General features: G+C 62.7%; 52 protein-coding genes (2 of these 52 cut by a window edge). 31 read left to right on the top strand and 21 right to left on the bottom strand.

Annotated features, from left to right (window positions below):
- Window positions 1-412: the 5' portion of an NnrU family protein gene (locus tag BLJAPNOD_RS21275; protein WP_077501443.1), read on the bottom strand. It extends 281 nt beyond the left edge of the window; the window shows 412 of its 693 coding nt (coding positions 1-412); the start codon lies at window positions 410-412; its stop codon lies beyond the left edge, outside the window.
- Window positions 413-532: 120 nt separating this feature from the next.
- Between BLJAPNOD_RS21275 and BLJAPNOD_RS36045 the strand changes: the two genes are divergently transcribed.
- Complete coding sequence (locus BLJAPNOD_RS36045; RefSeq protein WP_244610992.1) at window positions 533-856, top strand: hypothetical protein; 324 nt, start codon at window positions 533-535, stop codon at window positions 854-856.
- A 107-nt stretch (window positions 857-963) separates the two neighbouring features.
- Here BLJAPNOD_RS36045 and BLJAPNOD_RS35665 read toward each other — a convergent pair whose 3' ends face one another.
- A complete protein-coding gene (locus BLJAPNOD_RS35665) occupies window positions 964-1,125 on the bottom strand; it encodes a hypothetical protein (protein WP_171986825.1) in 162 nt (53 codons plus the stop codon).
- A 122-nt stretch (window positions 1,126-1,247) separates the two neighbouring features.
- Between BLJAPNOD_RS35665 and BLJAPNOD_RS21265 the strand changes: the two genes are divergently transcribed.
- From BLJAPNOD_RS21265 to BLJAPNOD_RS21240, 6 genes are all read left to right on the top strand, one after another.
- The gene (locus BLJAPNOD_RS21265) at window positions 1,248-1,805 is read left to right on the top strand and encodes a cytochrome c oxidase subunit 3 (protein WP_115421058.1); all 558 of its coding nucleotides are present in this window, start codon (window positions 1,248-1,250) and stop codon (window positions 1,803-1,805) included.
- 5 nt (window positions 1,806-1,810) lie between these two features.
- Complete coding sequence (locus BLJAPNOD_RS21260) at window positions 1,811-2,089, top strand: cytochrome C oxidase subunit IV family protein (RefSeq protein ID WP_139353896.1); 279 nt, start codon at window positions 1,811-1,813, stop codon at window positions 2,087-2,089.
- A 169-nt stretch (window positions 2,090-2,258) separates the two neighbouring features.
- On the top strand, window positions 2,259-2,711 hold the full coding sequence (locus BLJAPNOD_RS21255) for a cytochrome c (protein WP_065794809.1): 453 nt from the start codon (window positions 2,259-2,261) through the stop codon (window positions 2,709-2,711).
- A 110-nt stretch (window positions 2,712-2,821) separates the two neighbouring features.
- Window positions 2,822-4,168, top strand: coding sequence for a nitric-oxide reductase large subunit (locus BLJAPNOD_RS21250; protein WP_077501438.1), 1,347 nt, complete (start codon window positions 2,822-2,824; stop codon window positions 4,166-4,168).
- 64 nt (window positions 4,169-4,232) lie between these two features.
- Window positions 4,233-5,045, top strand: coding sequence for a CbbQ/NirQ/NorQ/GpvN family protein (locus BLJAPNOD_RS21245; protein ID WP_115421056.1), 813 nt, complete (start codon window positions 4,233-4,235; stop codon window positions 5,043-5,045).
- A 10-nt stretch (window positions 5,046-5,055) separates the two neighbouring features.
- The gene (locus BLJAPNOD_RS21240) at window positions 5,056-6,957 is read left to right on the top strand and encodes a nitric oxide reductase activation protein NorD (RefSeq protein ID WP_115421055.1); all 1,902 of its coding nucleotides are present in this window, start codon (window positions 5,056-5,058) and stop codon (window positions 6,955-6,957) included.
- A 69-nt stretch (window positions 6,958-7,026) separates the two neighbouring features.
- Here the strand turns inward: BLJAPNOD_RS21240 and hemN are convergent, their stop codons facing one another.
- Window positions 7,027-8,379 carry an oxygen-independent coproporphyrinogen III oxidase gene (gene hemN, locus BLJAPNOD_RS21235; protein ID WP_115421054.1) on the bottom strand — a complete coding sequence of 451 codons (1,353 nt, stop codon included), beginning with the start codon at window positions 8,377-8,379 and terminating at the stop codon, window positions 7,027-7,029.
- Window positions 8,380-8,604: 225 nt separating this feature from the next.
- Between hemN and BLJAPNOD_RS21230 the strand changes: the two genes are divergently transcribed.
- The 4 genes from BLJAPNOD_RS21230 (at window position 8,605) to BLJAPNOD_RS21215 (ending at window position 11,223) form a co-directional block, all read left to right on the top strand.
- Window positions 8,605-8,895, top strand: a complete 291-nt coding sequence (locus BLJAPNOD_RS21230) for a DUF2249 domain-containing protein (protein ID WP_115421053.1) — start codon at window positions 8,605-8,607, stop codon at window positions 8,893-8,895.
- A 135-nt stretch (window positions 8,896-9,030) separates the two neighbouring features.
- Complete coding sequence (locus BLJAPNOD_RS21225) at window positions 9,031-10,395, top strand: hypothetical protein (protein WP_115421052.1); 1,365 nt, start codon at window positions 9,031-9,033, stop codon at window positions 10,393-10,395.
- On the top strand, window positions 10,392-10,928 hold the full coding sequence (locus BLJAPNOD_RS21220; protein WP_077501428.1) for a DUF2249 domain-containing protein: 537 nt from the start codon (window positions 10,392-10,394) through the stop codon (window positions 10,926-10,928). Before BLJAPNOD_RS21225 ends, BLJAPNOD_RS21220 begins: the two co-directional genes overlap by 4 nt.
- The gene (locus BLJAPNOD_RS21215; RefSeq protein WP_077501426.1) at window positions 10,915-11,223 is read left to right on the top strand and encodes a metal-sulfur cluster assembly factor; all 309 of its coding nucleotides are present in this window, start codon (window positions 10,915-10,917) and stop codon (window positions 11,221-11,223) included. The genes BLJAPNOD_RS21220 and BLJAPNOD_RS21215 overlap by 14 nt, the downstream gene beginning before the upstream one ends.
- A gap of 78 nt (window positions 11,224-11,301) precedes the next feature.
- On the opposite strand, the gene BLJAPNOD_RS21210 is transcribed toward BLJAPNOD_RS21215, so the two are convergent.
- Entirely contained in the window at window positions 11,302-12,525 is a 1,224-nt protein-coding gene (locus BLJAPNOD_RS21210; RefSeq protein WP_077501424.1) for an NnrS family protein, read from the bottom strand.
- A gap of 336 nt (window positions 12,526-12,861) precedes the next feature.
- Between BLJAPNOD_RS21210 and nirK the strand changes: the two genes are divergently transcribed.
- From nirK to BLJAPNOD_RS21150, 12 genes are all read left to right on the top strand, one after another.
- Entirely contained in the window at window positions 12,862-14,004 is a 1,143-nt protein-coding gene (gene nirK, locus BLJAPNOD_RS21205; RefSeq protein WP_077501422.1) for a copper-containing nitrite reductase, read from the top strand.
- A 112-nt stretch (window positions 14,005-14,116) separates the two neighbouring features.
- Entirely contained in the window at window positions 14,117-15,034 is a 918-nt protein-coding gene (locus BLJAPNOD_RS21200) for an SUMF1/EgtB/PvdO family nonheme iron enzyme (protein WP_115421406.1), read from the top strand.
- A 119-nt stretch (window positions 15,035-15,153) separates the two neighbouring features.
- Window positions 15,154-15,855, top strand: coding sequence for a Crp/Fnr family transcriptional regulator (locus tag BLJAPNOD_RS21195; protein ID WP_244610991.1), 702 nt, complete (start codon window positions 15,154-15,156; stop codon window positions 15,853-15,855).
- A 253-nt stretch (window positions 15,856-16,108) separates the two neighbouring features.
- A complete protein-coding gene (locus BLJAPNOD_RS21190; protein ID WP_053248712.1) occupies window positions 16,109-16,696 on the top strand; it encodes an ANTAR domain-containing response regulator in 588 nt (195 codons plus the stop codon).
- Window positions 16,697-16,751: 55 nt separating this feature from the next.
- Window positions 16,752-18,047, top strand: a complete 1,296-nt coding sequence (locus BLJAPNOD_RS21185; RefSeq protein ID WP_115421051.1) for a CmpA/NrtA family ABC transporter substrate-binding protein — start codon at window positions 16,752-16,754, stop codon at window positions 18,045-18,047.
- 354 nt (window positions 18,048-18,401) lie between these two features.
- Window positions 18,402-19,694: a CmpA/NrtA family ABC transporter substrate-binding protein gene (locus BLJAPNOD_RS21180; RefSeq protein WP_115421050.1), complete on the top strand. Its 1,293-nt coding sequence runs from the start codon at window positions 18,402-18,404 to the stop codon at window positions 19,692-19,694.
- Window positions 19,695-19,757: 63 nt separating this feature from the next.
- Window positions 19,758-20,651, top strand: a complete 894-nt coding sequence (ntrB, locus tag BLJAPNOD_RS21175) for a nitrate ABC transporter permease (RefSeq protein ID WP_115421049.1) — start codon at window positions 19,758-19,760, stop codon at window positions 20,649-20,651.
- A 14-nt stretch (window positions 20,652-20,665) separates the two neighbouring features.
- A complete protein-coding gene (locus BLJAPNOD_RS21170; protein WP_077504637.1) occupies window positions 20,666-21,466 on the top strand; it encodes an ABC transporter ATP-binding protein in 801 nt (266 codons plus the stop codon).
- Between the two features lie 6 nt (window positions 21,467-21,472).
- Window positions 21,473-23,932: a nitrite reductase large subunit NirB gene (nirB, locus tag BLJAPNOD_RS21165; RefSeq protein ID WP_115421048.1), complete on the top strand. Its 2,460-nt coding sequence runs from the start codon at window positions 21,473-21,475 to the stop codon at window positions 23,930-23,932.
- 4 nt (window positions 23,933-23,936) lie between these two features.
- Complete coding sequence (gene nirD, locus BLJAPNOD_RS21160) at window positions 23,937-24,287, top strand: nitrite reductase small subunit NirD (protein ID WP_115421047.1); 351 nt, start codon at window positions 23,937-23,939, stop codon at window positions 24,285-24,287.
- Window positions 24,288-24,291: 4 nt separating this feature from the next.
- Window positions 24,292-26,949 carry a nitrate reductase gene (locus BLJAPNOD_RS21155; protein ID WP_115421046.1) on the top strand — a complete coding sequence of 886 codons (2,658 nt, stop codon included), beginning with the start codon at window positions 24,292-24,294 and terminating at the stop codon, window positions 26,947-26,949.
- On the top strand, window positions 26,921-28,342 hold the full coding sequence (locus BLJAPNOD_RS21150; protein WP_115421045.1) for an SAM-dependent methyltransferase: 1,422 nt from the start codon (window positions 26,921-26,923) through the stop codon (window positions 28,340-28,342). Before BLJAPNOD_RS21155 ends, BLJAPNOD_RS21150 begins: the two co-directional genes overlap by 29 nt.
- On the opposite strand, the gene BLJAPNOD_RS21145 is transcribed toward BLJAPNOD_RS21150, so the two are convergent.
- The 9 genes from BLJAPNOD_RS21145 to BLJAPNOD_RS21105 all read right to left on the bottom strand — a co-directional run bounded on the left by BLJAPNOD_RS21145 (window position 28,339) and on the right by BLJAPNOD_RS21105 (window position 39,419).
- A complete protein-coding gene (locus tag BLJAPNOD_RS21145; RefSeq protein WP_115421044.1) occupies window positions 28,339-29,151 on the bottom strand; it encodes a nickel-binding protein in 813 nt (270 codons plus the stop codon). The genes BLJAPNOD_RS21150 and BLJAPNOD_RS21145 overlap by 4 nt on opposite strands.
- A 162-nt stretch (window positions 29,152-29,313) precedes the next feature.
- Window positions 29,314-30,405 carry a sn-glycerol-3-phosphate ABC transporter ATP-binding protein UgpC gene (gene ugpC, locus BLJAPNOD_RS21140; RefSeq protein ID WP_115421043.1) on the bottom strand — a complete coding sequence of 364 codons (1,092 nt, stop codon included), beginning with the start codon at window positions 30,403-30,405 and terminating at the stop codon, window positions 29,314-29,316.
- 3 nt (window positions 30,406-30,408) lie between these two features.
- A complete protein-coding gene (locus tag BLJAPNOD_RS21135) occupies window positions 30,409-31,455 on the bottom strand; it encodes an NAD(P)-dependent alcohol dehydrogenase (protein ID WP_115421042.1) in 1,047 nt (348 codons plus the stop codon).
- Between the two features lie 17 nt (window positions 31,456-31,472).
- Window positions 31,473-32,294 carry a carbohydrate ABC transporter permease gene (locus BLJAPNOD_RS21130; RefSeq protein ID WP_115421041.1) on the bottom strand — a complete coding sequence of 274 codons (822 nt, stop codon included), beginning with the start codon at window positions 32,292-32,294 and terminating at the stop codon, window positions 31,473-31,475.
- Window positions 32,294-33,154, bottom strand: a complete 861-nt coding sequence (locus BLJAPNOD_RS21125; RefSeq protein WP_115421040.1) for a sugar ABC transporter permease — start codon at window positions 33,152-33,154, stop codon at window positions 32,294-32,296. The genes BLJAPNOD_RS21130 and BLJAPNOD_RS21125 overlap by 1 nt, the downstream gene beginning before the upstream one ends.
- Before the next feature lie 101 nt (window positions 33,155-33,255).
- On the bottom strand, window positions 33,256-34,533 hold the full coding sequence (locus tag BLJAPNOD_RS21120; RefSeq protein WP_115421039.1) for a sugar ABC transporter substrate-binding protein: 1,278 nt from the start codon (window positions 34,531-34,533) through the stop codon (window positions 33,256-33,258).
- 239 nt (window positions 34,534-34,772) lie between these two features.
- Complete coding sequence (locus BLJAPNOD_RS21115) at window positions 34,773-35,723, bottom strand: AraC family transcriptional regulator (protein ID WP_343215813.1); 951 nt, start codon at window positions 35,721-35,723, stop codon at window positions 34,773-34,775.
- Window positions 35,724-35,858: 135 nt separating this feature from the next.
- Window positions 35,859-37,667 (bottom strand): hybrid sensor histidine kinase/response regulator, encoded by a 1,809-nt coding sequence (locus BLJAPNOD_RS21110; protein ID WP_115421038.1) that lies wholly within the window; start codon window positions 37,665-37,667, stop codon window positions 35,859-35,861.
- Window positions 37,668-37,910: 243 nt separating this feature from the next.
- Window positions 37,911-39,419: a winged helix-turn-helix domain-containing tetratricopeptide repeat protein gene (locus tag BLJAPNOD_RS21105; RefSeq protein ID WP_115421037.1), complete on the bottom strand. Its 1,509-nt coding sequence runs from the start codon at window positions 39,417-39,419 to the stop codon at window positions 37,911-37,913.
- A 137-nt stretch (window positions 39,420-39,556) separates the two neighbouring features.
- On the opposite strand from BLJAPNOD_RS21105, the gene BLJAPNOD_RS36040 reads away from it, so the two are divergent.
- Entirely contained in the window at window positions 39,557-39,817 is a 261-nt protein-coding gene (locus BLJAPNOD_RS36040; protein ID WP_244610990.1) for a DUF1127 domain-containing protein, read from the top strand.
- A gap of 49 nt (window positions 39,818-39,866) precedes the next feature.
- Window positions 39,867-41,039 (top strand): MFS transporter, encoded by a 1,173-nt coding sequence (locus BLJAPNOD_RS21095; protein WP_244611031.1) that lies wholly within the window; start codon window positions 39,867-39,869, stop codon window positions 41,037-41,039.
- A gap of 91 nt (window positions 41,040-41,130) precedes the next feature.
- Here the strand turns inward: BLJAPNOD_RS21095 and BLJAPNOD_RS21090 are convergent, their stop codons facing one another.
- From BLJAPNOD_RS21090 to BLJAPNOD_RS21075, 4 genes are all read right to left on the bottom strand, one after another.
- Window positions 41,131-42,357: an alanine racemase gene (locus tag BLJAPNOD_RS21090; RefSeq protein ID WP_115421035.1), complete on the bottom strand. Its 1,227-nt coding sequence runs from the start codon at window positions 42,355-42,357 to the stop codon at window positions 41,131-41,133.
- A gap of 40 nt (window positions 42,358-42,397) precedes the next feature.
- Window positions 42,398-43,354, bottom strand: coding sequence for an ATP-binding cassette domain-containing protein (locus BLJAPNOD_RS21085; RefSeq protein WP_077504652.1), 957 nt, complete (start codon window positions 43,352-43,354; stop codon window positions 42,398-42,400).
- A complete protein-coding gene (locus BLJAPNOD_RS21080) occupies window positions 43,351-44,277 on the bottom strand; it encodes an ABC transporter ATP-binding protein (protein ID WP_077504653.1) in 927 nt (308 codons plus the stop codon). Before BLJAPNOD_RS21080 ends, BLJAPNOD_RS21085 begins: the two co-directional genes overlap by 4 nt.
- A 267-nt stretch (window positions 44,278-44,544) precedes the next feature.
- Entirely contained in the window at window positions 44,545-45,498 is a 954-nt protein-coding gene (locus BLJAPNOD_RS21075; protein WP_077504707.1) for a LysR family transcriptional regulator, read from the bottom strand.
- A 123-nt stretch (window positions 45,499-45,621) separates the two neighbouring features.
- Between BLJAPNOD_RS21075 and BLJAPNOD_RS21070 the strand changes: the two genes are divergently transcribed.
- The 6 genes from BLJAPNOD_RS21070 to BLJAPNOD_RS21045 all read left to right on the top strand — a co-directional run bounded on the left by BLJAPNOD_RS21070 (window position 45,622) and on the right by BLJAPNOD_RS21045 (window position 53,184).
- Window positions 45,622-47,550, top strand: a complete 1,929-nt coding sequence (locus BLJAPNOD_RS21070) for an ABC transporter substrate-binding protein (RefSeq protein ID WP_115421034.1) — start codon at window positions 45,622-45,624, stop codon at window positions 47,548-47,550.
- 78 nt (window positions 47,551-47,628) lie between these two features.
- Window positions 47,629-48,666 carry an ABC transporter permease gene (locus BLJAPNOD_RS21065; RefSeq protein ID WP_244610989.1) on the top strand — a complete coding sequence of 346 codons (1,038 nt, stop codon included), beginning with the start codon at window positions 47,629-47,631 and terminating at the stop codon, window positions 48,664-48,666.
- On the top strand, window positions 48,663-49,535 hold the full coding sequence (locus BLJAPNOD_RS21060) for an ABC transporter permease (RefSeq protein WP_077504655.1): 873 nt from the start codon (window positions 48,663-48,665) through the stop codon (window positions 49,533-49,535). Before BLJAPNOD_RS21065 ends, BLJAPNOD_RS21060 begins: the two co-directional genes overlap by 4 nt.
- 54 nt (window positions 49,536-49,589) lie before the next feature.
- A complete protein-coding gene (locus tag BLJAPNOD_RS21055) occupies window positions 49,590-51,266 on the top strand; it encodes a serine hydrolase (protein ID WP_115421033.1) in 1,677 nt (558 codons plus the stop codon).
- Window positions 51,263-52,369 (top strand): pyridoxal phosphate-dependent aminotransferase family protein, encoded by a 1,107-nt coding sequence (locus BLJAPNOD_RS21050; protein WP_244610988.1) that lies wholly within the window; start codon window positions 51,263-51,265, stop codon window positions 52,367-52,369. Before BLJAPNOD_RS21055 ends, BLJAPNOD_RS21050 begins: the two co-directional genes overlap by 4 nt.
- Before the next feature lie 17 nt (window positions 52,370-52,386).
- Window positions 52,387-53,184: a M55 family metallopeptidase gene (locus BLJAPNOD_RS21045; RefSeq protein WP_115421031.1), complete on the top strand. Its 798-nt coding sequence runs from the start codon at window positions 52,387-52,389 to the stop codon at window positions 53,182-53,184.
- Here BLJAPNOD_RS21045 and BLJAPNOD_RS36035 read toward each other — a convergent pair.
- The 4 genes from BLJAPNOD_RS36035 to BLJAPNOD_RS21025 form a co-directional block, all read right to left on the bottom strand.
- The gene (locus tag BLJAPNOD_RS36035) at window positions 53,174-53,395 is read right to left on the bottom strand and encodes a hypothetical protein (protein ID WP_244610987.1); all 222 of its coding nucleotides are present in this window, start codon (window positions 53,393-53,395) and stop codon (window positions 53,174-53,176) included. The two genes, BLJAPNOD_RS21045 and BLJAPNOD_RS36035, sit on opposite strands and share 11 nt — an antisense overlap.
- Window positions 53,396-53,508: 113 nt before the next feature.
- Complete coding sequence (locus BLJAPNOD_RS21035) at window positions 53,509-54,492, bottom strand: AraC family transcriptional regulator (protein ID WP_244610986.1); 984 nt, start codon at window positions 54,490-54,492, stop codon at window positions 53,509-53,511.
- Between the two features lie 169 nt (window positions 54,493-54,661).
- Entirely contained in the window at window positions 54,662-55,366 is a 705-nt protein-coding gene (locus tag BLJAPNOD_RS21030; protein WP_115421029.1) for a DUF899 family protein, read from the bottom strand.
- A gap of 119 nt (window positions 55,367-55,485) precedes the next feature.
- Window positions 55,486-56,205, bottom strand: the final stretch of a protein-coding gene (locus BLJAPNOD_RS21025) for an efflux RND transporter permease subunit (RefSeq protein WP_115421028.1). The gene runs 2,400 nt beyond the window's last position; the window shows 720 of its 3,120 coding nt (coding positions 2,401-3,120); its start codon lies beyond the right edge, outside the window; it ends in the stop codon at window positions 55,486-55,488.

The raw sequence follows: 56,205 nt of genomic DNA, 5'->3' as shown, positions 1-56,205 counted from the left end.
GGGAACGCAGGTCGCCATTGGCGACGACATGGCCGACGGCCCAAAACAGGAAGCCCCAGAGCACCGGATGGCGGGTCACGCTGACGATCGCCCCCTTCCGCGCGTTGCCCTGAAAAATGGAGATCGACAGCGGATTTTCGCTGAACAGGCCGGCGAGAACGAGGAAGACGCCTGATGGCGCAAGGATGAATGTCGTCCAGGCCTGCCACGGGGCCGGCTCCCAGAGCGGAATGAAATCGAGCGCAAGCGCTGCCTGGAAAACCCAGATCAGCGCGACGATCGACAGCAGCGAGTAGAGGCCGAAATAGGCGCGCCGCCCTAGCATCGTGATCAGCCGCTGACGCAGCGTCGGCCAGGCCGGGACCATATGAAGGGCAAGGAAAACTGCAAATGCCGCGAGAAAATGATACATAGACCGGTCTCAAATCCTGTCCGAAAGAAGCAACCGTTCGGTCGCAACATGGCGTCGGACGGTTTCGAAAAAGGCGCGCAGCATGTAGCCGATCGTCTCCCAGCTGTGCGGAGTGCGACCGTGAAGCAGTTCATTGAGAACGCGGGCAACGTGCTCGGCCGAGCCCCCGTCATGCCGATGTTCGTCGCGCAAGCGATCGATCAGGAGCTGGCCGTCGTCGGGGCATCGTGCTGCCAAAATGGCTGGAAACAGGATCTCATCCTCCAGCCTGTGCACGGCCATGAGTGTCGAAGGCAGTCTGTCCGCAACCTCGCGGCAACCGGCCGGATCGATGCGGCGCGGCAGGGAATCGGCAATCGCCTCGAGGCGGTCGCACAGTTCGAGAAGGCGCTGATAGCCTTCTTCCAAGGCATCTTCTCCAGACATCGGCAGCTCCGTGAGTGAGATTTTTCATCCCTCAACCGTCTAGGCGCAATCGGTAGGGCGATCTTTGACATTTCGCAAAATGGAAGACGACCGCTTGGTAACGACGCATCCGCGCCGTGGCGCCGCTATTGCGAGGGGTCGACAAACAGCACGACGGCGATCGCGATGGAGAACAGGACAGCCGAGAGCGTGGCCGCACGCTGCAGGACCCCCATGCGGTAGAGAAGAATGGCGAACCCGACGATAATCGGGGTTGCGACGGAAAGGCCGATTTGTGCATCTGTCATCGGAAAACTCCTGGAATGACCCTGCAGCTATCAGTCCGGTTGCCCCGCCTCTTTGCGCAATCGCAAAGACAGAAAGTGCCTACCTGCCTAGCTGACCGTCGTTCCGGCAAAGGAGTTGACGCATGGACGGACGGGTCCTTTCTGTGGGCGAAGCAGATGAGCATGCATCCGCCGACGACCTGCTGCTCTGGGTCCTCGTGTGGAGCGAGCTCGCCGCCTTCGGCATTCTGCTCGTCGGTTTTCTCGTGGTCGGGTTCATCCAGGCGGACGCCTTTGCCGCAGCCCGTTCGCATCTCAATCCGCTGCTTGCGGGCATCAATACGCTCGTTCTCCTGACCAGCGGCTGGCAGGCGGCTTTGGCCACGCGTCCGGTCGCTTCGATGGCCACGCGCCGGCGTGCGCTCGGTCTGGCCGCGCTCTTCGGCCTCGCCTTCGTCGCCATCAAGTTTTTCGAATACTCGACCGAATTCGATGTCGCCGGGTCGCCGCAGTTCGGCGCCTTCTTCGAGCTTTATTTCCTCATCACCGGCTTCCACCTGCTGCACGTCGCCTTCGGCAGTGGCATCCTGCTGTTGGTCGCCTGGCGTCCGAGCCCAGGCAACATCACGCTGATCACCACGCTTTGGCATGTTATCGACCTTGTCTGGATCGTGATGTTTCCGATCATCTATCTCGTGTGATCGCCATGACCCATCACGATGCGCGCCGACTTCGCAACATTTGGGCACTGCTGATCGCGATCGTGCTTTCGGGCATGATCATCATGACACTCTGGGGCGGCACGGCTGTCGTGATCGTGGCATTGCTGGCGCTGGCGGTCGTCAAATGCCGCCTGGTTGCCCTCGATTTCATGGGCCTGCGTCAGGCGCCGGCCGGCCTGCGGTTCGGCCTCTTTGCCTGGCCGGCACTCCTTGTCCTGCTGGCCTTGGCAAAGCTTGCGATGGGCGTGGTGCTATCGCCTTGAAACCACTCTCCGTCTTGTTTGCCAAAACGCAAAGAAGGCCCTTCGGAAATCCCTAGACATGGTTCGCGCCCCGATAGTTCGGCGCCGCACGTCGCGGCCCCAGGCGGGGAGGGGATCAGATAAGCCGGCCACGGTCATTGCGGCTGGCCGAAGTCGAAAGGATGACGTGATGGCAGAACGCCTCACCAAGACCGGGGCCCGAAACGTCTTTTACGGCGGGTCCTTTTTCTTTTTTGCAATCTTTGTCGGGCTCACCGCCCACAGCCACTACTACATGCGGACCGTCTCGACCGATGAGTCGACCCTGACCGACGCTGTCGCCCGGGGCAAGCACGTCTGGGAGAAGAACGCCTGTATCAACTGCCACACGCTTCTCGGTGAAGGTGCCTATTTTGCGCCCGAGCTCGGCAATGTCTGGAAGCGCTGGGGCGGCGAGACCGATCCGGATGGCGCGCGTGAAACGATGAAGGCCTGGATGGCCGCGCAGCCGAGCGGCATCGAAGGGCGCCGCCAGATGCCGCAGTTCAACCTGACCGAACAGGAACTCAACGACCTCGCCGATTTCCTGGAGTGGACGAGCCGCATCAAGACCCAGAACTGGCCGCCGAACGAGGCCGGCTAGGGCGCCGCGCGTTCGCAAGAATGCGCAAAGGGCGCCCTGACCCATTGAACCCAGAGCATCTTATCCGCCGTTTGGCGGGACGCTCTGCGCCGCGATTGGAGTGTGAAATCATGAAATACCAGACCCAGAAGGTCGCAATGCTCTATTTCTACGGAGCGATCGGCCTGTTTCTCGCCCAGGTGCTGTTCGGCGTGCTTGCCGGCACCATCTATGTCCTTCCCAATACCTTGTCCGAACTGCTGCCGTTCAACATCGTTCGCATGGTGCACACCAACGCGCTCATCGTCTGGCTGCTGATGGGCTTCATGGGCGCCACCTATTATCTCCTGCCGGAAGAGGCCGAGACCGAACTCTACAGCACCAAGATCGCCATCGCGCAGTTCTGGATCTTCCTGATCGCCGCTGCCATCGCCGTCGTCGGTTATCTCCTGCGCATCCACGAAGGCCGCGAGTTTCTCGAACAACCCTTCGCGATCAAGGTCGGCATCGTCATCGTCGCGCTGATGTTCCTCTACAACATCACGCTGACGGTGCTCAAAGGCCGCAAGACCACCGTCACCAACATCCTGATCTTCGGGCTCTGGGGCGTGGCGATCTTCTTCCTTTTCGCCTTCTACAACCCGATCAATCTCGCGCTCGACAAGATGTACTGGTGGTACGTCGTCCACCTCTGGGTCGAAGGCGTCTGGGAACTGATCATGGCCTCCGTGCTCGCCTTCCTGATGATCAAGCTCAACGGCATTGACCGGGAAGTCGTCGAGAAGTGGCTCTATGTCATCGTCGGCCTGGCGCTGTTTTCGGGCATCCTCGGCACGGGCCACCACTACTACTGGATCGGCGCGCCGGGTTACTGGCAGTGGATCGGCTCGCTGTTCTCGACGCTTGAGGTCGCTCCCTTCTTCACCATGGTGATCTTCACCTTCGTGATGACCTGGAAGGCCGGGCGCAAGCATCCGAACAGGGCAGCACTGCTGTGGTCGATCGGCTGCTCGGTGATGGCCTTCTTCGGTGCCGGCGTCTGGGGCTTCCTGCACACGCTGTCGTCGGTGAACTACTATACCCACGGCACCCAGGTGACTGCTGCACACGGGCACCTCGCCTTCTTCGGCGCCTATGTGATGCTCAACCTTGCGGTCATGGCCTATGCGATCCCCGAGATCCGCGGCCGGGCGCCCTACAACCAGATGCTCTCCATGGTCAGCTTCTGGATCATGTGCACGGCGATGTCGGTCATGACCTTCGCGCTGACTTTTGCCGGCGTCCTTCAGTCCCATCTGCAGCGGGTTCTGGGCGAGAGTTACATGGATGTTCAGGACCAGCTCGCGCTGTTCTATTGGATCCGGCTCGGCTCCGGCGTGTTTGTGCTGATCTCGGCGCTGATGTTCGTCTGGGCGATCTTCGTCCCCGGCCGGGAGCGCAGCGAGAAGCTGAGCGCATCGATGCAACCTGCAGAATGAACGAATGCGCCGGTCCGGGTTGCCCGGACCGGCCAATCCCCTTCCTTTTCCACGGAGACATGCCATGAGCATTGTTCAACCAAGTCTGGTTCCGGTATCGATCGACATTCCGGCCTATAGTCCCTCTGGCAATGAGTGCGCGCTGTTCGAGAATGCCTGGGTTCGCCAGCTGCCGCTGCTTCTCAAGGGGCCGACCGGTTGCGGCAAGACCCGTTTCGTCAGCCATATGGCGGCAAAGCTCGGCCTGCCGCTTTCGACTGTTTCCTGCCACGACGATCTGGCTGCGGCGGACCTGACCGGGCGCTACCTGTTGAAAGGTGGCGATACGGTCTGGGTCGACGGTCCCCTGACGCGCGCCGTGCGCGAAGGCGGGATCTGCTATCTCGACGAGATCGTCGAGGCACGCAAGGACGTGACCGTGGTGCTGCACCCGCTGACCGACGACCGCCGGATGCTGCCGCTGGAGCGGACCGGCGAGCTGATCGAAGCGCCTTCCGCCTTCATGTTGGTCGTCTCCTACAATCCCGGCTACCAGAACCTGCTCAAGAGCTTGAAGCCGAGCATGCGGCAACGCTTCGTTGCCATCGAGTTCGATTTCCTGCCACGCAACGAGGAGATCGAGGTGGTCTCCCGCGAAAGCGGACTCTCCGCAAGCCAGGTGGCGCCGCTCGTCAACCTCGCTCACCGCCTGCGCGCCCTCAAAGGGCACGATCTCGAGGAGGGGGTGTCGACGCGCCTGCTGGTCTATTGCGCCTGCCTGATCGATGCGGGAATGCCGGTCCGGGACGCGGTGCGAGCCGCGATGATCGAGCCGCTGACCGATGAGCCGGATGTGCGGGCAGCCCTTCTCGAGGTTGCCGCCTCGCTGATTGCCTGAGGACTGCGCCATGCTGGATTTCCTCGAACTCGAAGAAACCGTCGGGCGCGCCTGGCACCGCTTCATTGGCAACACCGGCACTTGGCGGCGTTATCCCGAACAGGCCGTCAAGCTGGCGGACACGATGCCGATGCTGGCGATCTGCTTTCGCGGACACGGCGGCGAAACCGCGGTCCAGATCGTACCGGCGCGCGGCCGCACGTCGGGCCATCGGCTGAAGTGGCGACAGAAGATGGGCCTCGGCGAGGAAAAGCTCGTCCAGCCCGGCCGGGATCATGCATCCCTGATGCTGCCTGGCGAGATCGACATCTTTCCCGACCGGAACCTCAACGTCGACCTCTATTTTTGGCTGGTTGCCTACATGGCGACCATGCCGCTCGTCCCGCGGGATGAAGCGGATCCGTTGCAGGCGGATCTGGCATATCTGTCCCGGGCGCAGGAGACCGTGGCCGAGGTCTTCCAGCGCTTCCCGGGCATGCGCCACAAATACTGCCGTCTGGCGGAAGCCGTTCTCGTCGAGCGCCAGCGCGGCTCCCTTCCGTCGGTGGAGCAGCACGTCGAAAACCGTGTGCTGCGGTTGCTGCGTAAGGCGGCCGGCCAGCTGGATACGACTTTGCCGGTGATCTTTCCGCACCGTGCTCCACCCGGGTATCTGCCGCTGCTGCCGGTTCCGCTGTGGCCGGATACCTTGCTGCGGTCGGAAACGGCGACAGACCGCGATGACGATATTGCGGCAACAGGTGCCGCCGCCAGCCAGATCGCCGAGGCCGAACGCCACGTGGCCGTCAGGGAAAACCCCGAAAACCGCAAGGGCGATCGCAGCCCCTTCATCCTCAACCGCTTCGAGAAAATCCTGGCGATGGCGGAGATGGTCAATGTCGACAGACCGTCCGACGATAGCGACGAACACGACAACAAGGCTGCCCAGGATCTGGACGAAATGACGCTTGGCGAGCGGAAGGGTCGACCGTCTGCACGCTTTCGCTTCGATCTCGACCTGCCGCCGGAAGCCGTCGATCCGACGCCGTTGACGTCAGACCTCACCTATCCCGAGTGGAACTACAGGACGTCGAGCTATCTCAAGGATCATTGCCGCGTCTTGGCCGGACCGGCCTCGGGCATTGAAGACCGGGCCGAACTCACGGCGGAAACCAGGAGCCTGATCCGGCGGGTCCGGCGCCAGTTCGAGGTGCTTCGGCCGCGCAACGAAATCCTGCGCGCGCAGATCGACGGCGCCGATCTCGATCTCGATGCCGTGGTGCGCGCCCGCACCGATCTGGCTGCCGGCGGGCAGGGGAGCGATCGCATCCACCTGATGAGCCGCCCGCAGGTCCATGACCTCGCCGTGACGATCCTGGTCGACGTCTCGCTCTCGACCGATGCCTGGTCCGACAATCGCCGGGTGCTCGACGTCGAAAAAGAGGCATTGCTCATTCTCGCCCATGGCCTGTCAGCCTGCGGCGACAATCATTCGATCCTCACCTTCACCTCGCGGCGGCGCGACTGGGTGAAGGTGGAGAGCGTCAAGGCTTTCGATGAGCCGATGAGCCCGCTCGTCGAAAGTCGCATCGCCGCCTTGAAGCCGGGATATTATACCCGCATCGGGGCCGCCATCCGCCATGCAACGGCCGAACTGCAGAAACAGCCCAACCGTAAGAAGCTGTTGCTGGTCCTGACCGACGGCAAGCCGAACGACATAGATCATTACGAAGGGCGCTTCGCGCTGGAGGACAGCCGCAAGTCCGTCATGGAAGCGCGCCGCAGCGGCATCAGCACTTTTGCGGTTACCGTCGACCGCGAGGCGCAATCCTATGTGCCTGCCATGTTCGGCCATAACGGCTACGCGTTGGTCGGCAATATCGCCCGGCTGCCGGCGGCATTGCCGGCGATTTACCGAAGCCTGGCGGGATAGAGCGTTCATTTGAAACACGAAAAGGCCCGGTCGCGACCGGGCCTTTTCGTGTTGGGTGTTGGCCGCGGTTCAGGCGGCTTTGCTGTGCGTGCGTTGTCCGTCGTCGATATAGGCATCGAATGCCGCGGCGACAGCGCGGATCACGAAGCGATGATCCTGCCTGACCGTGATGACGCCATCGGCGATATCGAGCACGCCATCATCGACCATCGTCGCCAGCCGCACATTGTCGCCGAGAAGGAAGTCCGGATTCCGCCCGTGTGCGGTGGCGATTGCCTTGATGTCGGCGGTGAAGTCGCACATCAACCGCTCGATGATTTCGGCGCGCAGGCGGTCTTCCTCGGTCAGCCGATAACCCTTCGTGGTTGCCAGTCGGCCGGAGGCGATATGGCTGGCATAAAGCCCTGGAGGAACCTCGTTCTGCACATAGCCATCTCGCGAGCGACCGATTGCGGAGGCGCCGAAGCCGATCAGCGTTTCGCAATTGTCTGTGGTATAGCCCTGAAAATTCCGCCGGAGCATGCCTGAGGATTGTGCGAGCACCAGATCGTCGTCGGGCAGGGCGAAGTGGTCGAGCCCGATCTGCCGGTAACCCGCTTGGCAAAGCGCTTCACTGATAGCGAGCGCCTGATCGGTGCGCGCCGAAGCGTCGGGCAACACGTCCTCGTCGATCATGCGCTGGTGCTTTTTGAACGACGGAACATGCGCGTAACCGAAGACGGCAAAGCGCTCCGGCCGCATCGCGGTCGCAGCCTGGACCGTCTCGACGCAGGAGCGGACCGTCTGGTGCGGCAATCCGTAGATCAGGTCGAAATTGATGCCGCCGACACCGGCGTTGCGAAGATGCGCCACGGCATCGGCTGTCTGCTGCTCGCTCTGGATCCGGTTGATGGCCTTCTGCACGACCGGGTCGAAGCTCTGCACGCCGAGGCTGGCGCGCCTGACGCCGCCTTCGCCAAGTGCCTGCGCCATGGCAACGGTCAGGCGGCGAGGATCGATTTCGACAGCCACGCCCGTTTCGGCACCAAAACGATAGCGTTGACGCAGGAGCGCCATCAAGGCGAGGAACTCTTCCGGTTCGATGATCGTCGGCGTCCCGCCTCCGAAATGAACCTCGCCGATCGGCAGCGCCGCCGACGCGTGATCTGCCACCATGCCGATCTCCTGCCTCAGCACATTGAGGTAATCGAGGATCGGCTCGTCCTGTCGGGTAATCGTGGTGTGACAACCGCAGTACCAGCACATCGACCGACAGAAGGGGATGTGCAGATAGAGAGAAACATCTCTGTCCGTCGGGACCGCGCCGAGCCAATCGGCGTAGGTGTCCCGATCGATGCCGGCGGAAAAGCGCGGTGCGGTCGGATAGCTGGTGTAACGCGGCAAGCGCATCTCGGCATATTTCATGAGGGCGGTGGATTGCATGGCTTTTCCTATCGGCATGTCGAAACAATCGATCCGTTCTAGGCCGGTGGCCACGTCAGTTCTTTGCGAAAAGCCAAGTAAGCGGGCAACAGGCGGCAAAGCGGAATTTGTTTGCGCTTCGACAAAATGTCGCGTTGTCGCTGGCACTAGGCTTTGCAAATCCGGGCCGTTTGCGTCGGCGTTTCCCGGAATCCGAGGCAACAACGGCGCCCTGAACGGACTGAAATGACCACTGCAGAAACAGAGACCAAGCCCTTCATCGACGTGCGCACCATTCCGCCCGTCGAGCGCCATCCGAAGATCTTCGGCATGCTCAACGCGCTGGCCGAAGGCGGCTCTTTCATTATCGTCAACGACCATGATCCGCGCCCGCTGCACTACCAGCTGGAAAGCCGTTATCCCGGTGAATTCACCTGGGAATACCTTGAAAGCGGACCCGACGTCTGGCGGGTGGAGATCGGTCGACAACAGGCTTCCGGCTGCGATTGCTGCTGCGGTAGCAGCAGCGGTCACTGAAAGGGCGCCCACAGCCAAAGCGTTTGCGGTTCGGGCGGGGCCGCAGACGCGCCATTTCTTTGTTTTTACGCATTTCCCGGCGGAAGACCGCTTCTCACATTTCCTGGAAATGCTTATCGTTCAGGATGAACCGCGATGTTCGGAGCCACGCTATCCCGCTGGACGATGTCCTATTTCGCGGCGGCGCTGATTTTTCTCGCCATCGGCGAGATGATGATGGTTCTCGGCTTCGGATATCCGGTTTCTTCCATCGAAGCCCCTGAAACCCTGGCACTCGTTCATACCATTGCGCTTGGCTGGCTCAGCCTGCTGATGGCGGGGGCCCTGTTGCAATTCGTGCCTGTTCTCGTTGGTCGGCCGCTTTCGTTTCCGCATCTGGCTTTTCCAGCTTTGGTGCTGCTGGTTGTCGGTATCACCAGCCTGGTCCTAGGCTTTGCCAGCCTCGCAGGCACCGACGGCCTTTCGCCGCTCCTGCTGCCGGCGGGTGCGACGGTGACGATTGGCGGTTTCGGCCTGCTCGTCATCGTCTTTGCAACGACGCTGTGGCAGGCGCGTCCGCTGCCGTTGCCTGCGCGTTTCGTCGCTGTCGGACTCGGGTCGCTCGTCATCGCTTGTTTGCTTGGTGGCACCTACGCCTTCGTTCTTTCCGGATTGGCTGATGCGCCGGGCGCGATCGATCTGACGCTCGAAGGGGTTTCGCTTCATGCCGCGCTGGGGCTGGGTGGTTGGCTGAGCTTTACCACCATGGGGGTCAGCTATCGGCTCCTGACCATGTTCATGCTGTCCCCCGACCGCGAACGACGCAGCAGTCGGACCGTCTGGGTACTGGGCGCTGCGGCCCTCGGCATGATCGTCTGCATCGTGCCGATGATCCTTGCCGGCGTCGCGGGGCGGGCAACACTGCTCGCCGTTGCCGCGCTCGCCGGCGTGACCGCCATCGGAATTTATATGGCCGACATCGTAAGGATTTACCGCGAGCGAAAGCGCAAGCTGATCGAGCTCAACAGCCGCGCCGGCATCGGCGCGTTCGCCGCACTGATTGTCGCGACCGCCATCTTCGTGGCTTCGCTCATCAGCGGCCAGATCGAGGAAGATGTGGGGCCGCTCGTCTATCTCGTCACCTTCGGCTGGTTGACCGGCATGGGGCTGGCGCAGCTCTACAAGATCGTGCCTTTTATCACCTGGCTCGAATGCTACGGCCCTCTGCTCGGACGCATGCCGACGCCGCGGGTTCAGGATCTGGTCGTCGAGACGCGTGCGGCGTTCTGGTTCCGGCTCTTCTATCTCACCGTGGCCGTTGCCTCGATCGCGCTTTATCTCGACAGCGCATGGCTGTTTCGAGTCGGCAGCCTTGGCCAGTTGATTGCGGTCAATGCGCTGGTCTTCGAGTTCGTGGCAACACGACGGCTCAGCAACGTGCCGAGCAATCTTCGACTTCCCGGCGGCGTCACCGGTCCGCATCTCTTCTTCCCATCGTTTCAGTCACGGAGACAACCATGACCAAAGATCCCTACGAGCTCGACGTCAGGCCGCTTCTGAAGAGCGGCAGCGATCCGTTCCAGGCCATCATGAGCGCCGTCGACGGTCTCGCACCCGGCCAGCCGCTGAAATTAATCGCGACGTTCCGGCCGGTGCCGCTCTTCAGCGTCATGGCCGGCCGCGGCTTTGCCTACCTGGATCAGCCGCTCGGTAACGGCGATTGGGAAGTCCTGTTCACGCCGGAGGAACAGGTGGACGAGATCAGGGTTTCGGCCGGTGATACGGATCTCGATACCTGGCCGGATCCCGCGCGCCAGCTCGACCTGACGGATCTGGATCCGCCCGAGCCGATGGTCCGTGTCCTCGCCGTCGTCGAAAAGATGCTGGCCGGCGAGGTGCTTTTCGCATTGCTGGCGCGCGAGCCGCTGTTTCTCTACCCGGAGCTTGCCAAGCGCGGCCACAAATGGGCCGGGAACTTCGATGCGGCCGGAGAGACTTATCGCATCCTGATCCGCGTCGGCGGCCGCAAGGGGCGCGAAAATGCAGCCGGCTGAAAGCGAAGAACTGGTCGACAGGATCCGCGACACACTGCGCACGATCGTTGATCCGGAGATGGGGTCCAATATCGTCGATCTCGGTCTGATCTACGACATCGCCGTCCAGGAGGGCGGCCTTGTCCGGGTGACGATGACGACGACGATAAAGGGATGCCCGGCGACCACTTTTCTCAAGGAGGCCGTGCAGAACTGCGTTTGGTATGTGCCGGGCGTCGAATATGCCGAAGTGCGGCTCACCTACGAACCGCCGTGGGCCCCGGAGATGATGATCGAGGCATCGATCGCGCAGTAACCGGAAAACGTCTCGAGGAGGTTGCCGCATCTGCGCCAACCTCCTTTTCATTTGTGCAGGGTGAGTTTCCTGCGGTCGCTATGCGGCCTCACGTGGCGAGCGGCGATCGCGAACCAGCATCGGACCGTATTCGATGCAGAACAGCCCGAAGGCCGCGATCCAGAGAGCGCCGGACAGGGCGAGGAGATGATGGTAGTGGGTCGGCAGGACTTCGGCGAAGGGCCGTGCCAAAGCCGCACCGATGATGGCGACGTAAGAGGCGCAGCTGAGGTTCGAGGCAGCAAGCGGTCGGCCCGTGTGTCCGCGGCTGGCGCGCGTCATGACGGCCAGCATCATCGAGGCCATGACGCCGACAGTCATCACATGCATGACCGGGTAAGTGTCGAGCGCACCCATTGCACCGGCGGCAACAGCGGCAAAGCCGAGTGGGACGAAGGCATAGGCCGCGTGCAGGATGAACACGATTTTGTCCGGCCAGGTGGTCCAGCCGCGCCAGCGGATAAGCCGAACCGCCTGCATCACGGAGGCTGCGGCAGCGATGGCGGCCGTGACGATATGCTGGGGCGCGAAGGTCCAGCAGGCGAGAGCCGTCACGCTGACGAGAATGCTCGCAGCGTCGAAGCGATTGTAAGGAACTGGAAAGTCGGTCCGGCCGAACTTGTTCAGCCAGTTGCGGGTGAAGCTCGGCAGAATTCTGCCGCCGACGATCATGATCAGCATGACATAAGCGCCGATCGCCAGCCGTGCCGCCGCATCGACGTCGAGTTGACGGACGACGGCGATGTGGAACCAGAGATTGGCGGCTGAAAGCAGAACCAATCCACCGACGACCTTCAGATCCTTCCACTTCCGGCCGACGATGATTTCGCGCGCGCAGATCGTGAGCAATGCCGGCATGAACACGGCTTCGATGATGACAGCCGGTGTCAGCCCGATGACATCCGTTGCCAGCAGCGCCAGGCGGCCGGCAACCCATAGGCCGAACAGATAGGCGAGCGGCTTCCCGGAAACAGGCAATCGGCCGGTCCAGTTCGGAACCGCCGTCAGAAGGAAGCCGGCGAGTACCGCGGACGAAAATCCGAAGAGCATCTCATGCGCGTGCCAATGGGCAGGCCCGTAGGCGCCGGCAAGGTCGATGCCCGTGGTCAGGGCGGCGATCCATGCGGCCATGGCGAAGATCGCCCAAAGGCTGGCGCCGAGAAAAAATGGCCTGAAGCCATAGGAAAAGAGAACGGGACCAGTGGTGGCGATCCCGCGCGGGATTCCTCCGCTGGGCCTGGGTTTGCTGAGGAGACTAAACATTGTTCGATCCTGTTCTTTCGCCGAGCGGACGGGTGGATGGGATCGATGTATCCGGGGCTTGCCGAGGCCTCTTTGCGAAAACGCAATTATAGAGCCCGGCCAACGCGTTCCCGCGCGACGATTTGCAGAAAAACGTCTCCTTCCTCGGCCGATTTGTTCCATGACAAAGACGCCATTCGCTCCCGGTTCTACTTGAGACATGACTGCTGGAAAACCGGTGGTCAAAACCTGAGGTGGGCCCGCCTGAGACGGCAGAGGCCGCCGTAACACGCTGAATATCGGCATGATTTTCGGACGACCACTCCGGTCGCGCGGTCATGCCCAAGGAGAGCAATGATGACAGAACAGCTGCAGATGACCCGCCGGACGATGCTGGCCGGCGCCGCCTTCGCCGGCGCGTTGACGCCGATCCTGACGGCGACCTCGACCCAGGCCGCAACGGCCGCCGTTCCCGCGGCAACGGGCGCGGCACCGGTCGACATTGCGACACTGGAGCGGGTCAAGGTCGACCTCGTTGCACCGCCCTTCGTTCACGCTCACGACCAGGTCGCCAAGACCGGCCCGCGCGTGGTCGAGTTCACCATGACCATCGAGGAAAAGAAGCTTGTGATCGACGGCGAGGGCACCGAGGTGCACGCCATGACCTTCAACGGTTCGGTTCCAGGCCCGCTGATGGTCGTCCACGAGAACGACTATGTCGAACTCAGATTGATCAACCCCGCCACCAACACACTGCTGCACAACATCGACTTTCACGCGGCCACGGGCGCGCTCGGCGGTGGCGGCCTGACGCAGGTCAATCCCGGCGAGGAGACGACCCTGCGCTTCAAGGCGACCAAGCAAGGCGTCTTCGTCTATCATTGCGCGCCGGAAGGCATGGTGCCTTGGCACGTTACCTCGGGCATGAACGGCGCCATCATGGTGCTGCCGCGCGACGGGCTGAAGGACGAGAAGGGGCAGCCGCTGACCTATGACAAGGTCTACTATGTGGGCGAGCAGGACTTCTACATCCCCCGCGACGAGGCCGGCAACTACAAGAAATACGAAACGCCCGGCGAAGCCTACGAAGACACCGTCAAGGCCATGCGTACGCTGACGCCGACCCACGTCGTCTTCAACGGCGCGGTCGGAGCCCTCACCGGCGAGAAGGCGCTGACGGCGGCCGTGGGCGAGCACGTTCTCGTCATCCATTCGCAGGCCAACCGCGATACGCGGCCACACCTGATCGGCGGACACGGCGATTATGTCTGGGCAACCGGCAAGTTCCGCAACCCGCCGGAACTCGACCAGGAAACCTGGTTCATTCCGGGCGGGACGGCCGGCGCCGCGTTCTACACATTCCGCCAGCCGGGCATCTATGCCTACGTCAACCACAACCTGATCGAGGCCTTCGAACTCGGAGCAGCCGGACACTTCAAGGTCACCGGCGAGTGGAACGACGATCTGATGACCTCGGTCGTCAAGCCGGCCTCGATGTAGCGCCGGAATGATCATCGGCCACGTTGTCCGAAGATGTCTTGGGACACGACGAGCCAGCAACAAGGGCATGCGCTGGATCCATCGGCGCTTGCCAGCAAAAAAGGGGAAGATCATGCGCGATAGACGTCACAGGAATTCGGTCTCGGTGTTTTCCGTTGCCGTTCCGGCTTTGCTGCTGGTTGCCATCGGCGGGGTGCTTTCCGCCAAGGTCGGGTTGCTGGATGATCTCGACGCATCGGTCGATAACCGCATCGAGGCGCCGGTGACGGTGACGATTGAGCCGCGCAGCATGGAGTATCGGGCCGAGGGCCACTTCATCAAGAATGGCTTTGCCGTCGATGCGCCGCTTGTCGATGCGACGCTTGCGAAACCGTTCAGGATCATGAAGTACCAGGTTAGCCGCACGGACTACCAACGCTGCGTCGAAGACGGCGCCTGCGAAAAGGGTGAACCGGCGGCAAGCCTTGGCAATGATACGCCGATGACCGGTGTCAACTATACGGACGCCAGCAATTATGCCGTCTGGATGACCGAAAAAACCGGCCAGGTCTGGCGGCTGCCGACCGATCGGCAATGGGCCTTTGCAGCCGGCAAGAAGTTTCCTGATGACGCGCTCGGCATCGACGGCAGCAAGGACAATCCGGCGCTCCGGTGGCTCGCCGACTACGAGCGCGAATCCAGCCGGCAGAAGTCGAAGAACCCGATGCCGCAGCCGTCGGGTACGTTCGGCGAGAACGAATTCGGCGTTGCCGATCTCGACGGCAATGTCTGGGAGTGGACCCAAACCTGCCACCGCCGGGTGACGATCGGCGAGAATGGTGACGTGCTGAAAGAGGCACCGGCCTGCGGCATCTACGTCGTCGACGGCAAGCATCGCGCGTCGATGAGCTTCTTCATTCGCGATCCGAAGAGCGGCGGTTGCGCCGTCGGCGTGCCGCCGGACAATCTCGGCTTCCGCCTGGTTCGCGACGATCGCTGGTATGCGAAGATGCTCTACGCCTTCGAACGCCGTTTCCCCGGTGCGGTGTAACAGCGCAGGCCTTCATTATAGCCTCCGCCGGGCCATGACGGAGCGCTGTCCGCTTCTGCCATCCGATCGCACGTGATATAGCAGCCCGCATAACCGATGCGCAGGAGACAGGAAACGACGTGGCTGCACTGGACCGAACACTCGTAAAATCGCTGCCGCTGTTTCAGAAGATGAGCGATCAGGAGCTGGACAAGCTTCTTGCGCATGCAACCGTCCGGCGCGTGCCTCAGAACGAGGCCGTGTTCGAACAGGGAGCCGCGGCGGACTCGTTCTACCTGCTTCTGCACGGGCGCCTGAAGGTCACCCAAGTCACCCGTGATGGCCAGCAGATCATCGTGCGTGTCGTCAATCCGGGCGATCTGTTCGGCTTTGCCCGTGCGCTGCAGCGCAGCGACTATCCCGGCACCGCGATGACGGCAACGGAAAGCCTGGTTCTTGCCTGGCCGACCGAGCTCTGGAACGTGTTCGTCGAGAGCAATCCGCATCTCGCCATCAATGCGATGCACACGATCGGCCAACGGCTCGACGAGGCCCATACCCGCATTCGCGAGATGTCGACGGAGGAAGTCGAGCGCCGCGTCGCGCACGCGGTCCTGCGTCTCGCCGAACAGGCGGGCAAACGTGAAGAGCTGGGTGTGCGTATCGATTTTCCGATCTCCCGTCAGGATATTGCCGAGATGACCGGCACCACCCTTCATACGGTCTCGCGCATTCTCAGCGCCTGGGAGGGGCGGGGCCTGGTTCAGGGCGGGCGGCAGAAGCTGTTGCTCTGTGACTTGGTCGGGCTGCGTCGGCTGGCCGAGCAGGTCGAGAAAAACTAGCTTTGCCGCTTTGGTGATCGTGGCGCTTCGCTCGGGTGTCTGGGCGCTTGGCATGCAATCCTTGCATCTGCAGGTCCGTTTCCCCCGGTCGGCGACGTGGCGTCAGTGCGCCCATCCGTTGGCGCGGGTTCCCGATGACCCCGCCTGACGCCAACAGGATGCGCAACCCGCCTAAAAAATAGGCGATGATAAATCTGTCAAGAAAATAGGCAAATCTGTTGCGCAAATTGCTGCGCTGCATCATGATTGCGCCATGACAAACCGCGACCTCACCATTCTCGTCATCGACGAGAACGCCATCCGTGCCTCGATCATTGAGGAAGGATTGCATGAGGCCGGGCATCGCAAGGTCACCGTCATCCATGAGGTGCAGGGCGTCGCGCGTATCATCGACAGCCTCAGGCCCGATGTCATCGTCATCGATATCGAAAATCCCAATCGCGACATGATGGAGCATCTCTTCCAGCTGACGCGCACGGTCGGGCGGCCGATCGCGATGTTCGTCGATCGCTCCGACACGGCTTCGATCGAAGCGGCGGTGGAGGCGGGCGTATCGGCCTATATCGTCGACGGCCTTAAGAAGGAGCGCGTCAAGCCTATTCTCGACATGGCGGTCAGCCGCTTCAATGCCTTCAGCCGGCTGCAGAGGGAGCTGGCCGACGCCCGATCCGCGCTCGAGGAGCGCAAGGTCGTCGAGCGCGCCAAGGGGATCCTGATGAAAATCCGCGGTCTGTCGGAAGAGGAAGCCTTCGCCCTGCTGCGCCAGACGGCGATGAACGAAAAGAAGAAGATGTCGGAAATCGCGCAAAGCGTGGTGACGGCGGCCGGCCTGTTGATGTGATGGCAAGGGCGCGCCGCGCATCGGCTTGCTGCAAGGAGTGAATGGAGTGAACATCATGGCCAATTTCGGCGGTATCGGCAGTGCTCAGGCCTCGACCGGCCGCGGCTTGCCGGCGCCGCAAAAGGTAAGCGGCGAAGGCGCCCGCACGCTGCGTGCCGGTTTCATTCCGCTTGTCGATGCATCGGTACTCGTCGCCGCCAGCGAATTCGGCTTTGCCCAGAAGGAGGGCCTGACACTCGATCTGGTCAAGGACGTGTCCTGGGCCAATGTTCGTGATCGGCTGGCTTTCCGCCAGTTCGATATTGCCCATATGCTTTCGCCCATGCCGGTCGCGGCGATGCTCGGTCTCGGCTCCAACCCGTCGCCGGCGATCGCGCCTTTTTCGCTCGGGCGCGGGGGCAACGCCATCACGCTGTCCAACCGGCTCTATGCCCGGATGGCCGAGGAGGGAGGGCTTGAAGGCGCTGGGGACGCGCTTGCCAATGCCCAAGCGCTTGCCGCCGTGCTTGCGCGCATGACGTCGCATGGCGAAGCGCCGCCGACCCTGGGCGTCACCTACCCCTTTTCGTCGCACAATTACGAATTCCGCTATTGGCTGGCTGCCGGCGGCATCGATCCGGATCGTGACGTCAAGCTCGTGGTCGTACCGCCGCCGATGACTTCGGATGCGCTCGCCGCCGGCGCGATCGATGGTTTCTGCGTCGGTGCGCCCTGGAACATGGTCGCGTCCGAGCGCGGCGTCGGGCGGATTGTTGCCGCCAAGCAGGATATCTGGCCGTCGGCACCGGAAAAAGTGATCGGCATGCGCCCCGAATGGGCCGAGGCCAATCCGGAGACCGTTTCGCGGTTGATCGTGGCGCTGGATGCCGCCGCGCAGTGGTGCGACGATCCGCAAAATCGCGATACGTTGTCCGACGTGCTCGCCGACCAGCGCTATGTCGGCGCCCCGGTCGAAATTATCCGTCGGGTTCTTTCCGGCGAGTTCACCATCGACGCTGAAGGGCAGCGTCGGGTCATCGATGACTACTTCGTTTTCCATCGCGGTTTCGCCAACTATCCCCGCTCCAGCCATGCGCTCTGGATCTACAGCCAGATGGCGCGTTGGGGGCAGGCGAGGATCAACCCGGACGGGATGACGGCGGCGGCGTCTGCCTATCGCCCGGATCTTTATCGTCTCGCGCTCGGGAATGGCGCTGCGCCAGCGGGGCCGGACATTGCGATCGAGGGCGCATCTGCCGACGATCGTTTCATGGACGGACATGTCTTCGACCCGGCTGCCATCGAGGCCTATGTCGAGGCGTTTCCAGTCCGCGCCACAGGCAGTGCGGCGGCATTTGACGCCGATAGTTGATGCCGCCGGGCGCTGCTTGTTTGGGCAGAGTCGCCAGACCTGTTGTGTGCGGCGCACAATAATTCAGCAGAGTCTATAATAGCTATTTTGTTGTGCATTTGTGTCGCTCGATTTTTTCTCCTTTCATATCAATGACATAAGCTGGTTTCGTTCGAACTGGCACGGCCTTTGCATTTTAGAAATTGCTTCGGTCAACGGCGATTGAGGCGAGTACAAACGCCAGATCGCGTTTGCCAGAGACACTGACGTCGCACGGTTTTTGTTTCCCGAGGATTCCTCCTGATCCCGGACGCAATCACCAAGCGGCGTTTTTTTATGTCCGGTTTTGCCCGGCAGCAGCAGAGGAACCTGCGCATGATCAAGTTTTCGACTGGCGGACTGACCCGCCGCGGCCTGCTGAAAACCACAGCGACGGCCGCCCTACTCGGTGCCGTCAAGACGGCCTTCCCGACCGGCGCCTTTGCACAGTCGGCCGGTCCCGAGACCACCAAGGCCGTTCTCGGCTTCATTGCTCTGACAGACTCAGCGCCGTTGATCATCGCCAAGGAGAAAGGGTTCTTCGACAAACACGGCATGACCGAAGTCGACGTGGTCAAGCAGGCGTCCTGGGGCACGACCCGTGACAACCTGGTGCTCGGTTCGGCCGGTGCCGGCATCGATGGCGCACACATCCTGACGCCGATGCCCTATCTCATTTCGACCGGCAAGGTGACGCAGAACAACCAGCCGCTGCCGATGGCGATCCTCGCCCGCCTCAACCTCGATGCGCAGGCGATCTCTGTCGGTGGTGCCTATGCCGATCTCAAGGTCGGTCTGGACGCATCCGCGCTGAAGGAAGCCTTTGCCCGGAAGAAGGCGGAAGGCGCTGCGGCCAAGGTGGCGATGACCTTCCCCGGCGGCACGCATGATCTGTGGCTGCGCTACTGGCTCGCCGCCGGCGGCATCGACCCGGACTCGGATGTCGAAACCATCGTCGTCCCGCCGCCGCAGATGGTCGCCAACATGAAGGTCGGCACGATGGACTGTTTCTGTGTCGGTGAACCGTGGAACGAGCAGCTCGTCAACCAGAAGATCGGCTACACCGCCGTCAACACCGCCGAGATCTGGAACGAGCACCCGGAAAAATCCTTCGCCATGCGCGCCGACTGGGTGGAGAAGAACCCGCGCGCCGCCAAGGCGCTGACCATGGCAATCCAGGAAGCGGCGCAATGGTGCGACGACATGGCCAACAAGGAAGAGCTGGCGAAGATCGTCGGCAAGCGCAGCTGGTTCAACGTTCCGCCGAAGGACATCGTCGACCGGCTGAAGGGCGAATACGACTACGGCAACGGCAAGATCGTTGAGGACAGCCCGCATTTCATGAAATTCTGGCGCGACCACGCCTCCTATCCCTACCGGAGTCACGATTCATGGTTCCTGACCGAGAACATCCGTTGGGGCAAGTTCGCGCCTGATACCGACATCAAGGCGCTCGTTACCAAGGTCAATCGCGAGGACATCTGGCGCGAGGCGGCCAAGGAGCTCGGCGTTGCCGACATCCCGTCCTCGACATCGCGCGGCATCGAAAAATTCTTCGACGGCAAGGTTTTCGATCCGGCGGACCCGCAGGCCTATCTCAAGAGCCTTTCGATCTCGCGCGTCGCCTGAGCCATCGCGGTGCTGGCGGGCGTCGCTCGCCAGCATCCGGTTTCGAATTCCAAGGAGAACGGTATGTCCGTCACCAACCTCAAACTCAAGGATCAGTCGGCGCCGCGGCCTGCCGCCCCCGTGATTGCCTTTACCCGCTCGGTGAAGCGGGCAAGCGGCCGTCCGCTGCTGGCACGGCTCTCCGCCGGGGCCGCAAATGTCGCACCGCTCATCGTCACGCTTTCGCTGATCCTTATCGCCTGGCAGATCGTCTGTTCGGCGCCCGATTCCAGCCTGCCGTCTCCGACGCGGGTGCTTGAGGAAAGCTGGGAGCTGATCGCTCATCCCTTCTATGTCGGCCAGGGCGTCGACCAGGGCCTGTTCTGGCACATTGCGGCGAGCCTGCAGCGGGTGGCCATCGGCTATGCGCTCGCTGCCGTGGTCGGCATCGCGCTCGGTGCGCTGGTCGGTCAGAGCCAGCTTGCCATGCGCGGCCTCGATCCGATCTTCCAGGTGCTGCGCACGGTGCCGCCGCTTGCATGGCTACCCTTGTCGCTGGCTGCCTTCCAGGATGGTACGCCGTCGGCGATCTTCGTGATCTTCATCACCGCGATCTGGCCGATCATCATCAACACCGCCGTCGGTATCCGCAACATTCCGCAGGACTATCAGAACGTCGCCAAGGTGCTGCGGCTCAATGCCTTCGAATACTTCGGCAAGATCATGTTGCCGGCGGCGGCCCCCTATATCTTCACCGGCCTTCGCATCGGCATCGGCCTGTCCTGGCTCGCCATCGTCGCTGCCGAAATGCTGATCGGCGGCGTCGGCATCGGCTTCTTCATCTGGGATGCGTGGAACTCGTCGCTGATCAGCGACATCATCGTTGCGCTGATCTACGTCGGGATCGTCGGCTTCTTCCTCGATCGTCTCATCGCCCTCGTCGGCCGCGTCGTCACCCGCGGCACTGCCACCGCGTGAGAAAGGCAAAGATCATGACCAAGAGCTATCTCTCGCTTGAACTGATCGACAAGAGTTTTGAACGCGGCGGCGTCAGGACGGAAGTTCTGAAGCAGGTCTCGCTTTCCGTCGACAAGGGCGAATTCATCTCGATCATCGGCCATTCCGGCTGCGGAAAATCGACGCTGCTCAACATCGTCGCCGGTCTCACACAGGCCACCACCGGCGTGGTGCTGCTCGACGGCCGCGTTGCCGATGAGCCGGGACCGGACCGCGCCGTCGTCTTCCAGAACCACTCGTTGCTGCCCTGGCTGACGGTCTACGAGAACGTCCGCCTCGGCGTCGACAAGGTCTTCGGTTCGACCAAGTCGAAGGCGGAGCGCCATGAGTGGACCATGCGCAACCTCGAGCTGGTGCAGATGGCGCATGCTGCCGACAAGCGTCCGTCCGAGGTGTCGGGCGGCATGAAGCAGCGCGTCGGCATCGCCCGGGCGTTGGCCATGGAACCGAAGGTGCTGCTGCTCGACGAGCCGTTCGGTGCGCTTGATGCACTGACCCGCGCCCACCTGCAGGATCAGGTAATGCAGATCCATGCCGAGCTCGGCAATACGGTGCTGATGATCACCCATGATGTCGATGAAGCCGTGCTGCTTTCCGACCGTATCGTCATGATGACCAACGGTCCCTCGGCGCGCATCGGCGAAGTCCTCGCCGTGCCGCTTGCCCGTCCGCGCCGGCGCATCGAGCTTGCCGCCGACCGAACCTATCTCAAATGCCGCGAAGCGGTGCTCAAGTTCCTCTACGAGCGCCATCGTTTCGTCGAAGCTGCGGAGTGATTTCCCATGGCTCACCAAAATCCCGAGAAACTCGTGATCGTCGGCAACGGCATGGCGCCGGGCCGCATGCTCGAAGAACTGTTCGAAAAGGCGCCCGGTCGTTACGAGGTCACGATCTTCAACGCCGAGCCGCGCGTCAACTATGACCGGATCATGCTGTCGCCGGTGCTGTCAGGCGAAAAGGCCTATACCGATATCGTCATCCACGACGACGCCTGGTATGCCGCAAATGGCATCACCTTGCACAAGGGCGCCAAGGTCACGCAGATCGACCGGACGGCCCGCACGGTCACGGCGGAAAACGGCATCACCGTCACCTACGACAAGCTGGTGATCGCGACCGGCTCCAGCCCCTTCATCATTCCCGTGCCCGGCCACCAGCTGCCCGGCGTGCTTGCCTACCGCGACCTCGACGATGTCGAGAAAATGCTTGCCGGCAGCAGGGATGGTGGCCGCGCAATCGTCATCGGCGCCGGTCTTCTCGGTCTCGAGGCCGCCTACGGGCTCAAGCGTCAGGGCATGGATGTTACCGTCATCCACCTGATGCCGACGATCATGGAGCGCCAGCTCGATCCGGCCGCGGCCTATCTGCTCGAAAAGGCGCTCACCGAGCGCGGCATCGACATCATCACCAAGGCCAACACCAAGCGCATTCTGGGCGAAACGAAGGTCGAGGGCATCGAACTCGAAGACGGCCGGATCATCGAGGGGTCGATGGTCGTCATGGCCGTCGGCATTCGTCCGGCGTCAAATCTGGCGAAGGAGGCCGGCATCGCCGTCAACCGCGGCATCGTCGTCGACGACGGCATGATGACGTCGGATGCGGCGGTCTATGCGCTTGGCGAATGCGCCGAGCATCGCGGCACCTGCTACGGCCTGGTGGCGCCGCTCTATGAGAGCGCCCGGGTGCTTGCCGATCGGCTCGCCGGCGGCGAGGCGGAATACCATGGCTCCGTCACCAATACGAAGCTGAAGGTCACCGGCATCAACCTCTTCTCCGCCGGCGATTTTGCCGATGGCGAGGGGCGCGAGGAGATCGTCCTGCGCGATGCGACCGCCGGCGTCTACAAGCGCCTCGTGCTGAGGGAAAACCGCATCATCGGCGCCGTCCTTTACGGCGAGACGTCGGACGGATCCTGGTTCTTCGATCTGATGAAAAAGGGCGCGGATATCACCGCCATGCGCGAAACCCTGATTTTCGGCCAGGGCTATCAGGGAGGGTCCCCGCTGGACCCTACGGCGGCCGTTGCAGCCTTGCCGGATGATGCGGAAATCTGCGGCTGCAACGGCGTATGCAAGGGCAAGATCGTGTCGACGATCACCGGCAAGGGACTGACGTCGCTTGACGAGGTGCGTGCCCATACCAAGGCGTCCGCTTCCTGCGGCTCCTGCACCGGGCTCGTCGAGCAGGTGATGTCGCTGACATTGGGTGAAGCCTATAATCCCGCCGCCGTCCAGCCGATGTGCACTTGCACCGAGCTTGGGCACGACGATGTCCGCCGCCTGATCAAGGCCAAGGGCCTGAAGACCATTCCCGCCGTCATGCAGGAACTGGAGTGGAAGACATCCTGCGGCTGCGCCAAATGCCGCCCGGCGCTCAACTATTATCTCGTCAGCGATTGGCCGGACGAATATGCCGACGATTATCAGTCGCGCTACATCAACGAGCGTGTGCACGCCAATATCCAGAAGGACGGCACCTATTCGGTCGTTCCGCGCATGTGGGGCGGCGTCACAAATTCGGGGGAACTGCGCGCGATTGCCGACGTCGTCGACAAGTTCGAGATCCCGATGGTCAAGGTCACCGGCGGCCAGCGCATCGATCTGCTCGGCATCGAGAAGGAAGACTTGCCCGCCGTCTGGGCCGACCTCGGCAAGGCCGGCTTCGTCTCCGGGCAAGCCTATGCCAAGGGCCTGCGAACGGTGAAGACCTGTGTCGGTTCCGACTGGTGCCGGTTCGGCACCCAGGATTCCACCGGCCTCGGCATCCGCATCGAAAAATTCATGTGGGGGTCGTGGACGCCGGCCAAGCTGAAACTGGCCGTCTCCGGCTGTCCGAGAAATTGCGCAGAAGCCACCTGCAAGGATATCGGCGTCATCTGCGTCGACAGCGGTTTCGAGATCCACTTTGCCGGTGCCGCCGGGCTCGACATCAAGGGCACGGAGGTTCTCGGCCTGGTGAAGACCGAAGACGAGGCGCTCGAGCATATCGTCGCGCTGACGCAGATGTACCGCGAGCAGGCCCGCTATCTCGAGCGCATCTACAAATGGGCCAAGCGCATCGGTGTCGAGGAGATCCGCCGCCAGATCATGGGCGATGCCGAACGGCGCAAGGCGTTCTACGAGCGCTTCGTCTTCAGCCAGGCATTCGCCCAGGTCGATCCCTGGTCGGAGCGCGTCTCAGGCAAGGACAAACACGAGTTCCGGCCGATGGCGACGGTCGGCTTTTCTCAAGCCGCGGAGTGAGGTGATGGACATGAACTGGCCAACAGAAAACTGGCATTCGATCGGCGACATTTCCGACATTCCGTTGAGGGGCGCACGCTGCGTGCGTACTCCACAAGGCAAGATCGCCGTCTTCCGCACGGCCGACAACGAGGTTTTCGCCATCGAGGATCATTGCCCGCACAAGGGCGGGCCGCTGTCGCAGGGTATCGTGCACGGCACGGCCGTCACCTGCCCGTTGCACAACTGGGTGATTTCACTCGAAACCGGCAAGGCGCTTGGTGCAGACGAGGGGGCTGTGCGCACGATCCCCGTGCGCAACGACGGCGGTGCACTCTTCATCGCGCTCGAAAGCCTGATGATCGCGGCGGAGTAGTCGAATGGCAACCGAAGTCAAAACCACCTGTCCCTATTGCGGTGTCGGCTGCGGCGTGATCGCGACGGTTGGCGATGACGGCAATGTCGGCGTGAAAGGTGATCCTGATCATCCCGCCAACTTCGGCAGGCTCTGCTCCAAGGGCTCGGCGCTTGCCGAAACACTCGATCTCCATGATCGGCTGCTCTACCCCGAGATCGATGGCAGGCCGGTGGAGTGGGATGAGGCGCTCGACCGCGTTGCCGAGCGCTTTTCACGGACGATTGCCGAGCATGGGCCGGATTCGGTTGCCTTCTACGTCTCCGGGCAATTGCTGACGGAAGACTACTATGTCGCCAACAAGCTGATGAAGGGCTTCATCGGCTCGGGCAACATCGACACCAACTCGCGCCTCTGCATGTCGTCGTCGGTTGCCGGCCATCGCCGTGCCTTCGGGGCGGACACGGTGCCTGGCTGCTACGAGGATCTGGGGCTGGCCGATCTCGTGGTCCTGACCGGCTCCAACCTCGCCTGGTGCCATCCGGTCCTCTATCAGCGCCTGGTCGCCGCCAAGGCCGCACGGCCGCAAATGCGGGTCGTCGTCATCGATCCGCGCCGCACGATGACTGCCGACATTGCCGATCTGCATTTGGCGATCCGGCCGGACGGCGATGTCGCGCTGTTCAATGGTTTGTTCGCGCATCTGGCCACAAGCCGGGCCGTCGATCAGGATTACATCGCCGCCCACACCAGCGGCTTCGCCGAAGCTTTGTCGGCGGCAGGTACGCTCGACGAGACCCAACTCGTCGAGGCGACCGGGCTCGCCAGATCGGAAATAGCGGCCTTCTTCCGGCTGTTCGAAGCGACGGAGAAGGTCGTCACCTGCTACAGCCAGGGGGTCAACCAGTCGGTGGCCGGGACCGACAAGGTCAATGCCGTCATCAACTGCCATCTGGCGACCGGCCGCATCGGCCGGCCCGGCATGGGGCCGTTCTCGCTGACCGGCCAGCCCAATGCCATGGGCGGCCGCGAGGTTGGCGGTCTTGCCAACATGCTCGCGGCACACATGGATATCGAGAAGGCTGGAGATCGCGATCAGGTCAGGCGTTTCTGGGGCGCACCCGCGTTGGCGTCGAAACCGGGACTCAAGGCCGTCGACATGTTTCGCGCTGTTGCCGACGGGCGCATCAAGGCAATCTGGATCATGGCGACCAATCCCGTTGTCTCCATGCCGGATGCCGATGCGGTTGAGGCGGCGCTCAAGGCCTGTCCTTTCGTCGTCGTCTCCGATGTCCTGAAACTGACCGATACCACGCGTCACGCCCATGTGCTTCTGCCCTCGCTCGGCTGGGGCGAGAAAGACGGAACGGTGACGAACTCCGAGCGCCGCATTTCCCGCCAGCGCGGCTTCCTGCCATCTCCCGGCGAGGCGCGTGCCGACTGGTGGCAACTGGCCGAGGTCGGGCACCGCATGGGTTTTTCGGGCGCGTTTGCCTACGCATCGCCGTCCGAAATCTTTGCCGAACATGCCGGCCTGTCCGGCTTCGAAAACAACGGGCGGCGCGATTTCGATATCGGCGCCCATGCCTCGATCGATACTGCCGGCTATGATGCGTTGACGCCATTCCAATGGCCGCAGCCGCGCGGCACGGAAAGCGCGACGACGCGCTTCTTCGCCGACGGCGGCTTCTACCATCCGGATGGTCGCGCGCGCTTCATCGCGGCCGCAAGCGGTGTCGCCGATCATCTCAGCGCTGCCTTCCCCTTCACTCTCAACACCGGCCGCGTGCGCGACCACTGGCACACGATGACCCGGACGGGAAAAAGTCCGCGGCTTTCGGCCCATATCGGCGAACCCTTCGTCGAGATCCATCCGCGGGACGCGATGGAACTGGGTCTGTCGCCCGCCGATCTCGTAGTGTTGGAAAGCCCCTATGGCGCGGCGATCGTTCGGGCGCTGATTACCGAACGCCAGGCGCGGGGCAACCTGTTCGTGCCCATGCATTGGAGCGATCAGTTCGCGGCCAAGGCGCGCATCGACGCCTTGGTGCCGCCGATCACCGATCCCGTTTCGGGCCAGCCCGCCTCCAAGAACGTTGCTGTTTCGGCTCGGCGTTTTTCCGCCTCCGCCTATGGTTTTGCGGTGAGTGTCGGAAAGCCTCAAGGGCTCGATTGCACCTATTGGGCGCTGGCAAAGGCAAAAAACGGGTGGCGGTTGGAGATGGCCGTGGAGCAGGCGCCCGAAGATTGGGTCGCCTGGTGCCGGCGCATCTTCGAACTGCCAGACGATATAGAGCCTATCGGCTATTCCGACGGACTGTCCGGCAATCGCCGGCTTGCCTTTTTCGATGGCGACCGGCTTCTGCTGGCACTTTATCTCGCGCCGGAGCCCGTCGCCGTTGCCCGCAACTGGGCGGTCGAGCAGCTCAGCATTTCGCATGGAGATCTGCGCCTGCGCTTCGCGCTCGTGGCCGGCCGGCCGGGCGCGGACACGCCCGATCCCGGAGCAACCGTCTGCTCCTGCTTCAATGTCGGCGTCAACCAGATCGTCGCCGCCGTGCGCAACGACTGCCGTACGGTCGAAGCTGTCGGTCAGACACTCAATGCCGGAACCAATTGCGGCTCCTGCCGCGCCGAGATCAGGGGGATCGTCGATGGATGCCTTGCTGCTGCCGCGGAATGAAAAACCCTTGCGCGCCGAGCGGCCGCGCATGATGCCTCTGGCAAAGCTGCCGGTGTTCTTTGCGCTCGAGGGCTGCCGTGTCACGGTTGTTGGGGGATCCGACGCTGCCGCCTGGAAGGCCGAACTGTTGGCGGCTTGCGGCGCGGAGGTTCACGTCTATGCGCCGATCGAGGATCTGGGAGAGGTCTGTGCGCGCCTGATGGCGGGGCAAGCCCCGCACCCGCAGGGCAGCTTCGTGCATCATAACGAGGCCTGGACGCCCGAGGCGCTCACCGGTGCGGCGCTCGCGATTGCCGACTGCGAAACGGAGGAGGAGGCGCAGGCGTTTTGTCAGGCCGCGCGGGATGCGGGCGTTCCTGCCAATGTCATCGACAAGCCGGCTTACTGCCAGTTCCAGTTCGGATCGATCGTCAATCGTTCCCCGGTCGTCGTCTCGATCTCGACGGACGGTGCGGCGCCGATCCTCGCCCAGGCGATCCGCAGGCGCATCGAGACGCTGCTGCCGCCGGCTTTGAAGGATTGGGCCTCTCTGGCCCAGGCGCTCCGCGAAACGGTCAATGCGCGGCTGAAGCCGGGGGCCGCGCGGCGCGCCTTCTGGGAACGTTTTGTCGATCGGGCCTTTCAGGAGACACCGGAGGAGGGTGTCGAGATGCGGCTGGTGACGGAAATGGATCGCCTCTCGGCGAACCGGACCGACACCGGCCGCGTCACGCTCGTCGGCGCCGGCCCAGGCGAAGCGGAGCATCTGACGCTGAAGGCGGTGCGTGCCCTGCAGGCGGCCGATATTATCCTTTTCGACGGCGGCATTTCCGATGAGGTGCTCGAACTTGCGCGGCGCGAGGCTCACCGCCTTCCCGTCGATAAACGCAGCGGCCGCACGCGCCATGGGCAGGAAGACGTCAACGACACGATGGTGTCGCTGGCGCGCGCCGGCAAGCGCGTCGTCCGCCTGACGTCCGGCGACCCGATGACCTGCGAACGCACCGGCGAAGAGATCGTCCGGTTGCGCAACTGCGGCATCCTGGCCGATGTCGTCCCGGGTATTGCGGCGACGAATAGTGAGATTGACCGCCTTGGTGTCCCGCTCCCCGTCCGAAACCCTGCCGATCCGATCTCTCGTCGTCCGGGTCGATGGTCGATGCAACCGCCGACGTTTCTTTCCGGCCGAGGCGGAAGCAGGGGCGAGTCCTTCAAGCAGGGTATCGTGCACGAGGCGCAGCGGCCGGCGGATCGCAGCCCTCTCGGCGAGACTGAACGAGCCCGGTCCGGGCTTGCCATGACAAGGGCGCATCGCATGCCAGATCCGCTTCGGCGAAACGACCGACCAATCGCGGCAGCGCTTGCGAGATTTGCGTGCCTGATCACCTCACGGGTGGGGGCGGGCGGCAGCTAACCCAGCCATTCGCACCGGTAGGCCATGACCGGCTTTGTGAACCCTTTCAGTTTGTGGCGACCGCCATGAGTGAAGACTTCGGCCTTGCCATACTCCTGGTATATGTTTTCCGATATCAGGATTTGATCGCTATGAGCGGTCGCGCAAAGCCTTGCTGCCAGCTGCACCGTGGTGCCGAAGAGATCGTTGCTGTCTTCGACAGGTTCGCCACAATCCAGTCCTATGCGGATGTGGATCGGCTCGGCATTGCCTGCGTTGTAGCGATGGAACTGGCGTTGGATTTCAATTGCGCAGTCGACTGCAGACGCTGCGGAGGAGAAAGCCGCCATTATTCCGTCCCCGGTATGCTTGACCTCGCGACCGGATAGCCGTCCCAGGCAACCACGTACGAGGGCGTCATGCGCTCTGATGAGTTCGGTGGCCATGAGATCGCCGAGACGCGATGTCATTTCGGTGGATCCAACGATGTCGGTGAAAAGGATTGCCCGGTGGCCGGGGTCCATGTCTTTCGAGATCGCACCCGCCGCCTCTGGATCCTGTATTCGTCCGAGAAATGCCTCGACGGCAGACAGGGCTACCTCCACGACTTCTCCCGCGATGAACCCGTGCGCCTCCCGGTGCACGCATTGCGCGGTTTCCGCATCCGGCGCATCGATGAGGCAGAACGTCGTTCCGCGCCTGTGGTCAAACCAGTAAGTCAGGAATTTGACGCCATACTGGTCCTGTATGCTGAGATCTTTAAGGTGCGCTTCGGCGACATCCTCGGCCGAAGCGCCTGCAAGATCGTGCCGGTCCATGAAGATAGGCATTCGTTCGCTCCCCAAGGGACCGTCGCCACAGCCGACCGGCAGTCTACGACAGTCCCGGACTATCGTCCATCTCGGACAGCGCTGCGGCGAGCATGATGGTTCGACCGAATAGATGCAGTCGCCCGGCACAAAAACACCGCTGACGGACCGGCGCCCTATCGGTCACATCTTCAAAAGCGACAGTCCCGTTGCTTGATCGAACAGATGGATGCTGCCCTCCTCGAGGGCAAACGAAACGGGATCACCCGGCTTCGGGCAGCCATTGGCCTTGACGAGCGCACCGATTTCGCAACCGGCAAAGACAAATGTCACCAGTGCGTCGTTGCCATGAAATTCGACGAGATCGGCGATGCCGGCTACGACGTTTGTGCGGGCTGCCGACGGTTCTTGCATCTGCAGGTCAGCGGGGCGAAAGCCGAGAACGACCTTCTGGCCCGGTGCCAGCGCAAACCTTTTGCCGGAAACACGGAAATCCGCACCGGCACTGCGCAGCGTCCATCCGTCTTCCACCTTGTCTGCGGACACGTCGATGAAGTTCATGTTTGGTGTGCCGATGAAGCCCGCAACGAACAGCGTTCTCGGTCGGTCGTAGATCTCGGCCGGCGTTCCGACCTGCTCGATTGCGCCGCCTTTCATCAGCACGATCCGGTCGGCGAGCGTCATTGCTTCCAGCTGGTCGTGGGTGACGTAGATCGTCGTCGTCTTCAGCTTCTGATGCAGCCGTGCGATCTCGACCCGCATGTGGTTGCGAAGCTTCGCATCGAGATTGGAAAGCGGCTCGTCGAAGAGAAACACCCGTGGCGTCTTGATCATGGCGCGGGCAATCGCCACGCGCTGTTGCTGACCGCCGGAAAGCTCGGTCGGCTTGCGTTGCAAATAGGGATCAAGACCGAGCGTCGCAGCAACCGCGCGAATGCGCTGGTCGATCTCCAGCTTTGGCACCTTCATCCGCTTCAGCCCGAAGGCGATGTTGTCGTAGATCGTCATGTGCGGATAAAGCGCGTAGTTCTGGAACACCATCGCCACACCGCGGTCGCGCGGCGGCAGATCGTTGACGGTCTTTCCGCCGATCGTCACCTTTCCACCGGAGATGTCCTCAAGCCCTGCGATCATCCTGAGAAGCGTGGACTTGCCGCAGCCCGACGGGCCGAGAAAGACGATGAACTCATGGTCAGCCACGTCGAGGTTGAAGTCCTTGATGACGTTGACAGCACCATATTGCTTGTCGACATTTGAGCAGACGATGTTCGCCATGACCTATTCCTCCCCGCGGCCGATGAGAATCTGAAGCTTGACGTCGGACGGACGCGCAGCGGCGGCCCGCTCGAACGCGCTGATGCTGTCCTTGAAGCGGAACGTCTCGGTAATCAGCGGCTTGAGGTCCACCTTCCCCGACGCAATCAGCTGCAGCGCGCGATCGAAGATGTTGGCGTAGCGAAACACGGTCTCGATCCTGACCTCCTTCGAGATCGCGCCCGGTACATCGAAGGTGACCGGCTCAACTGGCAGGCCGACGAGAACGAGGGCTCCGCCGGGTCGGACCAGCTCGAAGATGCCGGCAAATGCCTTGGCACTACCGCTTGCCTCGAAGACGACGTCCGCACCCCAGCCACCGGTTTCCGCAGCGATCGTTCCGGCAAAAGACCGCTCGGCGATGTTGACCGGCGTAATCCCGGGGTATTGCCCGGCGATCGCAAGTTTCTCGGCGCTGAAGTCGGAGATGAAGACGCGGCTGCATCCGCCTGCGAGGGCGGCGAGTGCGACCATGATGCCGATCGGCCCGCAGCCGATGACTGCGGCCACGTCGCCCGGCGCGATGCGGGCTCGGGCGGCCGCCTGCATGCCGATGGCAAAGGGCTCGACCATGGCGCCTTCGGCAAAAGAGACATTCTCGGGCAGCCGATACGTGAAGGCGGCCGGGTGCACGACCTCAGGCGTCAGCACGCCGTGGATCGGCGGAGTCGCCCAGAAGCGCACCTTCGGATCGACATTGTAGAGACCGAGTTTCGAGGCGCGGGACGACAGGTCTGGCACGCCCGGCTCCATGCAGACCCGGTCGCCGACCTGCAGATCGCCGACATTGCTGCCGATTTCGATGACGGTTCCCGCAGCCTCATGTCCGAGCACCATCGGCTCGCGCACGACATAGGGGCCGATCGCGCCATGGGTGTAGTAGTGCACGTCGCTGCCGCAGACGCCGACGGTATGAATGGCGATCTTGACGTCATCCGGGCCGAGTTCGAGGGGGAGATCGATCTCCCTCAGCGACAGGACGCCCTTCTGCTCGAGGACCAACGCTTCCATGAATGCTTTCCTTGTTGTCATGATGTCTTGCGCTTGAAGGCGCTGTTGAGCATGCCGCTGAGCACTCCGATGAAGAGCAGCGGTGGTATCGAGAGAAGAACGACGGAGGCATTGAGAATGCCCCAGGGCACGTCGCGGCCGAGCTGTGTCAGTTCCGAGGCGACGATCGGCAAGGTCTTGGCATCGGACGTCGTCAGCATCAGAGCGATCAGGAACTCGTTCCAGACCAGCACGAAGGCGAAAGCAACGGCGCCAATCAGCGATCTCAGCGCGATCGGCAGCGCGATCAGAAAGAAGATCGCATAGGGGCCGTAGCCATCGACACGCGCCGCCTCCTCGACCTCTTTCGGCACCCTCGCGAAGGCCGGCACACTGAGCCAGATGACGGTTGCGAGCGTCAGCAGCGTGTAGGTGACGATCATCGACAGGCGCGTGTCGTAGAGGCCGAAATCGAGCCAGATGACCATCAGCGGGATGGCGATCGCCACCGGCGGCAGGAAGCGCAGCGAAAGCACGAAGAACTGGATATCGCCGGACCAGCGATTTGGATAACGCGCAATCGCATAAGCGGCAGGAAGCCCCAGAAGCGCACCGATCAGAACGGAGGTCCCCGAGATGATCAGCGAGTTGATCAGTCCGGCAAAGACGCTGTCGCGGCCAAGCACATAGGCGAAGTTGTCGAGCGTCGGCGTGAAGATGAACAGCGGTGTCGGAGTGACGATATCGACCCGGTTCTTGAAGGCATTGAGCAAGGTCCAGAAGACGGGGAAGACGGCGGAGAACGCTGCCAGGAGGAGAAAGGTGCGGCCGATCAGGCGGCCGAGCTTGTGCGCGGTCATCACTGGACCCTCTTCCAGATGAAGGTAAAGGCGATCGAGGTGGCAATCATCATCAACACCGCCATGCTCGACGCGTAGGAAATCCGTCCGGACTCGATGAACCCTTGCGAGAAGGCGTACATGTCGAGCGTTTCCGTCGTGATGCCGGGTCCGCCACGCGTCATGACGTAGATCAGGTCGAAGGCGCGCAGCGACTCGATCATCTTGACGAAAGCGAGCGAAATCAGCGGCGCCTTCAGCATGGGGATGGCGATGTGGGTGTAGATCTCCCAGGTGCGGGCATGATCGAGACGGGCCGCCTCAAACGGTTGCGGCGGCAAGGTCTCCAGAAGCTTGAGCACGATGACCGAGAAGAACAGGCCCCATTGCCAGACGTCGACCAGCGCCACGGTCGCAAGTGCCGTTGCCGGGTTGGACAACAGGTCGAGCGGCTGGCCGGTGATCGCCTTGTAGGGGTAGGTGGCGATGCCGTAGAGCGGATGGAATGCAAACTTCCAGACGAAAGCCGCCGAGACGCGCGGCAGGATCACCGGCATGAGAAAGAGCAAGGCCAGCATGCTTCGCATGCGCGGTGAGGCACATTCGAACAGCAATATGCCGAGGCCGACGGCAACGATCAGCGTCATGCCGACCGTCACAGCCTCCCATGTCAATGACACGCCGATGGCGTTGATGAAGCGGCGGTCGGAGAAGAGATCGATGTAGTTGGCGAGCCCGACGAAGTCGCCGACGGGGCGGCTGAGTTCGCGGTTCTGCAAGGAAATATAGATCGCGTAGACAGTCGGCACGAATGCGAGCACGGCCAGGATCATCATCGCCGGGGTGAGGAAGACCGCCGGCAAACTGCTTTTCTGTTTCATGGGATAGACATCCTACGGAAAGGGACGAGCGAGCTTCCGGCGAGCTGAACCAGCTCCGGCAAGAGGACGTCTTGCCGGAGCGATCAGTCGGGGCTGCCCGCCTATTGGCTGCGGGCCACGAGCTCCTTGGCGAACCCGTCGAGTTCGTCGAGGCCATCCTTGATGTCGGTGCGGGTGCCGGTGATCAGCTCCTCCAGGATGATGCCCCAGCGGTCTCCGAGATCGGGCCATTGCGGGTTCTGCCAGAAGTTGACGGCGGTCACCTTGCCGGTATCGGCCAGCGCCTGACCGAGATCCGGCCCGTAGAGTTCGGCGAACTTCTTGCTGGTCATGATGCTGGTGCGATTGAGTTCGCTGAACTGATTGGCCTCCAGCCGCCGGTTCTCGTTTTCCTTGGATGTCGCCCAGGCGATGAACAGGCCGGCGCAGGCCTTGGATGCCTCGTCCTTGTTGGCCTTGGCACCGATCGCCAGGCCATGTCCGTATCCACCACCCGTCAGCGGTGCCGGCGGCGGCAGATAGCCGACCTTGCCGGCGACCTTCGACGATTTCGGATCGATTGCCATGCCGACAAGCGGGGTGGATTCGATCAGCATCGCCACCTGGCCCGACGTGAACGCGCCAACGGCCTCGTCCCAACCGCCGGTCTGGCTGCCGGGCGCGGAGTATTTGAAGAGTTCGAGATAGGTTTCGGTTGCCTTTACCGCCTGTTCGCCGGCAAAGACCGGCGTCTTGCCGTCAAACCAGTTGCCGCCGAAACCTTTGAAGAAGGGCATCCAGCGCCAGACGTTCGCGCCCGAGCCTCGCTGACCGCGAAGGGCGGTGCCGTAGATGCCCTGGTCGGGCTGGTTGAGCTTCTTCACCGCGGCGATGTATTCATCAAGCGTCTTCGGCGGCGTTATGCCCGCCGCTTCGAGCAGGTCTTTCCGGTAGACCATGAGGTCGCCGCCGCCGGTAATCGGTGCAAACCAGACCTTGCCGTCATAGGTCGCGACTTTCTGGCGACCCGGATCGAAGTCGGCGTAGTCGTAGTCCGCGGGATAGTAGTCCAGAAGCGGTGCGACCCAGCCGGCTGAGGCGAACAAGGCGACGTTGGCTTCGTCGATGTAGTAGACATTGTACTTGCCGATCGTCGACGCGTCGGCCTTGGTTTTGGCCCGGCGATCGTTTTCATTGAGGTAGTCGATCTCGAACGACGCGCCGCCGCTGAGCTTCTCGAACTCGGCCTTATAGTCCTCGAGCAATGTGAGACCGTCACGTGGCTGGGCGAGTACCTTGATTGTGCTGGTGCACTCGGCGGCAAGTGCAACGGTCGACACCGTGCTGGAAAGAAGGCATGCGAAGGCGATGCTCGAAACGAGCGTTCTGGCTTTTCTCATGTGATGGACCTCCCCAAGGTCGTAACGACACGCGCCGGAAACTCCTCAGATCGGGTGCGTGTCTCTTTGATAGCGAACCGTTTCGCTGCCGGTCATCATAGGCGCTATCGGGACGTGAACTAGCGCCCGCGATGCGCCTGTTCTGTACTTTAATGCGGAGTATGGCCCGGATATGCCTTCCGCGCGCCACCGTTCGAGCATGGGTTCATTGCTCGCGGATACGTGCAGCAGTGAGAATCTCAGCTGCGCGAGGTGCGGCGCTGTCCCGTGAGGCGGCGGTAGGCCGAGGGTGTCATCCGGTGGTGGCGCAGGAACGTACGGTTGAAATTGGAGATGTTGAGATACCCGACTTCAAAGCAGATGTCGGTTATCGGCATTTCGCCTTCTGCCAGCAGCTTGCAGGCCTGCCAGATCCTCAGCTTGTTGACGTGGTCGGTAAAGCTGTTGCCGGTGTTTTTCTTGAAGAACCGCGAGAAGGCCGTATCGCTCATGCCGGCCGCGGACGCCACGTCGTTAAGGTGGATATCGGTGGCGATGTTCTCGTAGATATAGGCGAGGGATCGACGAAGCACGTCGAGCGATTCCGCGTCCAGTTTCGGCGCGAATTCGGGCGAGGACAGCACCTCGTGTTCCCCACTGTTGACGAGCAGATCCAGAAGCTGAACGAACAGCGAAAGCCGCGAAAGCCCCTTCACCGTGCCCATCCGCTCGATCAATTCGCCACCCCTGGCGCGAGCCTCGCCATGAAACACGAGGCCACGCTCCGCCCGGGTGAAAAAAACATCGAGCTGCGCGAATTCGGGCAGGGTGCCGGTGATCTGCCGGATCCGATCCGGATGGAACTGGATGACGATATCGCGGCCCTCGATGATCTCCCCGGGCGCCGTTGACGTAACCCAGTCATGCGGCAGGTTGCTGCCGATGACCGTCAAGTAGCCTGGCGAGAACTCGCCGATATGGTCGCCGACGAAGGCCATGCCGGTGGATTTCCGCAGCAGATGGATCTCGATCTCGGGATGGAAGTTCCAGACGTTGCGCTCCCAGGGGTAATCGTCCAGACGCCAGAGAAACGTCTCGTTGACGTCGGTAACGATATGCTCGAACGTCGGGGAGTTCGCCGCCATGGATGCCGGCTTCGCGCTGAGTGCGGCCTTGGGCGGAACCGATTTCCGCTTTGCTCCGGCGTTCATATCGTCGCTCCGCCCGTTCCGTCTTCCTCGTCTGAAGAAGCGATAAGATATCTTCCTTTTCGTGTCGAGACGCGCCGCGCCTATGAGAAACACGGCCGGTCTGGGCCTGGCGCGTCATCGCCCGGCGTATTGACGCTATCGAAGGCTCAGGCCCTCCGTTGTGCCCACGGCGGGCTTTCGCGTTGGGACCACAGCGTCGTCTTCGCTCAAGGCGGCACGGATCGCTTCGCTCAGCTCCTCTCCGGTGACCGGTTTGTGCAGAATACGAACGCTGCTTGCGCTGACTTCCTTGAGGCGGGATGGCGAGGTGTCGCCTGTCACGATGATGGCCGGAACACGACGACCGATGTGGGAGCAAAGGCCTTCGATCGCTTCCAGACCGTTGGCGCCATGCTCGAGGCGGTAGTCGGCAACGACAAGATCGACCGGCGCGTCGCCGATCTTCAGGGCTTCCGCGTGGGTGCGCAGCACATCGACAACCGACCGGCCGGCATAGACGCGATGCCCTTCCAGGGTCAGTAGCCCAACCATGGCATCCAGGACGTCCTTTTCGTCCTCCACCAGCATGATGCCGGCTGCAATCCCCGCTGTGGGCGCGGACCGGACGAGTTGCAGCGGAGACCTCATCGGGGGGGCTTTGGGAACCGTGATCGAGAACATCGAACCGCGCCCGGGAACGGAAACCAGTCTCAAGGGGTGTTGCAGCAGCTCGGCGGTGCGGCGAACGATGGCAAGACCCAGGCCCAGGCCCTGCGTGCGGTCCCTTGCCGGGTTCTGCAATTGTACGAATTCCTCGAAAACCATCGCCTGCTGATCGGCAGGGATGCCGCAGCCCGTATCCCAGACCTGGATTTCGACCGAATTGCCGCGCCTGCGGCAACCCAGCAGGATGCCGCCCGTTTTCGTGTAGCGGAAGGCGTTGGACAGCAGGTTGTTCAGGATCCGCCGGAGCATCATGGGATCACTGTCGACCAGAAGGTCGCAGTCGACGACCCGAAATTCCAAGCCACGACCGATTGCTTCCGCGGTGAATTCGTCGCGCAGATCGCGAAAAAGCTCGCGCAACGACACCGTCTCGTTGGCAATGGTGACGATGCCGGCATCAAGCCGGGAGATGTCGAGCAGCGCGTTCAGCAATCCGCTGAGATTGCCGACCGCGGATTTCGCCCTGGTTGCCAGATCGCGGGCGTCGCCGGAGGCGACGGATCCGCGCTGCCCCAAAATCGCAAGTGTGGAGACGAGCAGGCTCAACGCATGGATCGGCTGGCGCAGATCGTGACTGGCGGCTGCCAGAAAGCGGGTCTTGGCGCGATCGGCTGCCTGCGCCCGATCGCGTTCCTCCTGCAAGTTACCGACGAGGCTTTCGTTTTCCAGTCGCAGACTGACGGTTTCACGCAGCATCCGGTAGGTGATGCGGCAGTAATAGAAATTGATTGCCACGAGCGAGGCGAGCAGGAACAGGAAAGCGCCGGAAATATCGCTGTCGGTGAGGATGCAGCGCACGGCAATTGGCAGGACAGTGACCAGGATCGAGCCAGTGAGCGCGGGCGGAAAAGCGGAAAGAGAGGGGACCGTGCCGCAAACGAGGCCAGTCAGCACGATGACCGTGAAGGAAAGCACAATAGGCTCGTCCGGAAGGAACCCGACCCAGCCGAGCGTGCCCCACAACAGGCCGGAGATCCAGGTGAACGCTGCTGCAAGCCAGGCCCATCGCATGATGGACCGGGGGTCTCTTGCCCGGCTGAAGAACCGACGGGAGGCAAGGACACGGCAGATTATGAGCAGGTAAAGCGCGCCGACCCATCCTGCCAGCCAACTCACCGATACCGCATGCCGAAGGACGGACACGGCGGCGAGAGAAATGACGATGTTGGAGATAACCACGCCATAGGAATTTCGATACAGAAGCTCGATCAGAGCCTGGCGGATTTTGTCTTCGTGCATTGGCCCTCTCCAAACACCGGAGGCACGTCATCCGCCGGTCCGTCCCAGGACGGTTGTTTTATCGGGAAACCGTTTCCCAGAAGTTGCGGCCAAGGAATTCACGCGGATGACCTTGCAGAAACGTCCAGGCGAATGTCGGCCGTCGGACGGTCGCAAAGCAACGACACGCAGGGTGTTTGCGCCGTGGATGAAGCGATGGGGATCACCGACGGGCGACCCATGTTGGCCGGTCGCGCCGGTGGGTCACTCCGGAAACCCGGCCTTGCGGAAACCATCGACGAAATGCTCAAGCGTCGCAGCGTCGCGAAATGGCTCGGTCGCGGCCCAGTGGCGGGTTGTGAAATGCGGATTGCCGACAAGGAACAGTTCGGCCTCCGCGCGCGCTTCGTCGAGCCTGCCCAATTGGGCAAGACTTGCGGCCAGGAAACGGCGTGAGCTTGTCCGGAAAGTCTCGTCCCTGCGCAGTGTCCCGACTGCCGCTTCATATTCGCCGGCCGCATACTGCGCCTGCCCGAGCGTCAGATAGTACCAGCTTGCCGGGTATGGGTTCAGCCGAAAAGCCTTGCCGATGTGCTCGAGGCCTTCCTCGATCCGGCCGGCCAGGATGGTGATGTCTGATAATGCCGCCCAGGTGTCAGCCTCGTTCGGGTCGAGTTCGATCGCCTTGGCGAACTCCCGGTCAGCCTCGGCGAAGGTGCGCTCATAGGCAAGCAGGTAAGCCAGGATCCAACGACAGCCGGCATCGTTCGGATCAATCGCCACAGCTTTGCGCGCCAGTTCCAGAGCAACGGTACGGCTAGCGTCGGTGGGTCCGTCGGAATGGACCCAGCCCATCCAGTGGTTCATGGCAAGCCAGCGGTGGGCTTCGGCATAATCCGGATCGAGCGAAACCGCGCGGGTGAGCATCAGATGCGCTTCCTGCGCTGCCTGCGGTGTATCATCCATCAGTTTTCGCGCCCGCACGCAGAGATCGTAGGCCTCGAGGTTTTTGGGCCGGTTGCGCGCGGGCAAAGCGCGCAGCTGGCCGAGCAACGCTTCCACGATCTTGCCCGTGACCTCATCCTGAACGGCAAAGATATCTTCCAGGTCGCGGTCGAAGCGCTCTGCCCATAGATGATCGCCACTCGCCGCGTCGACCAGCTGGACGTTGATCCGCACGCGTCCTGCGGCCCGCCTTGCGCTGCCCTCCAGCAGGTAGCGCACGCCGAGGTCGTCGGCGATCCCGTCCACGTCCATCACCTTCCCCTTGTATGCGAAGGAGGAGTTGCGGGCGATGACGAACAGGCCGGAGATCCTCGACAGGTCCGTGATCAGGTCTTCGGTCAACCCGTCCGCGAAGCTTTCCTGCTCGGGATCCTTGCTGAGATTGACGAAAGGCAGCACGGCTATCGATGGTTTGTCGGGTAGGGGCAAAGGCTTTCGCATGACGCCGCCGCGCTCATCGATGGTCCCCGTGAAGCGATAGCCGACGCGCGCAATCGTGGCGATCCATTCACCGCCGCCGGCGGTCGGACCCAGCAGCTTGCGCAGTTGCGAAATCTGGACGGTGAGGTTGCCTTCTTCGACGGCCATGCCCGGCCAGCCCGCGTCCATCAACTCGGCCTTTCCGAGGACCTCGCCGGGACGTGCAACGAGTGCAGCAAGCAGCCTTAGGGCGCGGTAGCCAACGGCAATGGGCTCTCCGTTCCGAAGGAGCGTTCCCGCACCCGGATCAAGCACGAATGGACCAAAGGCGACCCGCGATCCCTGCATACGGCGCATCTATAGCCGGTTTGGAAGTTTTTGGAACTCTTTGGGCGCGCTTAATGACGCCGCCGCGCGCTGGCTGCAGAATTCGGCCTCGTTCGGATCGAGGGGCATCGGACCCTCAAGCCCATATGGAGGTTGCCATGACTGACGTCCCCACTCTTGACCCAGCCACGTACCCAGGAGTACAGCCCGAAACGGGCGGGGAACCTGCCGCCCGGTCGCACGGGCTCTTCATTTTGAGGGGGCTGCAAAGGCTGATCGCGAGATCGCGCGCGCGAGACCGTTTTCGTTCGGAGATCGAGCGAAAACTGCTGGACGATCCGCATTTGATCGATGATGTCGGCCTGTCGAGGCGGCAGATCCAGGAAGAGCTCGCAAAACCCTTCTGGCAAGTGTTGTAAGGCGAATGCGGCAATGACGAGGGATCGCCAGTTTCCGCCTGCCGAGGTGATGAGCCGTCATCGGCGGCGTCCGACAACACCGCGAGAGGATCGGATCCCATGGTCCGCGATGGCGGGCATCATCGCGACCGTCACGGTGTTCGCAATGGCGCAGGGGCTGACCTATCCGCTGCTCAGCTTCATCCTTGAGCGGCAGGGGACGACGCCCGGGCTGATCGGCTTGTCGGCGGCGATGACGCCGCTGGGTTTCATCGTCTCGGCGCCCTTCCTTCCGGCGCTGGCGCGGCGCGTGGGCGGAGCGCGGCTCGCGATCCTGTGCTCGCTTTTCGCGGTGGTGGCCCTCTTCGCGATTGCCTGTGCACAAAACGTCTGGGCCTGGATGCCCCTGCGCTTCCTGCTCGGCATCTTCGCCAATCCGCTTTACGTGATCAGCGAAACCTGGCTGATGTCGATCACGCCCGCATCCAGCCGGGGGCGTATCATGGGCCTCTATTCCTCGATCGTTTCGGGCGGCTTCGCCATGGGCCCTTTGACCCTCGGTCTGGTCGGGACGCAGGGTTGGCCACCCTTCATGGTCGGCATGCTGGCCTTTATTGTCTGCGGCCTGATCGTGCTTGCGGTCGTGCCGCGGTTGCCTGACATGCAGCATGACGGCGAGGCAACATCCGTCGGCGGCTTCTTCGCGCTGGCACCGCTGCTCTTGTTTGCGGTTTTCGTCGCTGCCGCTTTCGAGCAGATCATGCTTTCCCTGTTTGCGGTCTATGGCGCCGCGTTCGGCAGTGCCGAGGAATGCGTTGCTTCGCTCATCACTTGTTTCATCGCCGGCAACGCCGTGCTGCAAGTCTTGCTCGGCCGCGTAGCCGAGACGTTCGGTTCGACGCGGGCCATGCTGCTCTGCGCGCTCGTTTCGCTGCTCGGCTGCCTGCTGCTACCGTGGGTCTTCACCTCATGGTTCATCTGGCCGCTCGTTTTCGTCTGGGGCGGGGTCTCGTTCGGGATCTATACCATGGCGCTGATCCGGCTCGGCGAGCGTTTCAGCGGCCAGGCCCTGATTGCCGGTAATGCGGCCTTCGCGGCCGTATGGGGCATCGGCGGCATCGCGGGCTCTCCCGCGACAGGACTGGCGATGCAACTGATCGGACCTCAGGGGCTGCCATCGTCTCTCGGAGTGCTGTGCTTCCTACTGACGATGTTTCTGATCACGCTGGGGCGACGGCTCTAGCTTGCCGCGTCGACGACAGGCCGGCTCCCGCGAGCCGGGGCGGCATGTCTGTCGAGTACCTCCCGGTTCGAGTCGCCGTGCCCGAACCTCACTATGTCTGGCAACTGCGGGCATCGACAGGCAGCACGGTCGCTTCGCCATTGGCGTGACGCAGCGCGAAATGGTCGAAATTGGCGATCGAGGCACAGGAGTGGTTGGGGAAGACCCGCACCCGGCTGCCCAGTGCCAAGGGACGGCCCGAGAAGGGAACGAAGCCATGTTCCTCGGATAGTCGCTCTAAAGTCCAGGTACCCTTTTCGCCATCGCCCTCGGCGCTGACGACCGTGCCGAATCCGGCGCCGCCCATACCGTGTGCCCCGCGATCGGAGCTCATGGATTTCGAGCCGGCATCGAGGATGAAGTGGGTGTCATTGGACGCAACGACGCGGGCAACCACGCAAAGCGCCAGATCGTCGGCGGTGCATATGCCGAGCCTGAGCGCCGTGCCATCGAGAAAGACGTAGTTTCCGGGCCGGATGCAGTCGACTTCGTTTGGCAGCGGCGCCCCCAGGCAGGTCGGCGTCGCACCGACCGAAAGGCAGTCGACGGCGATGCCGCGTTCCCGAAGCTGGCCGGCGAGCCCGGCGAGATCCGCGGCTTCATCGTGGGCGACCTTGGCGAGCGATTGCGGGCCGTTGGTCGCGTAGGAATGACCGGCATGGGAAAGCAGGCCGGCAAAGTGCAGACCAGCGGACGCCGCAATCCGAGCACACAATTCGAGTGCTGCCGGATCGTTCGGCTTGATGCCGACGCGGCCGAGGCCGACATCGACCTTGAGGAAGACACCGATCTCGACGGCGTGCTGCGCCGCAGCTTCCGATAGCGCGTCGACGCCCGGCTTGCTCGCCGCGATCGCGCGCAATTGCGTGCCGCGCGCCTTCACCACGGGCAGCAGGCGGTCGAGCGACTGGGCCGTGACGATGGGGTAGGCGAGGATGATCGAAGGAATGCCCGCTTCGGCAAAGACCAGCGCCTCGCTCGGCTTGGATGCGGTGATGCCGCGGGCGCCGCGTGCCAGCTGTTGTCGCGCGATATAGAGGCTCTTGTGGGTCTTCACGTGGGGAAACATCAAGACGCCAGCGGCGTCGGCGCGCCGTTGCATGGCCTCTATGTTGCGCACAAGGCGCGCCTCATCGACTTCGATATAAGGCGTTGGCCGCTCCGCAGCCGTCGGGCGCCAGTAGCCCGATGCCTTCGTCTCGGTTGAACCGTTGTCTATGTCAGCGGGCGCGTTGCCGGCCGCGGTCGCGGCCGCCACCGTCACTTTGGAAGTCGTCATTTTGGAGTGCTCTGATTTGATGAGGGAATTGCCGGGTTCGTCAGCCCGTTGCGACCTGCCGTACGAAATGGGTCGATGAGATCTGATGCATCGGCAGTTCGCGTGGCACGAAGTCCGGCGCGCGCACGGCACTCGGGATTTCGTCGGACATCGGCTGACGCCCTTCCGGGCGGCGTGTCGGGTCGGCGATCGGAACGGTCGACAGGAGTTTGCGGGTATAGGGATGCTGCGGGTTGCCGAACACCGAGCGGCGGTCGCCGATTTCGACGATCTCGCCGAGATACATGACGGCAACACGATGGGCGATGCGCTCGACCACGGCCATGTCGTGGCTGATGAACAGCAGCGCGATCTGCATCTCGCGCTGCAGGTCCATCAGGAGGTTGATGACTTGCGCCTGGATTGTCACGTCGAGCGAGGCGACGGCCTCGTCGGCGACGATCAGGCGGGGGCTGAGTGCCAGCGCGCGGGCAATGCAGATGCGCTGTCGCTGGCCGCCGGAAAAGGCATGCGGATAGCGCTCGAGGTGCTCGGGCGAAAGCTCGACCTTGGCCAGAAGCTCGGCGGCGCGGGCCCGCATCATTTCGGTCGAGCCCAGCTTGTGAACCCGCATCGGGTCCATCAGCGATTGCTCGATTGTCATGCGCGGGTTGAGCGAGGAGAACGGATCCTGGAAAACCATCTGGGCGTCGCGGCGGAACCGCGCGAGCACCGCGCGCGGCGCTCCGATCAGTTCGGTGCCGTCAAAGCGGATCGAGCCCGAGCGCGGCCGGTCGAGCTGCATGATCGAGCGGGCGACCGTCGACTTGCCGCAGCCGGATTCGCCGACCAATGCCAGGGTTTCGCCGGGAAAGATGTCGAAAGAGACGTTCTCGACCGCGTGTACCCGGCCAGAGACGTGGCCGAACAGCCCAGCCTTGAGATCGAAGCGGGTCACCAGGTTACGCACCGAGACGAGCGGCTGGCGGGTTTCCTTCACCGGGGCGGACGCGTTCATTCTGTTACCTCGGCGAGCGCATGCTCGGGTTCGAACACCAGCAAGGGGAATTTCTCCGGCGCGTCCTTGTTGGCCATGCTGCCAAGGCGCGGCACGGCGGAAATCAGGGCCTGGGTATAGGCATGTTTCGGCTGGGCGAAGATGTCGTAGACCGAACCTTCCTCGACGATCTCGCCCTTGAGCATGACGCAGACCCGGTCGGCGACCTCGGCGACCACGCCCATGTCATGGGTGATGAACAGCACCGACATGCCGATCTCGTGCTGCAGGGCACGGACCAGATCGAGGATCTGTGCCTGGATGGTCACGTCGAGCGCGGTCGTCGGCTCATCGAGGATCATCAGCGACGGGCGGCAGGCAAGGGCAATGGCGATCATCACGCGCTGGCGCATGCCGCCGGAAAGCTGGTGCGGATACTGGTCGAGCCGGCGCTCGGCGTCGGGCACGCGGACCAGTTTCAGGGTGTTGAGCGCGATCTGGCGCGCCTGTTCCGGCGTCTTGTCCTGGTGATGGATCACCGCCTCGGCGATCTGGTCGCCGACGGTGAAAACCGGGTTCAGGCTCGACATCGGATCCTGGAACACGATCGAGATATCCGCGCCGCGAAGAGCTTCGACACGCTTGTCGGAGAGCTTGGCGAGGTCGGCGACCTTGCCGTCCTTGAGGCGCATCAGCACCCGTCCGCCGGTGATGGTCGCGCCGTCATACTCGGTCAGCCGCATGATGGTCATCGCCGTCACCGACTTGCCGGACCCGGATTCTCCAACCAGCGCGACCGTCTCGCCGCGGGCGATTTGGAACGAGACGCCGCGCACCGCGCGCAACTGCGCCTTGGTGCCGGCAGCAAAGGAGACTTCGAGGTCTTCCACGGAAAGGATGACATCCTCAGGCAGTTCAGGCGTGGCGGATTTGGACAAGAGCATCAGCACAGGGACCCGAGTTGGAGGGGACGTTGTGCTCTCAGGTCTCGCAACGAGGTCGCATCCTGTCAATACGGGAGGAAGGGGCGGCCACCTCGGCTGGCCGGCCCATTGGCGCTGGCACCGCGGTCGCCGCCGCTCCGTCGTGCCGCAAAAGCGAGTGAAATCAATGTGTCACGATTGTGGCAAGCAAAACTATGCGCATTGCGCATTGTATCGCCTGTCTTCGCATATCGCACCGCGCCCGCAATTTTCGGATGGTTCGATACCTCAGGCCGCGTCGGTGCTTGCTTCGAAACCGCTCTGATATTGTGGCAGGGCGGTACATTGCCTGAGATGCTGCCACAGGGCGTCGCTGTCATGGCTGCCGGAGCCGGCGCGCCGGAAGATCCGGATCTCCAGCTCCAGCGACATCTGCTGGCCGCCGATCTGGGCAAGGCGCCCTTGCCGCATCGCTTCCGCCACGCAGATCTGCGGCAGCCAGGCGACACCACGACCGGCAACGGCCATGTGCTTCAGGCCGTCGGCAAGGCCTGACTGGTAAACGGTGCTGAGGTTCAGCGGGCGCCGCCAACGCGATTGGATCAGCGTCGCCAGCTTGCCGATATAGCCGTCGCTCCACGAGTAAGCGAGATACGGAATTTCTGTGGTTTCGGGTACGTCGATGTCGAACAGCGGCCGGCCGCTGTCGTCGGTTCCCGAGACGAGGATGAGCCGATCCTTGCCAATCTGCAGGGATTCGAACGGGCCGCCCTCCAGCACCGGCGGTCCATCAGGATGCACATAGGTGATGGCGAAGTCGCACTGGCCGGAACACAGGTGATCGATGCTCTCAAGAAAGTCGGCCGCATGCATGCTGGTGCGAAGCGGCATACGCGAGATCAGCGGCGAGCCGATCCATTTCGGAAAGAAATACATCGCCAGCGTATGCAGCGAGGTGAAGGTCAGCATGGCCGAGCTTTCTCCGGCGACATTGCGGCAGTCGGTGCGCAGGCGGTAGGCTTCGCGCACGAGCCGCTGGCAGCCCGGCAGGAACATCGTGCCTGCCCGCGTCAGCTGCACGGGATAGGTGCTGCGGTCTATGAGATCCGCGCCGATCCAGTTCTCCAGCGATTTGATCCGCCGGCTGAAGGCCGGTTGGGAGATGTTGCGCGCCGTCGCCGCCGTCGAGAAATTCCGAGTGGCGGCAATTTCCAGGAAATCTTCAAGCCATTGCAGTTCCATGCCGGCCCTCATGCGTGTTTTGCATAGTCTATCCTAACTACACATTGGACAGACCCGCAAGCGCTCTTCTAGCCTCCCCTGTAACGAGAAGAAAACTTCCGCCTCCACCAAATGGGAACAACGATGAAACGCACCTTAGCCCTAGCCCTCTGCCTGGGGCTCGGCATCGCGGCTGCGCCCGCTATGGCCGAGACCAAGAACCCCGGCACCTTCGTCTTCATGTGGACCGATGACATCCAGTCGTTCGATCCGGCCTATATCGCCAACACGCCGAGCTCCTACGGCTCACTCAACATCTACAGCCGGTTGCTGAACTTCAACGGCTCGAAGATCTCCGAGTTCGTGCCGTCGCTTTCGACCGAGGTGCCCTCGCTCGAAAACGGCCTGATCAAGCAGGCCGACGATGGCTCGGTGAGCTATACGTTCCCGATCCGTAAGGGCGTTTTCGCCCACAAGGTCGGCGTCAAGGGCGCCGACGGCAAGGTCACCTGGGAATACTACGACAAGCTGACCGACGCCCAGAAGGCAACGATCGAGCCGGGTTACGGCCAGATCACGCCCGAAGACGTGCGCTATTCGCTGCTGCGCGCCATTCTCCAGGGCCAGTCGTGGATGTCGAATGCGATCACCGAGGTGATCACCGCCGGCAAATACACCGATATCGCCAAGTGGGTCGAGACCGAAGGCGAAGTCAAATCCATCAATGATGCCAGCCCCGAGGTCCTGCGCAAGGTCTACGACCAGCTCGCCTCGCAGATCGTCGTCGATGGCGACAATCTCACGCTGAAACTGCCGAAGTCGTTTCCGGCCACGCTCGGCGTGATCGCGCTGCCTTTCGGCACCTCGGTCCTCGACAAGGAATGGGTCGCCTCGGTTGGCGGCTGGGATGGCTCGGGTGACACCTGGAAGGCCCACTACCGTCCGGAACTCGGCGCCAATCCGCTGTTTGCCGAAGAAAACGGCACCGGGCCCTTCATGCTCGAGGAATGGGACCGCACCGATCGGCGCATCACGCTGAAGCGCTTCGACAACTATTTCATGGGTCCCGCCAAGCTCGAGCGCGTGGTCATGCGCACCGTTCCCGAATGGACGACGCGGCGTCTGCAGCTTCTGTCCGGCGACGCCGATTTCGTCACGGCACCGGTCGAGTTCATCGACGAGCTCAGCAAGACCGAGGGCGTCAAGGTCATCGACGGCCTGCAGAAGGTGTTTTCGCGCGGCGTCTTCTTTGCCTGGCCGCTCGACGACAACGACAATCCAGCCATCGGCAGCGGCAAGCTTGACGGTGCCGGCATTCCGCCGGACTTTTTTGCCGACATCGACGTGCGCAAGGGCTTCAACTATGCCCAGAACTACGATGCGCTGCTGACCCAGGTGCTGCTCAACAAGACAGTGCAGTCGCGCGGGCCGACAGTGCGCGGCATCATGGGCTATCGCCCGGATTCGCCTGTGTACAGCTACGATCCCGCCAAGGCCGAGGAACACTTCAAGAAGGCGTTCGACGGCAAGCTCTGGGATACCGGCTTTGCCTTCACCGCCTATGTGACCGAAGGCAACCCGCAGCTGACCGCGGCACTCTCGGCGCTGCAGCAGGGCCTGTCGCGCATCAATCCCAAGTTCAAGATGCAGATCCAGGCGCTGCCATGGGCCTCCGTTTCGGACAAGCTCAACAACCGCGAAAAGCCAGCAGCACCCTTGACGGTGATGGGCTGGGGTCCTGACTATTCTGACCCGGGCGGTCCGCTCGGTGCCGCCAGCTACTACCTCTCGCCCACGGGCCTCGTCGGCGGCATGGTCGGCCAGGGCTACCGCGACCTGATGGCGGAGAAGTTCAAGCCGTTGCTCGACGAAGCCTGGGCCTCGGTCGATCCAGCGGTGCGCGAACCGATCTACGCCAAGCTGCAGGAAATGTCCTACGAATACGCCACGACCCAGTTCCTCTGGGAAGACTTCGGCTACGTCGTCACCCGCAGCAACATCGATGGTTATGTCGACAACATGATCCTCTACGGCGCCTGGGACTTCTACCCGGTGACCAAGGCCAACGACTGATTGGCGATCGGCATGTCGGGCGAGAATCCGCTCGACATGCCTTTTCTTCATTTTCCCTGAAATCGGAACGTGTGAACCGTGCTGAACTATGCACTCAGACGACTGATGATGCTGCCGATCGTTCTCTTCGCCCTGTCGTTGATGATCTTCGCGCTGCAGATGTCGCTTTCGCCGACCCAGAGGCTGGCGGCCTATGCGCCGTCGCCTGACTATCTCAAGGGCGGCCAGGAAAGCATCCGCCGGATGATCGAGCAGTACGGGCTGAACGATCCCTTCTATATCCAGTACGGTCGCTGGATCGGCGGTATCCTGACCGGCAATCTCGGCTGGTCGGAGACGGCCCGCCAGCCAGTGTCGACGGCGTTGATGTCGCTGTTTCCAGCAACGCTGGAACTGGTGGTGCTGGCGTTCGTCCCCTGCCTGCTGCTCGCCGTCTTCCTCGGCTCGCGCGCCGGCATCTATCTTAACCGCTGGCCCGACCACGTCATCCGTATCTTCACCATTCTCGGCTGGTCGTTCCCGGTCTACGTCTTCGGCCTCTTGATGCTGCTGATCTTCTATTCGGCGCTCGACTGGTTCCCGCCCGGCCGGCTCAGCCAGTGGGCGCAGACCGTGGTCAGCTCCAGCGACTTCGTCCGCTACACCGGCGCCAACACCATCGACGCGCTGCTCAACGGCAATCTGGCGATCTTCGGCGATGCGCTTCGCCATCTCGCGGCACCCGTCATCACGCTGACCTATGTCAACGTCGCCAGCATGACGCGGGTGATGCGCACCTCGATGCTGGAAACGCTGCGCCAGGATTATGTTCGCACCGCCCGCGCCAAGGGTCTGCCGCGCCGCGTGGTCGAGCTGCGTCATGCCCGGCGCAACGCGCTTCTGCCGCTTGCGACCATCGCCGGCATGGAGCTGGCTGTCATGATGGGCGGCGTCGTCATCACCGAGACCATCTTCGATTATGCCGGGCTCGGCCAGTTCGCCGCCAAGACCGCTGCCAATCTCGACTTCCCGGCTGTCCTTGGCTTCGGCCTCTATTTCGCGGTCGTTCTGGTGGTCATGAACCTGATCGTCGACCTCATCTATCCATTGCTCGATCCGAGGGTGAAGACGCAATGAAGTTTCTTCGTTACCTCGCAAGAAATCCGGTCTCGCTGTTCGGCGTCGTGATCCTCCTCGCCTTCGTGCTGATCGCCGTCTTCGCACCCGTCCTGGCGCCACCGCAAAGCTTCCAGCTTTCACCCTACGACACGCCGCGTGCCGGCTTCCTGGCAACGCCGCAGCCGCCTTCGCCCGAAGCCGTTTTCGGCACCACGCAGGGCCAGTACGACATCTTCTACGGCGTCGTCTGGGGCACGCGCACTGCGTTCAAGATCGGGCTGGGGGTTGTGGCGATCTCGGTCTTGATCGGCACGGTCGTCGGCGCCGTTGCCGCCTACTACGGCGGTGTCATCGAGGAAGTGCTGATGCGCATCGTCGATGTCTTCATGGCGGTGCCGTTCCTGATTGCGGCGATGGTGCTGACGGCGCTGCTCGGCAAGGGCATCGTGCCGATCACCATTGCGCTCACGACATTCGGGTGGATGAGTTATGCCCGTATCGTTCGAAGCGAGATCCTGAGGATCCGCGAGATGGACTATATCCATGCCGCCCGCAGCTACGGCGCCAGCGATCTCCGGCTGATCGTGCTGCATATCCTGCCCAACGCCATGTTCCCGGTGCTCGTGCTGGCGACGATGGCGACAGGCTCGATGGTGCTGTCGGCCTCGGCGCTCAGCTTCCTCGGTGTCGGCACCGAAGAGGGCTATGCCGACTGGGGCCAGTTCATCGCCTATTCGCGCAACTGGATCGTCGGCCAGCCCGGCAATCCCTTCCAGTTCTGGTACACGCTGGCCTTCCCGGGCGCTGCCGTCTTCCTTTTCGTGTTGTCGTGGAACCTTGTGGGTGATGCGTTGCGCGACATGCTCGACCCCCGCCACGCCCATTGAGATCCAATCCCTTTAAGACCCCCACTCCGCATTAAGGTTCAAGGAGCATTTCCGATGTCCTCTCTGTCTGCCGCCTCGATCGAGCTTTTCGAGGATCTCATCCGCCATGAGGTTGAAGACAAGGCGATCCCCTCGATCTCCTACGCCCTCGTCGACCGCGACGGCGTACTTGCCGAAGGCCATGTCCAGCGTCACGATCGCCATTTCGCCATGGGCAAGGACACCTGCTTCCGCATCGGCTCGATCACCAAGACCTTCACGTCGCTGGCGATCATGCAGCTGGTCGAGAAGGGCCTTGTCGATATCGATGTCGATGTCTCGACCTATCTGCCCGGCTTCAAGCCGGAGAACCCGTTCGCCGGCGCCGAGGGTGGGCCTTACGGCTCGGTGATCAGCCTGCGCAAGCTGATGACCCATACGGCGGGTCTCGTGCGCGAACCGAAGAGCGGCCACTATCTCGACGCCACCCGGCCGCCGCTCGAAGATACGGTCAACGAGCTGGCAAGCTCTGTTCTGAAGCAGGATCCGAGCCTCGGGATAATGCACTATTCCAATGCCGGCATCGCCGTCGTCGGCCGGGTGATCGAGACGGTCACCGGCCAGAGTTATTCCGACTATGTCGCCGCCAACATCCTGAAGCCGCTCGGCATGGACGGCTCGTCCTGCGGCATGGCGCCCGGCATTCGCGAGCGGCTTGCGCCTGCCGACATGTGGACGCTCGATGGCGACACGCCGGCGCCGGTGTTCAGCCTCGGCGGGTCGCCGGCCGGCAACATTTTCTCCACCACCGGCGACATGGCGCGCTACGCCCAATGCCTGCTGCGTGGCGGCTTTGATGCTGAGGGCAATTCCATCATCTCGCCGGCGTCGCTGCGCGAAATGTGGACGCCGTTCGGCAAGCGTCCGGGCGGCCACGACAAGACGCTTAACGGTTATGGCCTGTGCTTCGGCGCCGGCGAAGTCGACGGCTGGACCTCTGTCGGTCACGGTGGCGCGGTCTACGGCTACGCCTCGCAGATGATGCTTCTGCCGGCCGCCGGCGTCGGTGTGCTGATCTTCGCGACACTCGACTTCGCCAACCAGATCGCCTCTCGGCTCGGCGTCGACGGCGTGCGCATCGTTCTTGCCGAGCGCAAGATGGGCAATATGCCGGAGCGCACCCAGCGTCCGCCGGAGATCTCAGAGGCGCAATTCAAGGCGCTGCCCGGCTACTACCGCGACGACGCCACGCAGGAGATCGTCGAGGTCAAGTCGAAGGACGGCAAGATCTACCTGATGGGCGAGGGCGTGCCGCACCAGATCCGGCCGGTCGCCGGCAACGACTTCGTCATCGATGGCCGCATTTACGGACGCGGCGCAGACTATGCCCATATGAACCTCGCCTTCCCCGACGCCGGCAAGCTCGTCTGGAAGGACGCGACCTGGACCCGCATCGATGCGCCCGATGACGAGACCGTGCCCGACGCGATCGCGCCGCATCTCGGTGAATACGGTCCGGATTTCAACATCACCTACCTGACCTACAGCCATGGCGGGTTGAAGTGCCTGATCGAATACTTCTGCACCCATACCTGCGAGCCGGTCGAGGAAGGGCGTTTCCGCATGCATGGGCGGCTTTATGAAGACGAGATCCTCGAGCTCGATGCCGTCGATGACAACGGCAAGCGCGGCATCCGCGTCGGGCCGATGTTCCTGGAGCGGCGGAGCCCCTCCCAGGCGGCAGCGGCGTGAGCCGGACCATGGCCGCTCCGATCAGGATGGAGTCACCCCTCGGCGCCCGCATGTTCATCGGCGGGCGCGAGGTCGACTACTATTGCGGCACGTCCTATTTCTGCCTGCACGGCCACCCCGAGGTGATCGAGGCGGCCTGCGACGCCACGCGGCAGTACGGCATGGGGCCGGGCACGCTCGCCCATATGCAGGTCTATGCCGACCTGCAGGAGCGGCTGCGCGACTGGTTCGGCACGGAGGAGGTCGTCTACATGATCTCCGGCTACACCAGCCCGATGGTGCTGCTGCAGGGGCTGCGCGACGATTTCGACGTCATCCTGATGGATTCCGCCACGCATTACAGCACCCGCGATGCGATCCCGACGCTCGGCAAACGGATCCACGAGTTTCGCCATGCCGACCCGGAGGATCTCGCAGCACAGCTGTCACAGCATGTGAAACCGGGCGAGCGGCCGGCCGTTCTGACCGATGGCGTCTTCCCGTCCTCGGGCAAGCTCGCGCCGCTTGTCGACTATCGCCAGGCGATGGCGCCCTATGAAGGGGCACTTCTCTGCATCGACGATTCCCATGGTGTCGGCGTTCTCGGCGCGACCGGCCGCGGCTCGTTGCAGCATGCCGGGCTCGAAGGCGAGGGAAACTATCTCGCCGGCACCTTGAGTAAGGCGTTTGGCGCGCTCGGTGGCGTCGTTCCTGGCGATGCCGCCCTTGCCGAAAAAATTGCCCGCAACGCGATGATCATGCGCGGCGCCTCGCCGGCACCGCCCGGCCTTGCTGCGGCCGCCGCCGCATCGTTGCGGGTGCTGCAAACGACACCGGAAAAGCGCGCCAACCTCACCCGCAACATCAAGCATGTACGCAGTGGCCTCAGGGCGCTCGGCTTCGAGGTCGCCGACACGCCGGTGCCGATCGTCACCGTCAAGGGCGTGACCGATCTGGAACACCTGCGCGACCGTCTCGCCGAACGCGACATCATCGTCCGGGTGCAGCAGGCGGGCGGCTATTCCGATGCGCCCGATGTGCCGAGCCTGCGGCTCGCGGTGTTTTCCGAACATTCCCCGGCTCAGATCGATCTGCTGCTGCAGTCGATGGCCGAGCTTCTTTGAGAGATGAGAGAACGATCATGAAGGTTTTCATCAGCGCTGATATCGAGGGCACGGCGGGGATCACCGCCTGGGACGAGGCCAAGAAGGGCCATCCGGAATACGAGGAATTCCGCGAATACATGACCGACGAGCTGGTGGCCGCCTGCGAAGGCGCAAAGGCTGCCGGTGCCAAGGAGATCGTGGTCAAGGACGCGCATTCGACCGCTCGCAACCTGATCCTGTCGAAACTGCCGGCCTATGTCAGCATCGTCAGGGGCTGGAGCGGCCACCCCGATCTGATGATGTTCGGCATCGACAAGAGCTTTTCGGCAGCGCTCTACACCGGCTATCACAACAAGGCCGGCACCGATACCAACCCGCTCGCCCACACGCTGACCGGCACGGTCTCGCGGCTCCTGATCAATGGCGAAGTGGCGTCGGAATTCACCCTGAACGCGCTATGTGCTGCGCGCTACGGCGTGCCGTCGGCGTTTCTTTCTGGTGACGCCGGCATGTGCGCCGAGGCCAAGGCGATCGCTTCAGGTATCGGCACCGTTGCCACCAGTGAGGGTTTTGGTCCGGCGACCCGGTCGCTGACGCCAAAGGCTGCGGTTGCCGCCATTCGCGAGGGCGTGGAGAAGGCGCTTTCGAGCGATCTGAAGACCTGCCTGCCGAAACTTGCCGACCGGTTCGAGCTGGTCGTCGAATACACGACACCGATCGAGGCCTATCGCGGTAGCTGGTACCCCGGCGTCGAGCATGTCGCTGCCCGCACGCTGCGCTTCGAGGCCAGTGACTTCTTCGAAATCCAGCGTGCCATCCGCTTCATCGTCTGAGCAGGGCCGCGGGCGGCGGGCGCGACGTTGCATCGCTCCCCGCCGTGCGGCGGTGATAGGTCAGAGCCGCCCGCAGGCAGAGCGATAGCGGTTCTGTCGGCAGATCGCCTGTGGTCGGCAACAAGAGGGCGCGGTTGCCCTCGAAGACAAAACTGTTGCCGAAGTGAACGCGGAAGTTTTCGACAAGCGTGGTCTTGCAGTTGAAGAACACAGCGCCTTGTCCAGGCGCGGATTTGACGACGCCCAACCGGATCGTCGTTCCGCTTTTGCTTGCCTGCGTCAGATAGGCAGGCTCGCCCCATTTCAGCGTTTCCGTCAGCGGTCCTACGCCTTGCGTCTCGGCGGCAACGATATAGATGAGATCGCGAACCTCGAGGAGGCGCGTCCGTACAGTCGCCGCATGTTGCGAAAGCACCTCGGCGACAGCAGATGGAACGGGTGGGATCGTAATGGCGTGCTTTTCAGCGGCAGATGGATGTCGGTCCGCAATTCGCTCTGGGGCACCATGCGTGGATCGTCGAGATAGGCTTCGAAGACCGGCGCATCGTCCGGCTCATGGCCTGATCCGGGCAGCCATACGCCGAGGAACCAGCGATAGGCGCCGCGCATTGCCGCATAGGGACCGGTGTAGCTCAGCTTTGCGTAGGAGCCTCCACGCAGGACCGTTTCGGTCATTGGCGGGGCGAACGTGATTGGACCGGCAACCGGCATGCTGGCGCGAGAGCGCAAGTCCTCTTCAGGACCGAGCTCGGGATCGCTGAAGAATACCCCGATCATCTCCGGTCGGTCCGGCAATGCCGCACGGGCCGCAAGTTCGCCAAAGAGCCGCGCCATCGCCCGGTCGATTTCCATGTAGGAGCCCCGATGGTCGATCGACGCACACCGTCGCTCGGGCAGGGTAACGACGCTCACCGGAAAGCCGTTTGTGTCCCCAGAAGCATTGGCCGCCCTGAAGGCGGCATGCGGACCATTATGCCGATAGGCGGCGGGCGTCGTGCCAAAGGTTTCCCTGAACGCGCGCCCGAATGTGTCGGTTGAACCATATCCGGCGCGATCGGCAACGGTGGCGATATCGACATCCGAATTGGCCAGCCGGTCGGCAGCGCGCTGCAGCCGGAGCCTGCGAATGGTCGCCGCGATGGTCTCGCCGCGCATGGCCGAGTAGATCCGGCTCCAGTGATAGGGGGAGAGGCAGGCGACGTCGGCCAGTTCGTCGAAGGAGATGTCCTCTTCCAGATGCGCATAGACATGATCGATGACCCTGTTCATCCGTGCATCGTAGCTCGCCTGCGTCAGTGCCTTGCGCATCGTTGTCCCCACGGCTCTCCAAACCACGAAGAGATTTGCACAAGATGCACCGGCAAATCTTGCGGATTTGAAGATCTTGCCGATGCTAACGCCATTATTCGTCTCCCGAACGCGCGCCGCCAGCGTCGCGGCCCGTCCACGACATCCATTGGCGACGGGATGATGGCCGTCAGTAGCTGAGCTTGGGATACCAGTCCGTGCCACGGCCTTCCGGCGTCAGGTCCAGGATCGACCAAAGCGACGCGATGTCAGGTGCATCCCTCGGGTCCTGGCCTGGGTCGGCCATCTCCATCGTTATCTCGCTGGCCCAGAAAAGCCTGACGGTCTCGCCATCACGTTTGAAGACGCCAAGTGCCGGGTTTTCGCTTCCATCCGCATTGATGAGGCCGAGATCACGGGCATAGCCGTCGCCGACGGTCTGGACAAAATCGAGGTCTCGCCAACCTCGTTCCTGCGCGAATGCCAGTTGGCGTTCGACCGGGCTGCGGCCGAGGATCTTCAGCGCCACCCGCTGCTTGATGTCGGCGGCGTTGCCGTTCACCGCACCGAGCCAGTTCGTGCACATCGGGCAGGGACGGGCGCGCTCTGGCCCGTACATCCAGAAATAGGTGACAAGCGTCTGCTTGTCGCCGAAGAGTTCGACCAGGCCGACTTCGTTGCCGTTGGCATCCTTGAAGCGGTAATCCTTTTCGATCACCGGCCCATCCGGCAGAGACCGCCGCAGCTCGACCAGCCGCGTCATTTGCCGTCGGAACTCGATTTCTTCGCGCAGCAGGGCCTGCCGCGCTTTTCTATATTCCGCCGTTTCGCCGGGAAAAGGCGACTTGCCCTTAGCTGCGAGATCCGGCGCCGGAACGAGTTGATCGAAGCCCATATCCCTGTCCTCGTTTTGTCGATCCCAACTAACGGCCCTGAGCCTTCCGGGTTCCCGAGCGGATGAAGGAATGCACGCGGTCGTCTGCCGGGCGCGCGTGGAGGTGTGAGGACGAGACGTCAACCGTGCGGCTGTGTTGCGGACGTGCGCGGCGTGGCGCCGACAAGCCTCGCGCACAGGACCTGCAGCGCGTGAACGCGCAGGAACAATGCCGGCACGAAAAGCAGCGAAAGGGCGGTGGAGGCGAGCAGCCCGCCGATGACGACAATCGCCATCGGTGCGCGGAAGGCTCCGCCATCGCCAAGACCAAGGGACACGGGAACCATGCCGGCGATCATCGCCGCGGTGGTCATGATCACCGGCCGTGCCCGCTGTTCTGCGGCGGTGACCACGGCCTCGCGGGGGGCGTGACCCTGCTTGATCAGCTGGCCAGAGAGGTCGACGATCAGGATCGCATTCTTGGCGACGATGCCCATCAACATCAGTGCGCCGATCAGAACCGGCATTGTCACGGCGTTTCCGGTGAAAGCGAGTGCCAGGATGCCGCCGGACAGGGCCAGAGGCAGCGACAACAGGATCGTCAGCGGTTGGAACGGGTTGCCGAAGAGGATCAGCAGGATCGCGAACACGGCGGCAAGTGCCAGCAGAATTGCGCGGGAGAAGCTTGAAAAGAAGTCCTGCATCGACTGGGTCTCGCCTGCGGGCTGCAGGCTGACGCCGTCCGGCAAGGGGTTGGCTGCAATCCACGTCATCACCGCCGACAGGGCGGCGCCTGATGTGACTGCCCCGTGGAGATCGGCGGTGATATCGATGCGCCGCACCCCGTCGCGCCTTATGAT

Source organism: Ensifer sp. M14 (genome assembly GCF_003355565.1).
GTDB lineage: Bacteria > Pseudomonadota > Alphaproteobacteria > Rhizobiales > Rhizobiaceae > Ensifer.
Note: the sequence above shows the minus strand (reverse complement) of the source record. Positions and strands in the feature narration are given on the sequence as shown.

Coding starts and splice junctions, on each gene's coding strand:
- BLJAPNOD_RS35665 (WP_171986825.1), bottom strand. CDS start 1,125: ATGACAGATGCACAAATCGGCCTTTCCGTCGCAACCCCGATTATCGTC.
- BLJAPNOD_RS21265 (WP_115421058.1), top strand. CDS start 1,248: ATGGACGGACGGGTCCTTTCTGTGGGCGAAGCAGATGAGCATGCATCC.
- BLJAPNOD_RS21260 (WP_139353896.1), top strand. CDS start 1,811: ATGACCCATCACGATGCGCGCCGACTTCGCAACATTTGGGCACTGCTG.
- BLJAPNOD_RS21255 (WP_065794809.1), top strand. CDS start 2,259: ATGGCAGAACGCCTCACCAAGACCGGGGCCCGAAACGTCTTTTACGGC.
- BLJAPNOD_RS21250 (WP_077501438.1), top strand. CDS start 2,822: ATGAAATACCAGACCCAGAAGGTCGCAATGCTCTATTTCTACGGAGCG.
- BLJAPNOD_RS21245 (WP_115421056.1), top strand. CDS start 4,233: ATGAGCATTGTTCAACCAAGTCTGGTTCCGGTATCGATCGACATTCCG.
- BLJAPNOD_RS21240 (WP_115421055.1), top strand. CDS start 5,056: ATGCTGGATTTCCTCGAACTCGAAGAAACCGTCGGGCGCGCCTGGCAC.
- hemN (WP_115421054.1), bottom strand. CDS start 8,379: ATGCAATCCACCGCCCTCATGAAATATGCCGAGATGCGCTTGCCGCGT.
- BLJAPNOD_RS21230 (WP_115421053.1), top strand. CDS start 8,605: ATGACCACTGCAGAAACAGAGACCAAGCCCTTCATCGACGTGCGCACC.
- BLJAPNOD_RS21225 (WP_115421052.1), top strand. CDS start 9,031: ATGTTCGGAGCCACGCTATCCCGCTGGACGATGTCCTATTTCGCGGCG.
- BLJAPNOD_RS21220 (WP_077501428.1), top strand. CDS start 10,392: ATGACCAAAGATCCCTACGAGCTCGACGTCAGGCCGCTTCTGAAGAGC.
- BLJAPNOD_RS21215 (WP_077501426.1), top strand. CDS start 10,915: ATGCAGCCGGCTGAAAGCGAAGAACTGGTCGACAGGATCCGCGACACA.
- BLJAPNOD_RS21210 (WP_077501424.1), bottom strand. CDS start 12,525: ATGTTTAGTCTCCTCAGCAAACCCAGGCCCAGCGGAGGAATCCCGCGC.
- nirK (WP_077501422.1), top strand. CDS start 12,862: ATGACAGAACAGCTGCAGATGACCCGCCGGACGATGCTGGCCGGCGCC.
- BLJAPNOD_RS21200 (WP_115421406.1), top strand. CDS start 14,117: ATGCGCGATAGACGTCACAGGAATTCGGTCTCGGTGTTTTCCGTTGCC.
- BLJAPNOD_RS21190 (WP_053248712.1), top strand. CDS start 16,109: ATGACAAACCGCGACCTCACCATTCTCGTCATCGACGAGAACGCCATC.
- BLJAPNOD_RS21185 (WP_115421051.1), top strand. CDS start 16,752: ATGGCCAATTTCGGCGGTATCGGCAGTGCTCAGGCCTCGACCGGCCGC.
- BLJAPNOD_RS21180 (WP_115421050.1), top strand. CDS start 18,402: ATGATCAAGTTTTCGACTGGCGGACTGACCCGCCGCGGCCTGCTGAAA.
- ntrB (WP_115421049.1), top strand. CDS start 19,758: ATGTCCGTCACCAACCTCAAACTCAAGGATCAGTCGGCGCCGCGGCCT.
- BLJAPNOD_RS21170 (WP_077504637.1), top strand. CDS start 20,666: ATGACCAAGAGCTATCTCTCGCTTGAACTGATCGACAAGAGTTTTGAA.
- nirB (WP_115421048.1), top strand. CDS start 21,473: ATGGCTCACCAAAATCCCGAGAAACTCGTGATCGTCGGCAACGGCATG.
- nirD (WP_115421047.1), top strand. CDS start 23,937: ATGGACATGAACTGGCCAACAGAAAACTGGCATTCGATCGGCGACATT.
- BLJAPNOD_RS21155 (WP_115421046.1), top strand. CDS start 24,292: ATGGCAACCGAAGTCAAAACCACCTGTCCCTATTGCGGTGTCGGCTGC.
- BLJAPNOD_RS21150 (WP_115421045.1), top strand. CDS start 26,921: ATGGATGCCTTGCTGCTGCCGCGGAATGAAAAACCCTTGCGCGCCGAG.
- BLJAPNOD_RS21145 (WP_115421044.1), bottom strand. CDS start 29,151: ATGCCTATCTTCATGGACCGGCACGATCTTGCAGGCGCTTCGGCCGAG.
- ugpC (WP_115421043.1), bottom strand. CDS start 30,405: ATGGCGAACATCGTCTGCTCAAATGTCGACAAGCAATATGGTGCTGTC.
- BLJAPNOD_RS21135 (WP_115421042.1), bottom strand. CDS start 31,455: ATGGAAGCGTTGGTCCTCGAGCAGAAGGGCGTCCTGTCGCTGAGGGAG.
- BLJAPNOD_RS21130 (WP_115421041.1), bottom strand. CDS start 32,294: ATGACCGCGCACAAGCTCGGCCGCCTGATCGGCCGCACCTTTCTCCTC.
- BLJAPNOD_RS21125 (WP_115421040.1), bottom strand. CDS start 33,154: ATGAAACAGAAAAGCAGTTTGCCGGCGGTCTTCCTCACCCCGGCGATG.
- BLJAPNOD_RS21120 (WP_115421039.1), bottom strand. CDS start 34,533: ATGAGAAAAGCCAGAACGCTCGTTTCGAGCATCGCCTTCGCATGCCTT.
- BLJAPNOD_RS21115 (WP_343215813.1), bottom strand. CDS start 35,723: ATGAACGCCGGAGCAAAGCGGAAATCGGTTCCGCCCAAGGCCGCACTC.
- BLJAPNOD_RS21110 (WP_115421038.1), bottom strand. CDS start 37,667: ATGCACGAAGACAAAATCCGCCAGGCTCTGATCGAGCTTCTGTATCGA.
- BLJAPNOD_RS21105 (WP_115421037.1), bottom strand. CDS start 39,419: ATGCAGGGATCGCGGGTCGCCTTTGGTCCATTCGTGCTTGATCCGGGT.
- BLJAPNOD_RS36040 (WP_244610990.1), top strand. CDS start 39,557: ATGACTGACGTCCCCACTCTTGACCCAGCCACGTACCCAGGAGTACAG.
- BLJAPNOD_RS21095 (WP_244611031.1), top strand. CDS start 39,867: ATGAGCCGTCATCGGCGGCGTCCGACAACACCGCGAGAGGATCGGATC.
- BLJAPNOD_RS21090 (WP_115421035.1), bottom strand. CDS start 42,357: ATGACGACTTCCAAAGTGACGGTGGCGGCCGCGACCGCGGCCGGCAAC.
- BLJAPNOD_RS21085 (WP_077504652.1), bottom strand. CDS start 43,354: ATGAACGCGTCCGCCCCGGTGAAGGAAACCCGCCAGCCGCTCGTCTCG.
- BLJAPNOD_RS21080 (WP_077504653.1), bottom strand. CDS start 44,277: ATGCTCTTGTCCAAATCCGCCACGCCTGAACTGCCTGAGGATGTCATC.
- BLJAPNOD_RS21075 (WP_077504707.1), bottom strand. CDS start 45,498: ATGGAACTGCAATGGCTTGAAGATTTCCTGGAAATTGCCGCCACTCGG.
- BLJAPNOD_RS21070 (WP_115421034.1), top strand. CDS start 45,622: ATGAAACGCACCTTAGCCCTAGCCCTCTGCCTGGGGCTCGGCATCGCG.
- BLJAPNOD_RS21060 (WP_077504655.1), top strand. CDS start 48,663: ATGAAGTTTCTTCGTTACCTCGCAAGAAATCCGGTCTCGCTGTTCGGC.
- BLJAPNOD_RS21055 (WP_115421033.1), top strand. CDS start 49,590: ATGTCCTCTCTGTCTGCCGCCTCGATCGAGCTTTTCGAGGATCTCATC.
- BLJAPNOD_RS21045 (WP_115421031.1), top strand. CDS start 52,387: ATGAAGGTTTTCATCAGCGCTGATATCGAGGGCACGGCGGGGATCACC.
- BLJAPNOD_RS21035 (WP_244610986.1), bottom strand. CDS start 54,492: ATGCGCAAGGCACTGACGCAGGCGAGCTACGATGCACGGATGAACAGG.
- BLJAPNOD_RS21030 (WP_115421029.1), bottom strand. CDS start 55,366: ATGGGCTTCGATCAACTCGTTCCGGCGCCGGATCTCGCAGCTAAGGGC.